The 57,671-nt window shown below is 44.3% G+C and carries 52 protein-coding genes and 1 pseudogene (2 of these 53 cut by a window edge); 17 read left to right on the top strand and 36 right to left on the bottom strand.

The window, feature by feature from the left end:
- Positions 1-884 carry the start of a 1,3-beta-galactosyl-N-acetylhexosamine phosphorylase gene (gene gnpA / locus EL84_RS02280; protein ID WP_047840546.1) on the bottom strand. 1,297 nt of this gene lie to the left of the window's left edge, so 884 of the gene's 2,181 nt are visible here — the first part of the coding sequence; its start codon is at positions 882-884; its stop codon lies off the left edge, out of view.
- Between the two features lie 13 nt (positions 885-897).
- A complete protein-coding gene (locus EL84_RS02275) occupies positions 898-1,917 on the bottom strand; it encodes a glycoside hydrolase family 105 protein (RefSeq protein ID WP_047840545.1) in 1,020 nt (339 codons plus the stop codon).
- 171 nt (positions 1,918-2,088) lie between these two features.
- Between EL84_RS02275 and EL84_RS02270 the strand changes: the two genes are divergently transcribed.
- The 3 genes from EL84_RS02270 (at position 2,089) to EL84_RS02260 (ending at position 7,406) form a co-directional block, all read left to right on the top strand.
- On the top strand, positions 2,089-3,036 hold the full coding sequence (locus tag EL84_RS02270; RefSeq protein ID WP_047840544.1) for an AraC family transcriptional regulator: 948 nt from the start codon (positions 2,089-2,091) through the stop codon (positions 3,034-3,036).
- Positions 3,037-3,156: 120 nt separating this feature from the next.
- Complete coding sequence (locus EL84_RS02265; RefSeq protein WP_047840543.1) at positions 3,157-6,288, top strand: ATP-binding protein; 3,132 nt, start codon at positions 3,157-3,159, stop codon at positions 6,286-6,288.
- A complete protein-coding gene (locus tag EL84_RS02260) occupies positions 6,285-7,406 on the top strand; it encodes a response regulator (RefSeq protein ID WP_053061355.1) in 1,122 nt (373 codons plus the stop codon). Before EL84_RS02265 ends, EL84_RS02260 begins: the two co-directional genes overlap by 4 nt.
- 171 nt (positions 7,407-7,577) lie before the next feature.
- On the opposite strand, the gene EL84_RS02255 is transcribed toward EL84_RS02260, so the two are convergent.
- Entirely contained in the window at positions 7,578-8,759 is a 1,182-nt protein-coding gene (locus EL84_RS02255) for a DUF4317 domain-containing protein (protein ID WP_036668338.1), read from the bottom strand.
- Positions 8,760-8,981: 222 nt separating this feature from the next.
- Positions 8,982-9,689 carry a DNA alkylation repair protein gene (locus tag EL84_RS02250; RefSeq protein WP_047840542.1) on the bottom strand — a complete coding sequence of 236 codons (708 nt, stop codon included), beginning with the start codon at positions 9,687-9,689 and terminating at the stop codon, positions 8,982-8,984.
- Positions 9,690-10,208: 519 nt separating this feature from the next.
- Between EL84_RS02250 and EL84_RS02245 the strand changes: the two genes are divergently transcribed.
- Positions 10,209-11,372: a glycoside hydrolase family 27 protein gene (locus EL84_RS02245; RefSeq protein ID WP_047840541.1), complete on the top strand. Its 1,164-nt coding sequence runs from the start codon at positions 10,209-10,211 to the stop codon at positions 11,370-11,372.
- A gap of 206 nt (positions 11,373-11,578) precedes the next feature.
- Here the strand turns inward: EL84_RS02245 and EL84_RS02240 are convergent, their stop codons facing one another.
- Positions 11,579-12,388, bottom strand: a complete 810-nt coding sequence (locus EL84_RS02240; RefSeq protein ID WP_017690624.1) for a helix-turn-helix transcriptional regulator — start codon at positions 12,386-12,388, stop codon at positions 11,579-11,581.
- 81 nt (positions 12,389-12,469) lie between these two features.
- On the opposite strand from EL84_RS02240, the gene EL84_RS02235 reads away from it, so the two are divergent.
- Positions 12,470-14,005: a carboxylesterase/lipase family protein gene (locus EL84_RS02235; protein WP_047840540.1), complete on the top strand. Its 1,536-nt coding sequence runs from the start codon at positions 12,470-12,472 to the stop codon at positions 14,003-14,005.
- Positions 14,006-14,245: 240 nt separating this feature from the next.
- On the opposite strand, the gene EL84_RS02230 is transcribed toward EL84_RS02235, so the two are convergent.
- Together EL84_RS02230 and EL84_RS02225 are read right to left on the bottom strand one after the other, a co-directional pair.
- Positions 14,246-15,589: a sensor histidine kinase gene (locus tag EL84_RS02230; RefSeq protein WP_047840539.1), complete on the bottom strand. Its 1,344-nt coding sequence runs from the start codon at positions 15,587-15,589 to the stop codon at positions 14,246-14,248.
- Complete coding sequence (locus EL84_RS02225) at positions 15,582-16,274, bottom strand: response regulator transcription factor (protein ID WP_047840538.1); 693 nt, start codon at positions 16,272-16,274, stop codon at positions 15,582-15,584. The genes EL84_RS02230 and EL84_RS02225 overlap by 8 nt, the downstream gene beginning before the upstream one ends.
- A 159-nt stretch (positions 16,275-16,433) precedes the next feature.
- On the opposite strand from EL84_RS02225, the gene EL84_RS02220 reads away from it, so the two are divergent.
- The gene (locus EL84_RS02220; RefSeq protein ID WP_047840537.1) at positions 16,434-17,195 is read left to right on the top strand and encodes a TVP38/TMEM64 family protein; all 762 of its coding nucleotides are present in this window, start codon (positions 16,434-16,436) and stop codon (positions 17,193-17,195) included.
- Between the two features lie 44 nt (positions 17,196-17,239).
- Positions 17,240-17,818: a GNAT family N-acetyltransferase gene (locus EL84_RS02215; protein ID WP_047840536.1), complete on the top strand. Its 579-nt coding sequence runs from the start codon at positions 17,240-17,242 to the stop codon at positions 17,816-17,818.
- Between the two features lie 191 nt (positions 17,819-18,009).
- Here EL84_RS02215 and EL84_RS02210 read toward each other — a convergent pair whose 3' ends face one another.
- Together EL84_RS02210 and EL84_RS02205 are read right to left on the bottom strand one after the other, a co-directional pair.
- Positions 18,010-19,176 carry a cobalamin-independent methionine synthase II family protein gene (locus tag EL84_RS02210; protein WP_047840535.1) on the bottom strand — a complete coding sequence of 389 codons (1,167 nt, stop codon included), beginning with the start codon at positions 19,174-19,176 and terminating at the stop codon, positions 18,010-18,012.
- A gap of 170 nt (positions 19,177-19,346) precedes the next feature.
- Positions 19,347-19,916 (bottom strand): hypothetical protein, encoded by a 570-nt coding sequence (locus EL84_RS02205; protein ID WP_047840534.1) that lies wholly within the window; start codon positions 19,914-19,916, stop codon positions 19,347-19,349.
- 252 nt (positions 19,917-20,168) lie between these two features.
- Between EL84_RS02205 and EL84_RS02200 the strand changes: the two genes are divergently transcribed.
- A complete protein-coding gene (locus EL84_RS02200) occupies positions 20,169-21,224 on the top strand; it encodes an ankyrin repeat domain-containing protein (protein WP_047840533.1) in 1,056 nt (351 codons plus the stop codon).
- A gap of 113 nt (positions 21,225-21,337) precedes the next feature.
- Here the strand turns inward: EL84_RS02200 and EL84_RS02195 are convergent, their stop codons facing one another.
- Entirely contained in the window at positions 21,338-22,312 is a 975-nt protein-coding gene (locus tag EL84_RS02195; protein WP_047840532.1) for a tRNA dihydrouridine synthase, read from the bottom strand.
- A 384-nt stretch (positions 22,313-22,696) separates the two neighbouring features.
- On the opposite strand from EL84_RS02195, the gene EL84_RS02190 reads away from it, so the two are divergent.
- The 3 genes from EL84_RS02190 to EL84_RS02180 all read left to right on the top strand — a co-directional run bounded on the left by EL84_RS02190 (position 22,697) and on the right by EL84_RS02180 (position 26,095).
- The gene (locus EL84_RS02190) at positions 22,697-22,903 is read left to right on the top strand and encodes a DUF2536 family protein (protein WP_047840531.1); all 207 of its coding nucleotides are present in this window, start codon (positions 22,697-22,699) and stop codon (positions 22,901-22,903) included.
- A 260-nt stretch (positions 22,904-23,163) separates the two neighbouring features.
- The gene (locus tag EL84_RS02185; protein WP_036668352.1) at positions 23,164-24,045 is read left to right on the top strand and encodes a GNAT family N-acetyltransferase; all 882 of its coding nucleotides are present in this window, start codon (positions 23,164-23,166) and stop codon (positions 24,043-24,045) included.
- Positions 24,046-24,439: 394 nt separating this feature from the next.
- Positions 24,440-26,095 carry a leucine-rich repeat domain-containing protein gene (locus EL84_RS02180; RefSeq protein WP_235431472.1) on the top strand — a complete coding sequence of 552 codons (1,656 nt, stop codon included), beginning with the start codon at positions 24,440-24,442 and terminating at the stop codon, positions 26,093-26,095.
- 108 nt (positions 26,096-26,203) lie between these two features.
- On the opposite strand, the gene EL84_RS02175 is transcribed toward EL84_RS02180, so the two are convergent.
- A complete protein-coding gene (locus EL84_RS02175) occupies positions 26,204-26,785 on the bottom strand; it encodes a TetR/AcrR family transcriptional regulator (protein ID WP_017690637.1) in 582 nt (193 codons plus the stop codon).
- Between the two features lie 149 nt (positions 26,786-26,934).
- Between EL84_RS02175 and EL84_RS02170 the strand changes: the two genes are divergently transcribed.
- Positions 26,935-27,876: a ketopantoate reductase family protein gene (locus tag EL84_RS02170; protein ID WP_047840529.1), complete on the top strand. Its 942-nt coding sequence runs from the start codon at positions 26,935-26,937 to the stop codon at positions 27,874-27,876.
- 125 nt (positions 27,877-28,001) lie between these two features.
- Here the strand turns inward: EL84_RS02170 and EL84_RS02165 are convergent.
- The 17 genes and pseudogenes from EL84_RS02165 to EL84_RS02090 form a co-directional block, all read right to left on the bottom strand.
- A pseudogene (locus EL84_RS02165) lies at positions 28,002-28,411 on the bottom strand (class I SAM-dependent RNA methyltransferase); the annotation flags it as partial.
- A gap of 32 nt (positions 28,412-28,443) precedes the next feature.
- Positions 28,444-28,521, bottom strand: a complete 78-nt coding sequence (locus tag EL84_RS33000; RefSeq protein WP_414855706.1) for a hypothetical protein — start codon at positions 28,519-28,521, stop codon at positions 28,444-28,446.
- Between the two features lie 457 nt (positions 28,522-28,978).
- Positions 28,979-30,013, bottom strand: coding sequence for a hypothetical protein (locus EL84_RS02160; RefSeq protein ID WP_047840527.1), 1,035 nt, complete (start codon positions 30,011-30,013; stop codon positions 28,979-28,981).
- 46 nt (positions 30,014-30,059) lie between these two features.
- A complete protein-coding gene (locus EL84_RS30655) occupies positions 30,060-31,013 on the bottom strand; it encodes a class I SAM-dependent methyltransferase (RefSeq protein WP_051446948.1) in 954 nt (317 codons plus the stop codon).
- A 5-nt stretch (positions 31,014-31,018) separates the two neighbouring features.
- Positions 31,019-31,867 carry an FkbM family methyltransferase gene (locus EL84_RS02150; RefSeq protein WP_047840526.1) on the bottom strand — a complete coding sequence of 283 codons (849 nt, stop codon included), beginning with the start codon at positions 31,865-31,867 and terminating at the stop codon, positions 31,019-31,021.
- Positions 31,868-31,907: 40 nt separating this feature from the next.
- Positions 31,908-32,720, bottom strand: coding sequence for an ABC transporter permease (locus EL84_RS02145; RefSeq protein ID WP_017690645.1), 813 nt, complete (start codon positions 32,718-32,720; stop codon positions 31,908-31,910).
- 4 nt (positions 32,721-32,724) lie between these two features.
- Positions 32,725-33,534, bottom strand: coding sequence for an ABC transporter permease (locus EL84_RS02140; RefSeq protein ID WP_017690646.1), 810 nt, complete (start codon positions 33,532-33,534; stop codon positions 32,725-32,727).
- Positions 33,512-34,516: an ATP-binding cassette domain-containing protein gene (locus tag EL84_RS02135; protein WP_047840525.1), complete on the bottom strand. Its 1,005-nt coding sequence runs from the start codon at positions 34,514-34,516 to the stop codon at positions 33,512-33,514. The genes EL84_RS02140 and EL84_RS02135 overlap by 23 nt, the downstream gene beginning before the upstream one ends.
- A 32-nt stretch (positions 34,517-34,548) precedes the next feature.
- The gene (locus EL84_RS02130; protein WP_047840524.1) at positions 34,549-35,727 is read right to left on the bottom strand and encodes a radical SAM/SPASM domain-containing protein; all 1,179 of its coding nucleotides are present in this window, start codon (positions 35,725-35,727) and stop codon (positions 34,549-34,551) included.
- A gap of 42 nt (positions 35,728-35,769) precedes the next feature.
- Positions 35,770-36,864: a radical SAM protein gene (locus tag EL84_RS02125; RefSeq protein ID WP_047840523.1), complete on the bottom strand. Its 1,095-nt coding sequence runs from the start codon at positions 36,862-36,864 to the stop codon at positions 35,770-35,772.
- Between the two features lie 27 nt (positions 36,865-36,891).
- Positions 36,892-38,007, bottom strand: coding sequence for a UDP-glucuronosyltransferase (locus EL84_RS02120; protein WP_047840596.1), 1,116 nt, complete (start codon positions 38,005-38,007; stop codon positions 36,892-36,894).
- A 44-nt stretch (positions 38,008-38,051) separates the two neighbouring features.
- The gene (locus tag EL84_RS02115) at positions 38,052-39,410 is read right to left on the bottom strand and encodes a hypothetical protein (protein WP_047840522.1); all 1,359 of its coding nucleotides are present in this window, start codon (positions 39,408-39,410) and stop codon (positions 38,052-38,054) included.
- On the bottom strand, positions 39,407-39,658 hold the full coding sequence (locus EL84_RS02110; protein ID WP_036668367.1) for an acyl carrier protein: 252 nt from the start codon (positions 39,656-39,658) through the stop codon (positions 39,407-39,409). The genes EL84_RS02115 and EL84_RS02110 overlap by 4 nt, the downstream gene beginning before the upstream one ends.
- A 21-nt stretch (positions 39,659-39,679) precedes the next feature.
- Positions 39,680-40,600 (bottom strand): NAD-dependent epimerase/dehydratase family protein, encoded by a 921-nt coding sequence (locus EL84_RS02105; protein ID WP_200868484.1) that lies wholly within the window; start codon positions 40,598-40,600, stop codon positions 39,680-39,682.
- Between the two features lie 394 nt (positions 40,601-40,994).
- Entirely contained in the window at positions 40,995-42,050 is a 1,056-nt protein-coding gene (locus EL84_RS02100; protein ID WP_047840521.1) for a hypothetical protein, read from the bottom strand.
- 49 nt (positions 42,051-42,099) lie between these two features.
- On the bottom strand, positions 42,100-43,593 hold the full coding sequence (locus tag EL84_RS02095; protein ID WP_082218810.1) for a class I adenylate-forming enzyme family protein: 1,494 nt from the start codon (positions 43,591-43,593) through the stop codon (positions 42,100-42,102).
- Positions 43,590-43,829: an acyl carrier protein gene (locus tag EL84_RS02090; RefSeq protein WP_047840519.1), complete on the bottom strand. Its 240-nt coding sequence runs from the start codon at positions 43,827-43,829 to the stop codon at positions 43,590-43,592. The genes EL84_RS02095 and EL84_RS02090 overlap by 4 nt, the downstream gene beginning before the upstream one ends.
- Before the next feature lie 1,008 nt (positions 43,830-44,837).
- On the opposite strand from EL84_RS02090, the gene EL84_RS02080 reads away from it, so the two are divergent.
- Entirely contained in the window at positions 44,838-45,815 is a 978-nt protein-coding gene (locus EL84_RS02080; RefSeq protein ID WP_047840517.1) for a phosphotransferase enzyme family protein, read from the top strand.
- Positions 45,816-46,664: 849 nt separating this feature from the next.
- Here EL84_RS02080 and EL84_RS02075 read toward each other — a convergent pair.
- The 3 genes from EL84_RS02075 to EL84_RS02065 are packed head-to-tail and all read right to left on the bottom strand — an operon-like array spanning position 46,665 to position 48,455.
- Positions 46,665-47,204 carry a hypothetical protein gene (locus EL84_RS02075; RefSeq protein WP_047840516.1) on the bottom strand — a complete coding sequence of 180 codons (540 nt, stop codon included), beginning with the start codon at positions 47,202-47,204 and terminating at the stop codon, positions 46,665-46,667.
- Positions 47,179-47,841: a hypothetical protein gene (locus EL84_RS02070; RefSeq protein WP_047840515.1), complete on the bottom strand. Its 663-nt coding sequence runs from the start codon at positions 47,839-47,841 to the stop codon at positions 47,179-47,181. Before EL84_RS02070 ends, EL84_RS02075 begins: the two co-directional genes overlap by 26 nt.
- An 11-nt stretch (positions 47,842-47,852) precedes the next feature.
- Positions 47,853-48,455 carry a hypothetical protein gene (locus tag EL84_RS02065; protein ID WP_047840514.1) on the bottom strand — a complete coding sequence of 201 codons (603 nt, stop codon included), beginning with the start codon at positions 48,453-48,455 and terminating at the stop codon, positions 47,853-47,855.
- 492 nt (positions 48,456-48,947) lie between these two features.
- Here EL84_RS02065 and EL84_RS02060 point away from each other — a divergent pair, with 492 nt between their 5' ends.
- The 3 genes from EL84_RS02060 (at position 48,948) to EL84_RS02055 (ending at position 51,388) form a co-directional block, all read left to right on the top strand.
- Positions 48,948-49,406 (top strand): recombinase family protein, encoded by a 459-nt coding sequence (locus EL84_RS02060; RefSeq protein WP_047840513.1) that lies wholly within the window; start codon positions 48,948-48,950, stop codon positions 49,404-49,406.
- 261 nt (positions 49,407-49,667) lie between these two features.
- On the top strand, positions 49,668-49,829 hold the full coding sequence (locus EL84_RS31950) for a hypothetical protein (RefSeq protein ID WP_161799400.1): 162 nt from the start codon (positions 49,668-49,670) through the stop codon (positions 49,827-49,829).
- Positions 49,826-51,388, top strand: a complete 1,563-nt coding sequence (locus EL84_RS02055; RefSeq protein WP_082218804.1) for a recombinase family protein — start codon at positions 49,826-49,828, stop codon at positions 51,386-51,388. The genes EL84_RS31950 and EL84_RS02055 overlap by 4 nt, the downstream gene beginning before the upstream one ends.
- Here the strand turns inward: EL84_RS02055 and rlmD are convergent.
- From rlmD to tnpA, 4 genes are all read right to left on the bottom strand, one after another.
- Entirely contained in the window at positions 51,298-52,905 is a 1,608-nt protein-coding gene (rlmD, locus tag EL84_RS30650; protein ID WP_053061354.1) for a 23S rRNA (uracil(1939)-C(5))-methyltransferase RlmD, read from the bottom strand. The two genes, EL84_RS02055 and rlmD, sit on opposite strands and share 91 nt — an antisense overlap.
- 393 nt (positions 52,906-53,298) lie before the next feature.
- Positions 53,299-54,180, bottom strand: coding sequence for a diacylglycerol kinase (locus EL84_RS02050; RefSeq protein ID WP_047840512.1), 882 nt, complete (start codon positions 54,178-54,180; stop codon positions 53,299-53,301).
- A gap of 364 nt (positions 54,181-54,544) precedes the next feature.
- On the bottom strand, positions 54,545-55,624 hold the full coding sequence (locus tag EL84_RS02045) for an RNA-guided endonuclease InsQ/TnpB family protein (protein ID WP_047840511.1): 1,080 nt from the start codon (positions 55,622-55,624) through the stop codon (positions 54,545-54,547).
- A 5-nt stretch (positions 55,625-55,629) separates the two neighbouring features.
- Complete coding sequence (gene tnpA / locus EL84_RS02040) at positions 55,630-56,028, bottom strand: IS200/IS605 family transposase (protein WP_047840510.1); 399 nt, start codon at positions 56,026-56,028, stop codon at positions 55,630-55,632.
- A gap of 466 nt (positions 56,029-56,494) precedes the next feature.
- On the opposite strand from tnpA, the gene EL84_RS02035 reads away from it, so the two are divergent.
- Positions 56,495-57,211 (top strand): NPP1 family protein, encoded by a 717-nt coding sequence (locus EL84_RS02035; RefSeq protein ID WP_047840509.1) that lies wholly within the window; start codon positions 56,495-56,497, stop codon positions 57,209-57,211.
- A 95-nt stretch (positions 57,212-57,306) separates the two neighbouring features.
- Here the strand turns inward: EL84_RS02035 and EL84_RS02030 are convergent, their stop codons facing one another.
- A protein-coding gene (locus tag EL84_RS02030; protein ID WP_036606047.1) for a DUF4395 domain-containing protein crosses the window boundary here: on the bottom strand, positions 57,307-57,671 show its 3' portion. It continues 52 nt past the right edge of the window; the window shows 365 of its 417 coding nt (coding positions 53-417); its start codon lies off the right edge, out of view; it ends in the stop codon at positions 57,307-57,309.

Below are 57,671 nucleotides of genomic sequence, written 5' to 3'. Positions count from 1 at the left end.
AATTCAATCACAAAATCATTGATAAATGCCATCCAGTCCAGTTTGCGCTGATTCGCAGGCATATGAGTGACCTGATATTTACCGCCATTTACAAAGTCCTCGGCGGAGAGTGAGTACCCATATTTTTGAGCAAACAGATCCAGCGCTCTCGAACTTACCGTGAAATCGTATGAACCCCAATCCGAGAACAGATGGCGATTCCGCTCATCACTGCCCCAGATCCAGGCGAAGTTATAAAATAGGGACGTAAAACGTACAACCGTTGTTTCCGGGTGGTCTTGGCACCACTTTTCCATCCAATCCAGTAGATAGGTTTGGGTGTCTGTATAGATCGGGTCAATCTGCATCAGATGCTCTTTGTCCCAGTTATTCGTCGTATGGTTGTACATGGAAATCTCTTCCCATATCCGATAAACCATGAAACTCACGGTGTATTTATGCCAAGGAGCAACGCCAGTAATGACAACATTGCCAGATTCCCTTTCATAATTCCACTGTCCTCTAGGCACCTCTTCCCCAGTCGTTCGATCATAAACTTGCCAATATTTAAACGCTTCTTTCGAATCATTCACCCTGAATTGTTCAGCGAAGAAGTCCTCCATCAGATAGATGGATACATAATCTTGGACAGCAACCTTTGGATTCGTTATTAGAAAACATTGCTGCAGCTTATCCAGATTACGGGATGCCCACTCATTATGATCCCGAATAATGCAAATGGTTGAATAGATGCCATATCCGGCATTGATAATCTCATCGGACAACTTTGTACCGTCACTGTCACGGATCACATCGGCACCCCAGCGATCGGCAAGTTCCAGCGTCAGTGCTTCATAACCGGATTCTCCCGGTAGTGTAAAAGAGCCTTTGGTTGGTTTGGACAATGTGGTTCCCTCCCTATCTCAACATATCGGACAGAAAAGCGAGTGCCAGGCCCTGACCCCAGCCCTGAATCCAGTCTTTTGGAATATTGCGATAGCCATCCCGATCCTTCATCACCGCCGTACCGCCAGATACACCAAGCACGCGTCCATCTTCGCTAATGTTGTTCAGGATACCTTCCAGTGCCTTTTGCACGTATTTGGTATGCAATGGATTACCGTTATTGATCATGGCTGCTGCAATACCCGCGGAAGCTGACACCTCTTCATACGATTCTTCGTCATCCAAAACCGTACGCCACAAGCCATTCTCGGTCTGTACCAGCTTGAGAGCCGCCAATTGATCACGAAGGGCACACTCTACATCCATACATTGCGGATACAAGTACCAGTCGTTCAATTGCGGTTTCACTTGAGACATCGTATAGGCTCCCCAAGCGTTCGCTCTGCCCCAATAAAATCCGGACATGTGGTCCTTGTTGATATTGTTATAACCGTGATACCACAGACTGCTGCTCGGATCTTGCAGGTATTTGATATGCCAGTAATACTGATTCAGCGCATCCTGGATCATGGCTTCATCTTTTAATTTGCTACCTACGCGAAGCAGGAAAAATGCCGCCATAAACAAGGTGTCCGCCCAAGCCTGTTCCGGAAAATCATTGGAAACCGATACCGTATGCTGAAGCACATTGTCTCCAAAGCGAAGTGCATGATTCTGGAGATAATCGACTTTGCTGAGGACAATATCCCAATATTTCTGATCCCCGGTTTCTTCATATAAAGTGATGAGCACATGGCCCATAGCACATGTATTTACCGTCCAACTTGGCAACCCCAGCTCGATATATTCGTCTGCCCATTTCACCAGCCTGTCCAGAATCTCTTGGTTGCCTGTCGTTTGATAGGCTCTGGATACACCATAATAAGCCACTCCACCGGGCCAATCCCATGTCAGATCCATATCCAGTGTTTTCTTGGTAACGCTGTCTATTACGTGTAGAATCTGATCCCTGTCATATTTCACTTGAAGCATTGTTATTCCCCTCTCCCTGCGCACACGCCCCCAAGTGCGCCCTGAGAGGTGTCCGTCCATTTTTGTAAACGCTTTACTTATTCCATTGTACGCAGTAAAATAGTCTCAATCTAAGCATATTCATAACAAAACTGCGCAATTTCAATCATTTATACATAGGAGTCCTCGAAAATGTCCAAACCGAAGAAACCGGTCATCGAATATCGTCACTACAGCCTGCCCATTGATTTCCCTGTCCTGTTACTCAGTGGAGACCGCTGGAGAATATCCGATATCAAGAGTGAGCATCTTCATTTCCATAACCACATGGAGATTGGCATCTGTTATTCAGATGGAGGCATCATGGAGATTAAGGGAGAATCTGTGCCTTTTCGAGCAGGGGACATCACGTTCATTCCCCGATATCTTCCGCATACCACATACAGTTCACCTAATAACGCCAGCCTGTGGGCTTATATCTTTTTTTCACCGGAAGAACTCTTCCGTCATTCGCTCAAAACAGCACAAACTCACATTGAACCGAATCTATGGGCGATTCAGGGAACCAATTGCATTCTGAATAAGGAACAGCATCCCAAAATTCATATGCTCGCAACTTCAATCGTTGAAGAAATGAAGCAGCAGTCCCCCTACTATCGGGAGAGCGCGTACGGCTTGTTGATGTCTCTATACATCGAACTGCTTCGAATTCATGCGAGCAGCGAACGCTTGTCATCTCAGGATCACGAACGGGAAAGAGACCTCCAAGGTGACTTGGTCATCTCACCTGTGCTGGAGTTTATCACCAAAAACTATATGATGCCTGTGACCATCGATTACCTCGCTGATCTGTGTCATCTGAGTACAACGCATTTTCGCCGCAAGTTCCATGAAATTATGGGAACCACGCCGCTTGATTTTCTGAACAGTACCCGGATTGAAGAGGCATGCAAACGATTAAAAAGCACCGAGGCCTCCATTCTGTCCATCTCTGAGCAGGTCGGCTTCCGATCCATCTCCAGCTTTAACCGCTGCTTCGCCAAACTGATGGGCGAATCGCCTAAAGCCTGGCGCAAAGGCGCTCATACAGAAGCACAGTCTGCAAAAGCCTCAATATTGGAATTTACGGGGTGGGTATGAAGGAATTTGTCGAAATGTGATTGCGCCCCCCAGAGATATTCGCTACAATGCCGATAGAATACAAGAGATTTTGTCCGAAGCTACCAAAGGATTGAACAATCTCTAAAGGAGCAGCATTTCGTGTTATTAAAAATTTCAGGTGTTGTCCTGACTGTTGTACTTGCCATTACCGTACTGCTGCTGTCAACGATCAGAGAACCACAATCTGCTGCACTTCATGCCCGTCAGGGTGTTCTGGACCTCTCGGCCTGGAACCCTGAACAAAACGAGCGGATCAAGCTGGACGGGGAGTGGGAATTTTACTGGGAGCGATTGCTTCCTGACGAATCTGCAACATCGAATCAGGCTGGTCCAACGAAAGCACCCGACACTTATGCAACCGTTCCCGGATCCTGGAATCGACTTAAAGTGGATGGTGAACGACTGCCAACCCACGGCTTCGCCACGTATCGACTGGTGCTGCGTAATGCACCTGTTGAAGGAACACTGGCGATCAAAAAAATGAACATCCGTTTTGCTAGCGAAATCTACATCAATGGCAACAAGCTGCTGGAAGACGGGCATGCCGTGGCAAAATCCGCAGGTTACCGACCAGGCAACTCCCCCCAGATTGGCTTTTTCCCCTATCATGGCGGTGACATTGAGATTTTGATTCGGGTGGCTAATTACGATTACACGGACTCTGGCATTCCGGGTCCACTCTTTTTCGGCGAACAAGCAGCCATGCTGAAAAAACATCAATTCAACACAGCTATCGAATTTGGCACGCTTGCTGTACTGGGTACCATTTCGATCATATTCCTCATCAGTTACCTCGGGTCTGCACTCTACCGAAACAGGGACGATTCCCTGCTGCTGATTGGTCTAATCTGTCTGCTGTATGCACTCTATAACGGCATGATCAGCGAACGTGTGTTATCGATGGCGGGCACGGAAATCTCCTTTAGCACGCTCTATAAATTAAAAGATTTCTGCTCCGTGGCATGTCTGGGTCTGTTAACCTTTTACTTCTACCGATTCAAAGCAGGCATCCTGTCCGGTTTGCTCACGGCGGTGATCCTCATCATCTTCGGAGCATACTTATGCATGGTCGCGATTCTGCCTATTTCCATCTATGGGCTGGCTGCACCTTACGTCGTCGTTATGTACACGTTGCTGTTAATCTGGTTGCTGTATCAATGTGCAAAACAGTTCCTAACCAGTGAGAAGGGCGAACGGCTGTCTACTTTTCTGTGGTACGCAGCCCTCTTAAGCATCATGCTGTATTGTCTGGACATTAATCTCTTCTCGATCTCGCTCAAGGAAAATATGAATATTGGGCAGGCTTCCATTGTCCTGTTCAGCATCCTGATGCTGTTTCTGGCGGTGCTTCGGTTCTTCGAGGCTTATCGTACCGTCCGCACTCTCAAAGATCAGTTGCTCTTGCTGGACAAGGTGAAGGATGACTTCCTGTCCAATACTTCGCATGAGCTCAAAACACCGCTGAATGCGATTGTTAACATCAGTGAAAGCCTGCTTAAAGGCGCAGAAGGTCCCCTTACCGATGAGCAAGCGCACAATCTGGCGATCGTGACGGGAAGTGGCAGACGATTAACCTACCTGGTCGATGAATTACTGGATTATTCGAAAATGAAACATGGCGACATTCCGCTCCACCGGTCTTCGACCGATCTGTACTCGTTTGTCGAATCGGTCATGCGTATGCACTCCTTCCTGCTTGGCGCGAAAAAGGTGGAGCTTATCAACCGCATCCCGGCGCATTTCCCGCCGATCCATGCAGACGGCAACCGACTGATTCAGATTTTGCATAATCTGATCGGCAATGCCGTTAAGTTCACGGAACGTGGCACGGTAAGCATCAAAGCTACGGTTGTGCAAGGCAAAGCGGAAATACGCATTGTGGATACCGGCCGTGGTATCGGTACGGACAAGCTGGAACATATCTTCCTGCCGTTCGAGCAGGAAGCGGATACGGGGCCAGTCGTTGCTGGAGGCACCGGTCTAGGACTAAGCATTACGCGCAAGCTGGTCGAGCTGCATGGCGGAACCATTCATGCGGAATCAGCACCCGGCATGGGTGCTACGTTCATCCTGACCTTTCCGCTGGCAGAGAATAAAGGAGAGAAACGTTCCAACGTCATGCCACTTACCATCGCTCCTACAGGTCCTGGTAATCGGCTACTCCGGTTCGAAGAACCAACGATTGTACAAGGGAATAAAGACGAATGGATCATCGTTGTGGATGACGACTCGGCTAATTTGCAGACGATTGTTAATCTCTTGAAGCTGGAAGGATACAGTTATGCAGTCACTTCACGCTCACCTTCAGTACTGGAGCTGCTGGACAAACTACCTGCCGTGCATCTCGTCATTGCTGATATCATGATGCCCGACATGTCGGGTTACGAATTGCTGGAACGGATCAGGGAGCGCTTCTCTCCTTCCGAGTTGCCTGTACTCATGCTGACGGCGAGTAATAAAGCCAATCAATTGAAGCTGGCCTTGGAGAAAGGCGCCAATGATTTTGTATCCAAGCCGTTCGAATCGGAGGAACTGCTGGCACGGATCGGCGGTTTGACTCGGATGAAAACATCCGTGCAAGCTGCGCGAGATGCCGAGATATCCTTTTTACGGTCACAGATGAACCCGCACTTTCTATATAACGCCCTGAACGCCATTGCCGAATTGTGCGTGGATGCGCCGAATCGGGCAGAACAATTGATTTTGCAATTATCGAGTTACTTACGGCGGAGTGTGCACTTTAAACATCTGGACTCAAAAACTAGCCTGATGAACGAACTGGAGATGATCGAGGCATACGTAGCGATTGAGCAAGCCCGCTTTGGCTCAAGGTTGGAGGTCATTATCGATGTGGATGCGGATGTGAACCGGAACATGGACATTCCACCGCTCACGTTACAGCCCCTGATCGAAAACGCAATTCGGCATGGGCTGATGTCCAGCATTCGCGGTGGTCGGGTCATGTTGTCCATTCGTAATCTGAATGATACGGAAACACGTTTCACCATCGAGGACAACGGAATCGGCATAACCAAGCAACGGATGGACGAAATTCGGCAATCCACGGACGGCAGTAACGGCGTTGGACTATGGAATATTTCCAGCCGGTTGAACCTGCTGTATGGCAGACACCTTCAGATGGAAAGTCTGGACGGCGAGGGAACGCGGATTACATTTGATCTTCCAAATCAACGTCTAAGCACAGATGGGAACGGGGGTTATGAAACATGAAGATGAAAGTCATCATCGTGGACGATGAGGATTTGTCGCTGAAGCGACTGAATCGCATTTTGACAGAAAGCGGAGAAGTCAAGGTATCTCGTGCGTTTCATGACCCGGAGGAAGCCTGTGAATATGCGGCAGAGAATAGCTTCGATGCGGCATTTCTGGACATTACGATGCCTCGCATCTCGGGTATGCAACTCATTGGTGAACTGCGTAAACATCATCCTTCGCTTCCAATCGTGCTGGTGACCGGTTATGAGGAATATGCGGTGCAGGCCTTCGACAAAGAGGTCATCGATTACGTCATCAAGCCGGTCACGGCTGAGCGACTGAACCGCAGCATCAAACGGTTGCAGGAAAAGCTTCACAAGTCCGTGACAACACCTGAACCAGCGGTGCCTGGACCCAAACTGAACGTTCGTCTGTTCGGTGAATTCACCGTGTTCGGCGGAGCCGGAGCAGACAGTCCCATCAAGCTTAGAACGCCCAAGACGGAAGAATTGCTGGCATTCTTGCTGTATACCAAATCAACCACCCGCGATGCCTTGGCTGATACGTTGTGGAAGGACCTCAGTCCGCAGAAGGCCTGGACGAACATCAATTCCACACTGTACTACGTGCGGCGTGCCATCGGCGATAACAGTGACGTGCCGATCATTCTCAAGGACAGAAACGGTATCCGTATCGACCGGGAAGCGATTAACTGTGATCTGTACGAGTTCGAGACTTTGTTCCGGCAGATGCGTCAGGCCTCGGCACATCGCCCCGAGCTCTTCGAGCGGATGGATACGTTGTATACGGGTGAACTTCTGAAAGGAAGGCATTATGAGTGGGCTTTTGCGTGGTCCAGACAGCTGGAACTGGATTTCATCATGACGATGGAAACTGCGGCCCACTATCACGCGAAGGCAGGAGAGCCGTTACGGGCGCTGTATTATTTTGAACGTATCCTCCAGATTGATTCGATTCGGGAAGATATTCATCGCGAGATCATCCTGTTGTATCTGTCGCTTGGACGAAGAACCGAAGCGCAGCGACAGTATCTGGTGCTGGAGGAATTGCTCAAAGAGGAGCTTGGCTCCAGTCCGGCAGCGGATATCAAACAACTGCTGCGACAGTCATGAAACAGCAAAAAAGCCCATGCCTTGGCGATAATGAACTGCTCCCATCGTAGTCTTCTACGGTCTACTATGACAGGAGCAGTTCAGTGTTGCTTTTGGCTTGGGCTTTTTGCAATATATGGACGTTCATTCGTCCTTGCAGGATTATTTTACATTACCATTGTCTAGAATCAATTACTCATTTATAAGTTTTTCTGTATTAAGGGTAAAGCCTTCAATCACAACATCTTCGTCCACTTCAATCATGATGCAACGTCTGCCTTGATAATTCACCTGCTTCACATATCTCAGGTCTTGCGGGCTAACCGAAATCGTAGCAACCTTGGTCTCAATCTTAATGGACTTGGACGTAAACTTCGGCATAACACTGGTTGCCTTCATCTCATAGTTCTTGTTATCAACGATGGTTTCGAAGGCACGTTCTACTTTCTCCGTTGTCAGATCCTCTATACCACTTGCGGTCAGTACACGTTCCAGATCTTTATAATCCAGCTTTGGAGGTTCTTCCTCATGGGACTCTTCGTTAATCTCGATGACTCGGTTAATCTCCTCATATACATGTGCAATGGTGGCTGAATCGAGCTGTTCACCGGCCACTTCCTTAACGATATCTTCGAAGATCGCCCGTTCTTCCAGTGCGGTTACGGATCTTTCTCCATTCAATACATTTTCAACAAAATGCGGATCCGGGAAATTGGATTTCCCTGTACAATACAGTACACGATTCACATCGGAGTAGTTGTCCGTCACGCTAGGGTACAAGAATCCTTGCTCTGGCGTGCTTAATTTGATAATCGGATCTACAATGATGTTGTATTTGAATTCTCTCTCCACGTAATCAAACAAGAGTGTCTTTCGCTGTTTCTCCGTGGAATTCACGCTGCACAGAATGAACGGATGGGCGAACACCTCATTCTTCTCACTCTCTTCCGTAGCTTCATTTCTAGCCTTAGTCGGCAGATAATACTGTCCACGCACGAAAGTAGCTACCATATCCCGCTCAAACTTCGTATCTACCAACATTCGATCCACGAGCAGCAGCATCAGATCCTGCCATTCATCCGGATCACCTGTTACCAGAGCCTGGTGAAGCAATACCTGCGCCGGGTCCTCCGCCGCTTCCTGGAACTTCAATTCAAACAACTTCTGATCCAAATCACCTGTCAGCAATTTTTTGAAATTGCCCATGTACAGCTCCTGCTTCTCTCTGTCCACCAGTTCGAACGGGTGACGCTCCCAGTGATAGACCTCATTGGTTTCCTTCGTAATATACACGTTGAGAATATCGTAAATATTCAGTAGATCGTGATCGAGTTTAAACTGCTTGCGTATATGCGCGACTTCTTTTTTATTCATATTGTATTTGGCAACTCCTTAGATATGTTTCTAGCTTTATTAGTATAAAGGATCGACAGAAAATTTGTTGACTAAGTTGTAGCTTGACGGTTACTAGATTTCAGTTACCCAAGTACGTGATATTCACAACAACACAAAAAGGGAGACACTCTCTACGTCCATACGAGCACCTCCTGCATGTGTTACATCTCCTGATGTTCTAGTCTATTACAGCGATTCCCATTAACATCTTACATATTTACGCTTGAACCCCGTCCGCCCTGCATCCACTGCCTTTTGGATATTCTCAGAGGCATTCAGCAGCTTACTCTTGGGCTTGTCCTTGTTCACTTCGACAGGTCCCACAGCCTTGGCTATCTCCACTGCCTGATCGTGCAACGGTTGATAGGATGTTGCAACGGTATACAAGAAGTTGTTCATCGAATATTTTGTTCGTTCCGGAGATTCGTGAATCGTCTTTTTCACCTGTTCAAGCATCTCCATCAGTTTATTCTCCGAAAATTCAGCATCCTTTCGACTGCCGAGCAACCAACAGTAACAGCTCCATCCTGCTGACATTTTCAGCTCATCTCCGCTGGCGATCCACTTATCCGAAACTTCTTGAGCAATATCCGTCTCTGCCAACGTGACGGCAACGATGAAGTCAGAGATCATGTAAAAATAAGCAGCGTCAATCCAACGGTCAAAATCAGCTTCCGTCATTGCTTGAGGATCGGCAATCACGCCAGCAAAGTACATCGCATCATAATTCCCCGTTGCATATAGTTGCTCTGCCAAAGGTTGATCCTTTTTGATCCGCTTCGCCATTGGTTTCATCGCCCCGGTTGCCACGCCAAATAGCGGTTCATGCGCACCATTGGAGATATAGATTTTTTTCGTTCGTTCTTTGCCCAGCGCTTCAAGCTCCTGCATTACTTCATCTAGATTCATTTCGCAACACTCCAAATCCTATAAATTATATATCTGATCATATCAAACAGACAATTATGTTTAACGAAAAACCGATGGAAAATCGCACATTATCCAATTGGAATCCTTCTGCCATATGCATAATCGTTACGGCGGGATTATTTCCTTTCGTATGGGGACTCCTTACTGGAGTATTTTTCCTAAAAAAAACTGAATACTATTCAAATTTCCCTATGGCTCTGACAACCTGTTTTCGAGCATTATCACTGATCATAACATCCATACCATTGTTTCGCACAGATCCCTGAAAAGATAGATATAACTTCTTCGCAGACAGACATTTTTCCTTTCTTATGCTTCTATTGGCAACTTCTGAATACTTGCCGAGGGCCTGATTGGAAAGAGCTGATTCCCCCAGCACAAGCAGAGCAACATATGTCCATGTCCAAGCAACGTTAAGCTATGGCAGGATACGTCACTCATCGTTTATGTTCAGTTTAGTGTTGTTAACAAAACCGAGATGAGGAAGGATGCGAGAGCATGAGCAACAATCAAGTGTTAGGCTTTGCCCCTGCCCTGGGCTGGAATTCGTGGAATACCTTTACGTGGGATATTAACGAACAATTAATTCGGGATGTCGCTGATGTGTTTGTATCGGAAGGTTATCTGGCCGCTGGTTACGAGTATATTGTCATTGATGATTGCTGGAGCCTGAAGGAACGGGATGCGAGCGGTAATCTGGTGGCTGACCCGGATAAATTCCCGAATGGAATGAGAGCGCTTTCTGATTATATCCATAGCAAAGGACTAAAATTCGGCATGTATTCATGCGTAGGTACGCATACATGTGCCGGGTATCCAGGCAGCTTCGAGCATGAATTCCAGGATGCTGCCCTTTTTGCCGAATGGGGCGTTGATTATTTGAAGTATGATTACTGCTTCAAGCCGCGCCATATCTCAGGAGAGCTGCTGTACAAACGGATGAGTCTTGCGCTCAAAAACTGCGGACGCGATATCCTGTTCTCCGCCTGCAACTGGGGAGCCGACGACGTATACGATTGGATTCGGGAATCGGGCGCTCATATGTACCGCTCCACCGGCGATATCCGTGACAATTGGGATTCAGTGAAGGAACTTGCCCTGTCTCAATTGGGCAAACAAAGCTACACCGGCTCCTTCTGCCATAACGACATGGATATGCTGATTGTAGGTATGTACGGTGGAAGCAACAATGATTATATTGGCAGCATCGGCGGATGCAACGACATCGAATATAAAACCCACTTCTCTCTCTGGTCCATGATGGGTTCCCCATTAATGATCGGATGTGACGTGCGCAAGGCTAACCAGATTACAAAGGATATTCTCCTGAATCCTGACCTGATCGCTATCAATCAGGATGTAGAAGCGCGCGGAGCTTACCGCATTAAACCAGAACCGCAATGGTTTCACACGGACGATGTATTTATGCTGGTGAAGGTACTCACAGATGGAGATCTAGCTATTGGTTTCTTCAACCTGAGCGACAGCCAGCGGGAATTGTCTTTGCAATTTTGGGATATGGGTCTGCCTTACGCTGCCGGTTATGCCCTGTCCCTGTATGACTGCTGGGAACATCAAGAGCTTGGCGTATTCCGTGAACGCTTCGCTCCCGTTGTCGCAGCACATGATTGTTTACTTGTGCGTGCCAAACTAGTGAAATAGATGGCTCAACATCGCCTGTGCACCTCCTGTCAGGTCCCGCTCTCTTCAGACGATGTGGGCATCTACCTCAAATTGATCTCGCGCTCTGCCCAGCAATTTCTGTGCATTGATTGTATAGGAGTGAAGCTGAACTGTGGACGTGAGCCTATTGAGAAGCTGATCCGTTATTTCCGAGAGTCCGGGAACTGCGCCCTGTTCCGTTAACGTTATGCCTTGGTCCCGTGCAGCATCATGTACGATGTTGGCGTGTGTGAAGTTGCTTTCTTGAATACTTTGGAAAAATATAACGGATCATTGTAGCCGACAGAATAAGCTACCGATTGAATCGGCAGGCCCGACGTTTTCAACAGTTCACAGGCGCGCTCGATTCGGCAGGATGTAATATACTCCAAAACAGACTTGCCGGTTGCTGCCTTAAACAGACGAAACAAATAACTGCGCTCCAGATTAACTGCCTTTACGATCTCGGTGACGGTCAATGTTGGCTTCCAGTAGTTCTGCTCGATGTACTTTCTCGCCAGCCAGACATAATCCTTGGCGTCCACCTGCGGCTCTTTCGGATAATGCTCCATATAGTAGGAGAGCAGCAGACGCAAACGTGCATCCGCCCGCAGTAATTCATAAGATGATGCACCCGCGTTCCAGGCAAGGTGGAAAAAAGGCTGCAATGTCTCCGGCGAGACCGTCACCACGGGTTGTACCTCTGAGAGCTGTGTCAGCCCCAGCAACCGCCCGGCATCCTCACCGCTAAACTCCACCCAGACGTACTCCCATGGATCTTGCGGGTCTGGATAATAGTAAATCTCCTTTTGCGGAAATATGATAAAGCTTTCCCCCGTAACGAGCCGAAAAACGCGGCCGCCCGTCTCCAGCGTCCCTTGGCCGCGGATAATATAGTGCAGCGCATAAACGTCACGCACGCCTGGCCCCCATTGGTGAGGGTTAGCTGGCTTGTGACCACCGCTGATAAAATACAAATTACTGGCTCTACTGCTCTCATGCCAAATCGGATTCAACCTTGATTCCCCCTTTCTAATGCCACGTTGATCAGATGTTCGGTAACGCTTACAAGCTAAATCCAGAGAGGAGAATGTTGTATGCTTAGATTGGTTACGGTAGAACATGGACAAGTGCAAGGACTGCCCGCAGCGGACCCGCGGATTACCAGCTTCAAGGGAATTCCTTTTGCCGCACCTCCTGTAGGTGAGAACCGCTGGCGCGCTCCACAGCCGCAGTCGAGCTGGGAAGGTGTACTGCAAGCTTTTGATTTTGCCCCCATCTCCATGCAAGCCCCAACAGTCATCGATGACAACAATATCTATACCCGCGAATGGGCCGTTGATCCCGACCTGCCCATGGACGAGGATTGTCTGTATCTGAATGTCTGGACACCAGCCAAGCGTACGGACGAGAAGTTGCCTGTTTTTGTCTGGTATTTTGGCGGGGGCCTGCAAGTCGGCCATACGGCCGAAATGGAATTTGATGGCGAGCGAATCGCTCGTAGAGGTATTGTCGTTGTGACGATTAATTATCGACTGAATGCCTTTGGCTTCCTGTGCCATCCTGAGATTAGTGCCGAATCCCCACATGCACCCGCCAACTTTGGTCATCTTGATCAACAAGCAGGTACCCATTGGGTCAAACGTAACATTGCCGCCTTTGGCGGTGATCCAGACCAGATCACCATCGGCGGACAGTCGGCAGGCGGAGGAAGTGTACTCAGCCAGATGACCTCTCCGCAAAATAAAGGTTTGTTCCAGCGAGCCGTCATCATGAGCGGTATAGCTACCGAGTTGTACCCGAAGGTCCGCGTGCCTTCTGTCCGCTCCACACTAAGGGATGCAGAGCAAGCAGGGGTTGAATTTTTCGACTTCCTGGGCGTATCTTCCCTGGCTGAGGCGAGACAACTGGATGCTGAACATCTCCGTGACAAAGCACTCGAATACAAAAGCTTCTGGGGAACCGTCATCGACGAACAATTCTGCGCAGGCGATCCGTTTACTCGTTTTGTTCAGCAGGAGCGCGAGGCGATCCCCGTAATGCTGGGGCATACGTCTTCCGAATTTTGGACCCGTCCCGCCGCAGCCAATTTGGAAGAACTGAAGCAGATGGCTGTGGAGCTGTTTGGCGAGGATGCTCCTGCCTTTTTGCAGCTATGTGAGGCTGATTCCGGCCAAATCGAACATGCTCTGCAACAAGCATCGGTCCGCATGATCCAACATGCCATTCTGCTCGCCATCCGCGCGAACAGCGGTCATCCGTCTGAAACGCCTCTCTACTATTATAACTTCGACGCCGAGATTCCGGGCTGGGATCAGCCAGGCACTTTTCACTCCGTTGATCTGTGGTTTTTCTTCGAAACACTCGCCAAATGCTGGCGGCCTTTCACAGGCAAGCATTATGATCTGGCTCGCCAGATGTGTAATTACTTATCCAACTTTATTGCTACAGGTGACCCAAACGGTTCGGACTCCACCGGAAAGCTGATGCCTCATTGGACTCCTTGTACTACGGAACAGCCGTATCTAATAGAATTTGGCGATCAGGCTCAATTACAGAAGGCTGAGCCCGGACCGATGCTCGCGTTTTTAATTGAACAATATTTCAAGAAACAGAATGCACCTGTTGTTTAAAACATGAGGTTTGCCCTCTCGCGATATATGTAAGAGCCATGCTGTCGCATGGCTCTTTTTGTATAGTGTGAATGGTAGAGCGATGTTCATTCGCCCATACCTATTAGCAAGGTACTCCACTACAGCAGTCTAAGGTAACAAAATCAGACAGCCAGAGAAATCCAACGGAAGACAATCAGCATCATTTCAAGAGATCCGTTTTTGTTGCTCGCGATAATGATAACGTCTCTCTCCCCTCCATTAAATATGAGTCTGTGTTGGTTTGTTGATGATGACAGGTAGCATAATCTGTAGTGAAAAGATATCCTTTTCCTGCGACACCGTCAACGTCCCGTTGTGCTGCTGGATCATTTTCTGACAACTAACGAGTCCAATTTCGTTGCTATCTTTCTTTTTGCCAACACGTTTAATCTTATTCTCCACCTCAAGAATAACCCATTGTTGCCTCAAAGAAATCTGGATATGAACGGGATGCCCTGGATCGGCGTATTTTCGAATATTTGAAAATATATTATCCATTACGCGACGCATGGCGACCAGATTGATTTCCAGCAAAAACTCCTCATGATGTGCATCTGTCTGAACCTGCACGTCTATATCGTCCAAAACCACTAATTGCTCATCTATGAGTTGATCGATAAGCGCTCTGCCCTCATACATTTCAAATTCTACTTCCTCTTCCTCAGCGGCGGAGGATACCGTAAAATATTCGAATAGTTTGTCCGACAACACTTTGATCTGATAGGCCTTCTCCCGGCTATTATGAATATACTGCAACAGATCCTCATGTGTCTTATATTTGTTAAGCTCTATGATATCCATATATCCTAATAGAATCGTGAGTGGCGTTCGCAAATCATGGGAAATCGCCGTGATCAATTCACGGTTGGCCATCCTGACCCTCTCCTCGCTGTCCAGCCGCTCCACAAATGATTTTCTCATCTCATCAATACTCTGGGCCAGAGATGACAGTTCATCCTTTCCCGATATCGTAATCGAATAATCCAAATTTCCACCTTCGAGTATTTTGATCTCTTGTTCAAGCACGCCAATATAAGATGTTTTCTTATTAATCATCAGTAGAAAGGAAACAATGAACACAATGGCCGCTATGAAAACACCAATAATCAGAATGAGGTTGTAATATTGATACTCATAAAAGCTAACCAAGTATATCTGGGCATCCTGATCCGCAAAATGGATGGTGGTGATGGGTATTTTCGATGGCACGAATTGAGTTAACAACTCTTCATTGATGGCAGGATCAATCTCCGTGTTGGAGGAAAATATCAATTTGTCTTTTGCAAAAATATACAGATTTAAGTAGCGCTCATGTCTTATCCAAGCAGACAATTGCTCATGATCACGGGTTGACACGTTCTGGTTATCCACAAATGCTTCGAATCGATCAAGCGCATCTTGCTGCCTGTTCTCTACAAAAGTGGATTTGCTTAAATAACTATCCAATACAGTCTCGCCAACAACTTGTAAAATAACGAGTGCACTTATGGAAATGACCAAAGAAATGACAACCGCCAGAACCAGTTTAATCTTCAGCTTTTTTCCGATTAATAATCTATTCAATTTTGTACCCCTTCCCCCAAACAGTCTTCACATATTTAGGGTTCTGCGGGTCATCCTCCAGTTTGCCTCTCAAGTTACGAATATGAACCATCACCGTGTTATTACACGTATAAAAGTAGGGTTGCCCCCAAACACTCTCATATATATTTTCTGCCGAGAATACCTTTCGTCGCTTCTTAGCCAACAGCAGCAAAATCTGGTATTCAATTTCAGTTAGAGCAATCTCCTTCTCTCCAACAAACACGGTTTTTGAATCCTGATGGACGGTAAGATCCTTAACGATAATTTGGTCCGCTTCTTCCGTCTTCTCCTTGCCCCGATAAACATAATACCTTCGCAGTAAAGCCTTCACCCTCGAAACGAGTTCTGTATAGGAAAAGGGTTTGGACAAAAAGTCATCACTGCCTGAGGAAAAGGCCAATTGTTTGTCAGAATCCTGCGTTTTCGCCGTGAGAAACAGGATCGGTGCGCTTGTTTTTTCACGAATCTCCAGACAAGCCTTCAGCCCCGATTTATTGGGCATCATCATATCCAAAATAATGAGATCCGTCTCTTCGTTCACTTTATCAATCGCATCTTGACCATCTATCGCTTCAATCACTTCATAATTCTCACTCTCTAACAAAATCCTTACAATTTCACGAATTTCACTGTTATCATCAGCAATTAGAATTTTCTTGCTCATCTGATCCCTCCGTCTAATTTCAGTATAATATGCGCTATTAGCGACTACCAGCAAATACAATCGACTTAAGAATTCTTCAGAAGTTATGTAGGTATCTCTTAATAATTTCGTCTTATACTGTAAATATGTAGAAGTTATTAGACAAAGGGGTCGTCAGGTATGCCACAAACTTCGAAAAAAGTAATGATTAACATATTGTTGGGTCTGTTCATCATGTTGTCCATTGGTCTACTGGTATATTATTCTCCTGCCCTTATTAAAATCATGTCTTCCATGGACAACTTCAGAGCGTATATTCATTCAACAGGCCATTGGGGTCCGGTCATGTTTATTTTATTCCAGATTCTTCAGATCGTGGTTGCACCCATTCCAGGAGAAGTGGTACAGATTGCAGGCGGTTATATCTATGGGGTTACACTTGGGTCCTTGTATACTACAATAGGCTTGATTATAGGCTCAGCGATTGCTTTTTATTTCACTCGTTTTATCGGTCGCGCCTATATTTCACGGCTAATGCAAAAGAAAAATAATAAGTGGATGTCGTTAATTCATGATGAGAAGAAGTTCTCCGCTTTTTTATTTATCTTTTTCGTAATTCCCGGCTTGCCCAAAGACATGCTTGTATTTGTCGCCGCACTTACATCGATTAGTTCGTTTAGGTTCTTCACGATCCTTATCGTCGGTCGTCTGCCGTGGATCATCGCATCTACCGTTGTAGGGTCCACAATTCATATGCAACAATACACCATCGCCATTATTATTTCTGTTATCGCTGTAATCGGGTTCGTATTCGGTTATATCTATAGGGAGAAATTGGTGGGATTGTTCTCCCGGTCAGACAGTACCAAAGCCAAACCCAAGGCTATACCCAGTTATAGTACGAATAGGGAGTCTCGTAAAATAAAAAGAGATACAACATGAACAAAGCCAATCTATTGATATGAAAACCGGAGGTATATCATCTTATGCAAATACTTAAAACCAATCGATTAATCCTGAGAAATTTCACCGTAACGGACGCAGCCGGACTGTTGGAATACACAGCAAATCCCAGAGTGAATTGTTTTATGGATCAACGAATTTCAACGTTGGAAGACGCTGCGGCAGAGGTCGCAAAAAGAAGCAGTGACGATTCCCACATCGCGGTTTGCCTGAAGGACAGTAACGAGTTGATCGGTGAGCTGTTTGGTATGAGGGAAGATCGGGATTCCGATACGGATAAAGATTCGAATTCAGATACGTATAGTATAGGTTGGAATTTTAATGGCAGATTTGAAGGGAAAGGGTACGCCAGTGAGAGCGCCAATGCTTTCATCGAAAATCTCTTTATGGAACAGGGAATAAGAAGATTGTACGCTTATGTCGAGGATGATAACTTCCGTTCTCAGAAACTGTGTGAGAAGCTGGGCATGCGCCGGGAGGGTCTTTTTTTGGAGTTCGTTTCATTTGTCAAAAATGAGGACGGCACACCGAAATACGAGAATACGTATCAATATGCTTTGTTGAAAAAGGAATGGCTGGCACAGCGTGAATCTCAGAAATAAAGAATGACAAGCCCCATCATTAGTTTAAAAAAGTTATAGAAATGAGAACGTACCCATACGTACGTTCCACAACAAATACGGCGGCTTCTCCCTGGATAGATTCCAGAGGAAAAGTCGCCGTTTCATTATCGCACAGAACACTATTGATCGAGCAATGTATTTATAAGGTCACAATACATTTAGCTTGAATTCTAGACGGTGCTGCCCCAATATTGCTTTGCAATCTTCTGCCCTTGATCAATCTTCGCCCATTGCTGAGCTTCGCTTAATTCGTTACCACCATCGCAGGATGCAAATCCGCATTGGTGAGACAACAGCAGCCGATCCTTATCGATGATTTTGGATGCTTCGTCCAGCAAACGGACAACACGTGCTTCATCATCGAGTGTACTCGTTTTGGATGACAACAGACCCAGTACAATTTCCGTTTCAGGTCTTTCCTTGAACACTTCCAGAGCTTCAATTGAACCCGCACGATCATCATCCCACTCCAGGAAGAAACGGTCATACTTCAATTGCTTCAGGAACAGATTCGCAATTTTGGCATACGATCCACCACCCATGTTGCGGGAATCATAATTGCCGCGGCAGTTATGTGTCCACATTTTCAAGCCAAGGCTATGACCAAAGTCAATCACGGTATTATTAATATCAATGAATTCGGTAGCAAGTCCCTTTACTTCATCTTGATTAATATTTTCCCCTGTAAAAGGAGAGTTCGGGTTGTCGTCTGCAAACAGTTCCCACAAGCAATCATCGAATTGCAGAATTTTACCGCCCACTGCAGCGAATTCCTCCACGAATTCCTTATACGCGATCACAAGACCCTCTTTGAGCTCCTGTATGTTTTGATATACAGCATCCGTACCACCAATGTTATCTGACCAGGAAAGCTCACCGAAAATATGGGAAGGAGACGGTACGCAAAGTTTCGTTTGTTGCTCGCCAGCCGTGTCTTGCAGTTGTTGGAACAGTTGAATGAAATGATGGTTCTTTCCACTCAATTTATCAGTGATGCGCAGTCCAATATCTTTGCGTGTTTCATACTTCGAAGTTCCGTCCACATCTCTGAAAAAATAGCCGTGATCCGCGATGTAACGCTTCACTCCGCCAAATCCCCATACAAAGTCCAGATGCCACATCGATTTGGAGAATTCGCCATCGGTAACCACGGACAAGTTATGTTCGATTTCCTTAGCGACAACTTGTTTGATTGCCTCTGTCTCACACTTCTCATATCCTTCGTAGTTTTCATAGAACGGATATTGGATATCATCATTATGTTCAATTTGCGTTTTATATTTCAGCAGCTCATCCGGCCGCAATAAACTTCCTACGATCTGGAACTTATCAGTCATGTAAAAAACCCCCTCGTTGTATACAATGATCATATCATGCTGAGAGCAGTTAGAAGGGATACTAAAAAACCATAACTGGTTATAGTTAAAAGCTATATCCACTTATTAGACAGATTTCAGTGAAACCGTCACCGACACAGTGTACCTCTATCCGTGAACGTTATTCAATTTCACACCGTACGACGACGCAGTTCATAAAAATACTGAACGGCTGGATGCTTTAATTTGACCTGCTCCGACATATTTAGAATTCTCTTTTTGCCAACTCGTCTGTCCATTAAAGCCAGAATATTAAACAAGATATCCTTGCTCTCCAGATTATCCTCTATAGAAGTGGATAAATACGTCGTAGCTGCAACGGTAAAATTCGATTTACTAAGTGCGGTCTGAGCCAACAAAAGCTCTTTGGCAAGTACGGAGATTTTTCTACTTCTTGCCATGACTTGAAGACGATCCTCGGGAATGGGTCCTTTGGAATCTTTTCTGATAGCTTCAATCTCTTCATCGCTCACAGGAATCATGATTTCCGGGTCGCTCTTGATCTCCTGCTCTGACTGATACCATCGGATTGGGGTTGTAGTATCACTCATGTTGAGTACATTCTTTTTATCTACAGTAATATAACAATTGCCTGATTTATCAGGTGAATAGCTATAGCTGGTAGCACGGTACTCCACCCTTCCAACTAACGCAGGACTAAGAAAACTCTCCAGTTGTTGCTTCAATTTACTCCAGGACATATATCCTCCTATTATCAAAAGCCTACCGCATGAATTACGGCGATCATTTCAAATATTTTTCAATCCGTCTCCAGTATCAACATTCATCTAAATTATAACATAGCAAACCAAATTGATGATGGAAGAAACCCAGTTATTGGTTTTAAAATTCCCTATGTGATAAAATTGCAGAAAATTATCTACTTACTATTAAATCGTCATAGCCTACCATTGGAACATACGTTGTTATTCACAAAGGAGAGGAAGAGTGTAATGGCTACGAAGAAAGCAACCTTACCTGCTCATATGGAAAAACTCGTTAAAGATAATGATATCGCTACCGTAAAAGAGGTTTTCGAGCAATGCGAATGGGATGCCCGCGGGGGCTACAGCAAAGGTACGACCCTCAGCTTTCGTCAAATATCGGATGAATTGGTTCGTTGGCTGGTAGAGCAAGGGGCAGATATTAATGCACGCGACAAATATCAACGCACGCCTTTACATGCCCATGCCTCACATTGGTCAGGAAATGTGCCCCTGTTCCTTGAATTAGGTGCGGATCTGGACGCTGTGGATTATCAAAATGAAACTCCGTTACATGCAGCGGTCAATGGGTATCGAACCAAAGTGGTTCAAGAGTTGGTAAACCAAGGCGCTACGATTAACGTAGAAAATAAACAGGGAAATACGCCATTAGCTAAGGGGTTAGCCAATTGCAGGAATAGCGATATAGTCAGTCTGGCAGAGATTGCCGCAATTCTGCTGGATGCCGGAGCATCGGTCACCCCGGATATGAAAGAATCGGTGAAGCGGATCGGTAAGGATTTTGAATTCGTCCGTGAGAAGTTCAATAAGGACAAGGTCGATGAAGTTTCAGATGCGCTGATCAAACTGTACCAGTTATTTGATGTCGAACCGGTAGCGAATCGGATCATGCACGATGGGACTTCCCCCATTCAGGTAAAGGCAACCACTTGGACCAAACAGCACCAAGAGCTGTGGGAATATCTCATTCCGGCCCAAGGCCACGCTCAAACGGTGCAGGGAGAGGTCATCCGCATCACAGGACGTGTATCCCATGAAGTATTGGATAATGGCGGTGGAAACTGGGATGCGGAGTATCGCAAGATGCTCGATGCACTGATTCGTCACCTGGGCTCTGGTACGCCACTCACCCCCGCACTTCTCCAAGAGGCAGCAGACTTGGTCAGCAGGCTTCGCGATGGATACGATTTTGATGCGCCTGCCAGATTATCCGAGTTGGCGGTATTATGGGTGCTTGCCAATCCTCAACCGGTCGCTATGGAGAAGCCTGCGTATACGCGTTAAACAGCAAAGCAAAAAAAGAAGCGGAAGAGTTACCGCTTCTTTTTTTGCTATTAAATCTACCTGAATCATACTCCGTATCCATGATTACAACGATTCGTTTTCTTCGTCTTACTCTACTCCGCCTGTTCATTACTTTCAAACTCATTGAGCAATTCGCGTACTTTAGAAGTGGTCTTGGCGTTCATCAAGCTGTTTCTCAGCTCACTAGCACCGCGGAAGCCACGAACATAGATTTTGAAAAAACGGGCCAGCGGGCTGAACGAACGTGGTTCAAGCTCGGAATATTGATCATGGAGATCCAAATGCAGCCGTAGCAAATCAAGCAATTCCGTGCTGCTGTGTTCCTTTGGCTCCTTCTCAAAAGCAAACGGATTCTGGAAAATACCGCGTCCGATCATAATGCCATCCACGCCATATTGCTCAGCTAGTCTCAGGCCTGTCTCACGGTCAGGAATATCCCCGTTAATCGTCAGCAGTGTATTGGGCGCTATCTCATCACGAAGTTTCTTAATCTCCGGAATGAGCTCCCAGTGAGCGTCTACTTTGCTCATTTCTTCTCTCGTCCGCAGATGAATGGACAGGTTCACAATGTCTTGCTGCAAAATATGAGTTAACCAGTCGCGCCATTCATCGACCTCAGTAAATCCGAGACGCGTTTTTACACTGACCGGCAGTCCCCCGGCTTTCGCCGCCTGAATAATCTCCGCCGCAAGGGCTGGCCGGCAGATCAATCCACTTCCTTTTCCATTCTCGGCTACATTCGCTACCGGACAACCCATATTGATATCGATGCCTTTAAATCCTTCTTTCGCCATACCGATACTCATCTCACGGAAGAATTCCGGTTTATCTCCCCAGATATGAGCCACAATCGGCTGTTCGTCGGCTGTAAACGTCAGACGCCCGCGCACACTATGGTGCCCCTCCGGGTGACAATAACTCTCTGTGTTCGCAAACTCCGTAAAAAACACATCTGGTCTTCCCGCTTCACCTACGACATGCCGAAACACCACATCCGTCACATCTTCCATGGGTGCCAGTATAAAAAATGGTCGTGGCAATTCACGCCAAAAGTTTTCCTTTGTCATCTCAAAAGCTCCTCTATACCTTCCAGGACAGTCTTTGTCCTCATTTAATAGTTAAAATAGTAAAACTCGTAACTCATACATCTGCTTGCTATCATTTACATGATCATTCGCAGTTTCGTTGCAATTCACATTATGCTGTCCTTGCTTCTTCACTTATACCATGCGAATGAACTTCCTTCAAACAGCAGTATCTGTTATTACTTCCATTAGATCTTCAGATTAACGGAACTTCGATGATCTCAAAATTGCCCTTTCCCGATTTTATCACGTCTTTATTAGATTTTCAGCCCGATTGCTCTTGCCGAACTGGAAAAGCTCCTCTAAAATGAAGCTCGACAGGCTTTTAACCTGCAAATCGAGATTTTAAGGAGGCCTGAATGATATATGGAAATTTCACTGGATATGATCAAAGACAAAGTCGAATGCTTGCAGGCTTATGACTTTCGTGAACTGGAACGAGCGATCGAAGACCGAATCGGAATGAACAAAGCATTAATGCTGCGCGTGAAGCAAGTTCAACATCAAGTAACGTTTGACCCTTTTCGCAACAAGATGTTATATAGTGCAATCGTGCATTTTAACGTAGATTAATGGACCAAGATTTTGAAAAGTTAAAAACAGTTCACTGACGCAATTGCATTTAAGCATATCCGATAAAACATGCAAAAAAGAAGACGCGAATTCGCTCGCGTCTCTTTCTATACGAAACTCCACTTTCTCTTGTTAAAACTCCTGCTTAACCAACAACAACTTATAAGCAGAATTTCACCTGTAATCATACTTTACATAGTTAAATACGGGATCGTACCACTTTACAAACAGTCATTTTTGAAGATTAAGGGGGTAATACCATGCAAGAATTAATATTTATGAAGAATTATAAAAACAATGAAGTACTGCGCAAGAGTTTTTTCGAGCTTGCTGTCAACACGTTTGAGATCAATTTTGAAGATTGGTATCAACAAGGATACTGGGGCGAGCGTTACATCCCTTATTCATATGTCGATGGAGACCAGGTTATTGCCAACGTTTCTGTTAACATCCTTGAGCTCATCATTCACGGTGAGAAGAAAAAAGCGATTCAAATCGGCACGGTGATGACACATCCTGATTATCGGGGGAAAGGACTCTCTACACGTTTAATGAATAAAGTTTTAGAGGAATACGAGAACAAGTACGATTACATGTACCTTTTTGCCAATGAATCGGTGCTCGATTTTTACCCCAAGTTTGGGTTTAAGCCTGTGGAAGAACATCTTTTTTCAATGAATTATACGGCAAAAAAATCACCCGAGCCTGCGAACATCCGAAAACTAAATGTAACTAACGCGGAGGATTTACGTCTTATTCAAAAATTGGCATCGGAAAGATTGCCTGTTTCTCAGCATTTCGCAACCCATCATTCTCAAGGAATACTCATGTTTTATTGCCTGAATGTCTTTAGTGATGATATTTATTACTTGGAAAACGAAAACGTCATTGTTATTTATCAGAAAGAAGACAATCATATTGAGCTCTTCGACGTTGTTAGCTTAAACGAAATGAATATGAAAGATATCTTGGATAAGATTGCAGATGAAGATACAGAGAAAGTAACCTTTCATTTCACTCCAGATGCAACAGATGATATCGTTCTAAAAAGTTCGATCACCAATGAAGGTTTATTTGTAAGAACCCATGGTGAACATCTCTACCCTGTGCACGTTAAACATCCGATTACATCTATTGCTTGATGATTTATTTAATAAGACCTACCACCAGACCATACTTAAAAAAGATCAAAAAGGAGCAGGATTCCCTGCTCCTTCGTTATGTGAAACTTCTTTCTCTCATCAAACGTAAATTCACAAGGTATAATGAAATCAGATGACCGTTCAGCATGATCTTATGACCATCATAATGAAGGAGGGGACATTCGTGGCGTTTATCCCGCTAAACTGCCCCAATTGCAACGGAAGAATTGAATACAAGAAGGATGAGGTTTTAAAGTGTCCCTATTGTGAAACAGAACTTTTATTGAAGCAAAATCATGTCTATTACGTAGACCAGACTATTAATCATTACCATGGAACGCCCCCTAAAGTACCACCGAAGCAGACTGCCTCCGTAAAGGTAATGCTGATACTGATGTTAGTCCTAACTGGCGCGATCGGTACATATTTTTATTATAGCAACAGCTCCACCTATCCAAAAACAGAAGCCAATCTGCCTGTACGAAAGATGCCTGAAAGCGAGGTTCTGCTCTCATTTTTGCGAGATATCTTTGATAAAGGGTCCGCTTTGCCAACAGAGGAGGAATTGGCTCGTATTCGCTATTTAACTGTAGAGCATTCGGAGAATGATCAGTGGAAGTTTACATATAGCCTCTCCGATCCCTTCAGCGATGAACAGGCCGAGAAGATCACTTATATTACTCAGGACAAGAAACTGAATAGCCAGCGGATTGATCAGCGAGATTTTGAAGCTTTTAAGGGACTGACGGCATTGGATCTGACGAATACCTATGAAATATCCCAGACGGACCAAACCACTCTGGCCCATATGCCCGGATTAAAAAGTTATGCTGGCGCTTTTAACGAATCCTTTAGTACATTTTCGGGCTACTTTGGCGACAAGTCTAAAATTACGGAGCTTTCCACTCAGCTTCGCAGCAATCAGGAGTTGGCCCTACTACTGGAATTCCCCAATCTGAACTCTTTATCCATTACCTATGTGGATGAGTCCGTAACAGATTTTCACTTGTTAAACCAACTGCCAATCAAGTCCCTGTCGCTCGCCTTTGTCGATGAACTCGGATGGTTGTCGTCCATGACCGGGTTATCATCCTTGTCTATACAGTACAGTGAAACCACAGACCTGCAGCCGTTGTATGCCTTGACCCAGCTTCAGGAGCTTCAGTTGTCCTATTTAACGAATGTAAAGTCCATCGACTTTGTGCAAAATATGCCTGCTCTACAAACGTTAGATATTGAAAATGTAAACTTCTCCAGTCTGGAGCGCTTGACCGGCAAAAACTCTATTACCACACTACGCCTGGCTTCTCTAAGTGAGCTTGGCTCGGTAAAGGCCATAAACAGTCTGCCCTCTTTGCGGGAATTAACGTTGTCCGGCTACTACGAGAATGCAGAAGCGCTGACACTGCCTAAAGTAGAGCGAGCGGAAATTCCAAGCTCCTTTCTCCCCGGGCTAAAGGCCCCGGTTACAACCAGTCTGACGCTCCGTGGCGGAAGTGGGGAATTGAACTTGGCTGCGCTGGGGAAATTCCCGAAACTGGAGCAACTCTCGCTCTGGGAGATCGATGAAATAACCCGTCTTGCCGCCCTGGACGGCTTGTCCCGCCTAGAGACCTTAAACATTTACGACTCGTCACTGTTCAAGGAAAGCGACGCCTTATATCGTTTGAAGCAGGTGAAATCTTTGGTTTGCTCCGAGTGCAGGCTGAACTTTGAACAAAAGGCGGCCGCGGAGAACAGCGTACTTGAACATTTGACCTTAAACCAGTCATATTTTAGCATGAACAATACCTCTGTTACTGAAATTGACCAGATGATGCCTTACTTTGCCAACATGTCCGCTCTACGTTCCTTCACTCTGCAAGACAGCAATTTGGCTTCTCTCGAATTTATGAGTAAATGGAAGGCCATAGAAGAGCTTCATCTCGAGAACAACGCCATTTCCAATATCGAGACCCTAAGCCAGCTGCCTAATCTGCAAAAGGTATATCTATCAGGTAATTCCGTACAAAACAAATCCGTTCTTGGTGCGGGTGTGCACGTATATTAGACTACTATAATTAATGGATGATATTGAAACAAAGACAAGAAGGGGTTCGAGAATTATGTATAAATTCTCGAACCCCTTCTGTTTATGTTTAGCTTCTAACCAACATCGCTACACTCCAGAACGCTGCGGATTGACCGTGCCAAAGATATGATACGGTGTTATCCCCTTTGAAAATAGACTATCGATCAGTTTGATCAATTCCTCCGACGATAGATCTTTGTCGTTGCGTATCCAAAGACGAAACATAGATATTAATGTTGAAATGTAAAACTCAATGATATATGGTGCCAAGACATCATCTGTTGGAAAATCCACAATCAATCGCTCAAAGGGAATTTCTCTTTTCAAGCGTTCCACAAAATGAACAGAACCATAGTCGCCCAATATAGCTTTAAGAACTGAAATCTCCTCTGCATTTTCTAAGCATTGAAGTGCATCTTGAATAGTATGTGTAGAAAACTCTCTGCCTGCCATTTCCTCCTTAATGGATTTCAAAATACGCTCCTCAACGCAGTCCAACAACTCATAGATATCTGTAAAGTATTGATAAAATGTACTCCGATTATATCCTGATTGGTTAGCAATCTCTTGAATAGATATTTTTTCGATGGGTTTTTGGCTATATAAATCGCAGAATACATTTATAAATGTCTGCCTTGTTTTGTCCGTAATTTCAGGTTGCTTTTTCATTATTTTCCTCCGTTTGCTGTTCGATCAATTATCCGACAGATATTAAAAATCTGATGGTTGATGACCGGATAGTGAATCAATACAATAATATTATACAACACGTTGTTGGATCATCAACAAGTATGAATATTGATTATTAGGAGGCTAAGATGAGAATTTTATTTTTCGGTAGAGGTGTAATATCGACCCAATACGCGTGGGCTTTCGAAAAGGCAGGCCACACCGTTGAGTTTTACGTTAGAAAAGGGAGAAAAGAAACCTTCGGAAGTCATATAGCGCTTGAAATGTGGGACGCACGAAGAGCGAAACGGTTAATCAAGGAAAACTGGAAAGTCAAGCTGCATGAGGAGATAAGCCCAAATTACGATCTTATTATTGCGAGTGTCAACACGAAACAACTTCCCGAAGCAGCACAATTACTATCGACTACCGCGGGTAACACCCCGATCCTTATTTTCAATAATATTTGGCAGGATTTAAAATCATCGATCTTGCCCTTGTCTATGAACAATGTTGTCTTTGGTTTCCCAGGAGCAGGAGGCGGCATTGAGGACAATAAGCTTAGGGGCGGCTTCTTAAAAACGATATTTCTGGAAAAACCACGTGTAGGCACGGAACAGATAAACAACAAGGTCAAAGAACTATTTGAAAGCGCCCATTTTAAAATCAATTGGATAAAGGATATGCAAAGCTGGCTATGGAATCACTTTGCCGTGAATGCGGCGATGGAGACCGAGGTGTTAAAACGGGGAAGTTTTCCAGCACTTATGAATCATCGTGACTCATTCGCAAATGTTGGTAAGAATATGCGGGAAATGGCACCTGTACTTAAAGCAAGAGGCGCAAAGATGGACGCGATTACTCTACTGTTGACCAAAATTCCATCAGCACTTCTCGGCACGCTGTTTAACAAGGTTATTTTTGCAAAGGGCAACTTACCGCGACTTTTCATTGAATACAACAATAGTAAAGCCGGTTTTGCAGTACTTGAAGTTGTGAGAGAAGCAAAAAAGTTAGGTATACCTTCACCACGTCTTACTGCGGCATTTGCAAACACTGAGCAACAACACAAAGCTATTGAAAAAGGATAAATCGGAAAACTTGATATTGTTCAGACCAACATCAACTCTACTAATGGTTATAACAACTATAGCCCGAGCTTTAGAAGCTTCGGGCAAAGTAATTTATTAAAACAGGTAAATGTAGCTTCAAAACACTACACCCTAACCAACATCGCTACACTCGCCACATGCACCGTATGTGGGAACATATCCACCGGCGTTACCTCAACCGTGCGATAGCCACCATCCTCCGCACAAGAAGATCACGTGCCAACGTACTCGGATTACAACTCACATACACCACTCGCTCCGGCTTCATCTCCAGGATCGTTTCCAGCAAACGTGGATCACAGCCCTTCCGCGGTGGATCAACAACGATCACGTGGGCTTCAATGCCTTGTTCTTTCCAGCATGGAATAACGTCCTCGGAAGCACCAACTTCGAACTTGACGTTACGCATCTCGTTCAGCATCGCATTACTACGCGCATCTTCAATCGCTTCGGGCACGATCTCCACCCCGTACACCTGATCCGCATGTTGCGCCAGGAAAAGAGGGATCGTTCCACTCTGTGATGTAATCTGCGAAAGAAGCAAAACTATTGCGCCCCCTTGGATACAACATCTGGCTTTTTAAGCCAAGAATTTTCACTCTTAGATAGAGAGGTTTTTTCAATGAGTTGAGTTTTCGGATTTTCGAGCTGAAATTTAGTTTTTCTGTTTTTGTCAGATACGCCTGTTCGATGAGATATTCTCCACTTACTCTTTTATACATAGATCTTTACAAGATCATCACCTGTCATAAATGAAAGATAAGACGGCCTCGTTGAACTAACGGGACACGGTAGTTCATAGGGAAAAAGAAAAAGAGGGGTTAATTCCCCTCTTTGCTATTTTCGCCAATACATCTCAACTATTAGTCTTTCCTGACCAACAGTGAGTAACACTCCACATGACTAGTGTGCTGTAACAAAATCAAAACAAAAAAAACGGCATTTCTGCCGTTTGTGTTTAAAGTGTTGATGCAGACAGCGGCGGCGGCTTCTCTGTTCGCGGCGGTTTTCATACGATGAAAAGACACATGCACAGTATGCCTGTTGATGCGGCTCATTTCTAGCAATATTAGATGTGATTTTACCTGAAAGCCTTTAACATTAAGAATAATTGATTATTAAAATGTACTTCATTCGTATATATTTTTGTAAATAAACCAATGCACTTGTCTATGATTTCCCCAGTGAACTTTTGGGACATGATGGCTTTATTCGAATAGATCCTTACTGTCTTCCAGTCATGAATAATTTGGTCCAATAACGGGTCAAGCGTATGTTTTGCATTGATATGATCAATGTTGTACTTATAGAGAGTATCTAACCTGTATTTCTCAGAACATTTTCTATAAATAGTACTGCTCAGTGTTTCTATAATCGTTTCATTTTTTATAATGAGCTCGTAATTTTCTGCCAACAACAGTATATTATTCAAACTTTCCGTTATTTCATTTTGATACCTGCACATATTTTCTACGAATGTATTGATGGTTGTGTGTGCTAAATTCTTATTGTTCAAGTTCTCATGATTACCGGGGGGCACTAGCGTATATTCCCAAAAGTAGTCTGGCATCTTTACGTGTTCCGAAGTCATACATGACCATTTAAATTCTGAAAATGGCAGAGAATATTGTCTGTATTCTGTAATATCATCAACCGTATATATTTCCTCGTTCGTAAGATTGAAGCCATAGACAAAAACAGGGTGCAGTCCATGTTTTTTGTTATAGTAAAAGTCTCTCCCGCGTTGATAAAATAAATCAATAAATATGGAAATCGGATGACCACTAGAAATAGAGTTTATGATCTCATCTTGTAACGTATCTAGTTCAGGGGATTTTTTACGAATAGAGATCCCCATTTCCTCAAGGATCTGATCTCCCTCCTCAAGATCCAACACCTCTAACTTGAAATATCCTCTTGTTTGTATTTTTTGTTTATCAAATCTATAAATACTAATAACATTATTCAAAATCGGCAACTCATCTTTTTTAAAATATCTGGCAAGCGTTAACAACAAATTATAGCCGCAATTAAAATAAGGAAAATTATGATGAGGATACATTTTTGTCATGCCGTCGAAGGGCTGAAAGGTGTCCAGGGAAATAATTTCTTCCATAAAATATTTCTCCTATACTAAAATTATTGTTGATATCACGGCTATATTACCTCTTAACAAGGTTCATCATACGGTATTGCCGCGTTCCAGCCTTCATCTCTTCATATTTCTTCGAGCCGGGCAATGCGATGAATTCATTGATATCTCCAATATTCGTGCTCGCTTTGGCGTTGCTCGCAATCCCTTGTGTGCCAGTACGCTGCTTCGCACTCTCATCACATGATAGAAGAACATTCGAAGTCACATCCTGATTGCGGATTACAGACAGGCCTGCTTCCTCTAACAGCCTGATGTTCTGCGCTACCTGATCTCCCAGCATCAGCTCCGTATACAGAAATACGCCGCCAACTCTCATTATCCGGTACACCTCTTCATAGAATCGTGATCGGTTCGGATAGGCATGTGCGGATTCTATATTTAACACCACATCGAAGCTCTCGTCTGCAAACGGTATATTCTCCGCATCGCCGACGAGATACAAAGATTCACCCCCTCGGGATTTGGCATTGCAATAGGCAATATTCGCCGGGCAGATGTCGAGACCGACAATAGACAGCGGCTTGAAATATTTAGACAGAGCTGCTATGTTCCCTCCCCTGCCGCATCCGATGTCGATCACCTGCCGCTCCCGAATCGCCGTCCTGCCCACTGTCTCAAGTAGCAGCTTGACCGAGTTTCTATTCCATGCATCGTCGGGCTCAATCACCGCATGTTGTTCATTCCCGTGCGGGACGTAACCATAATTTAAGAAGGTTGCGAATCGGCCTATACCGGACAGCGCAAGAGAGTGCGAAATCTCACTATAATCCCGAATTTCAGCCTCTTTCCGGTTCCATTCGGAAGGGTGGACAAACTGCTCACGCCGGTCGAGCATCGATACATAACGGTCATCGTTCGTATATACCGCATCGCAGCTGCAGCATTGCAGCAATGCCTCCGACTGGACCAGCACGCCCTTGCAGCTGGAGCATACCAACCTTGCATGTAGATGTTGTAGCATGACTATCACCCAGCCGACGTATGCATTTGATTCAACGCGTACACATTATAGTAATTTGGGATATTCAAATCTTCATAGTAATCGATCACGGCATAGAAGCCGTTGGTTTGGAAGATGTTCTCGAGCCTGCTGATCTGCTCTCCGTCCAGTCCGTGTACCTCCATTACAATTTGCCTGATTTTGCCCCAATCTTCCGGTTCGATTCCTTCCAGCACCTCGAACTCACTTTTTTCCACATCGATTTTGAGCAGATCAATTTGGTTCAGATCATAAAAACGGATCATTTCGGAGATCGTAGTTAGCTTGCAACGATAGATTTGTTCATTCAGAAGCTTCGGCGACATAAGATGATCGACAAAGCGGTTTAGCATTCGCCGGTCAGCGAAATTATCTTCGTAATGGTTGATTAACCCGTATCGGAGATCTTGATCGTGGTTCTCCCTGTATTTGATCTGGACAGAGTCCGTGGACATCGTAGGAAAATAAGCAAACTCCGCTTCCTTGATCTCATTGGAAAGCCCGACGTTAACCGTCGTTACGCGAGGCAGCGAGCTCGTATTCATCTTCAAGAGTTTAAACGTCGGAGGCAGTGGCTCAAAGGCATACACCCTGCAGTCGCTCTTGCTGCTGACATATAGGCTGAACATGCCGATATTAGCCCCGACGTCCAGGACCGTGCCATGATCCGGAAGCGTAATCCCGTGCTTGAAATACATCTCCTTGTGGAAAATCTCATTGTAGAGAAACTCGGTCTCTCCTTCGTTGTTTTGATAGATTTCAATCCCGTTGTGCAGCCGTTTCTTTGTAATGGCCTCTGTTTGCAATGGATGACGCTCATGCTCCGTCCTGCTCATTCAATTCACCTTCTCAACAATTTGTTTGTAGGGCATTTCTCTAACTGCTGGCGCTTTCATAGCGTTTGACGGCCAGCTTCCAGAACAGCCTGACCACTAGAAGCGATATAACGGGAGCTACAAAAATCCATATCCCAAGGAACAAGTCCAATCGATCGATCAAATAAACCGACGGCATGTTGGTGATGAACAAGATCGGCACAACATACAGCCCTATTCTCCGCAGCCATTTGGGGTATATGTACATCGGCATATTGTTCAAATCCCAACATTTGTCGAGTATTTCGAAGATCGAACCGGATTTCACCGTCCAGAAGGCAAGGATTTGCGGAAGTAGAAGCACCGAATAGGTCACGATTGTGCTACTCAAGATCACGCCGATATATCCGGCCACGTGGATCAAGCTTGGCTCGATGTCAAGACGCCGCCAAGCCAGTACGATCATCGTGATCCCGGCGATCAGGTTCGGGATCGGAAACGCGAAGTTAACGTGCCGGAATGAAATCATGAACTGCAGCGAAAGCGGCTTCGTCATATACAAGTCCAGCGTCCCGTTGCGGATATGGCCGGCGAATCTATAAAAGTTATCCATAAACAGTCCTGTATAGATTGCGATCATAATCGTATAGGTCCCCGTGAAGATCAACATCTGGTCAGGAGAAATGCCATTGATTTCGATCCCAAGCTGGAAAACGAACAAGATATAGATCAGCTTGGAAAACAGAAATACGGTCTCCATGATCAAACCGGAGTAGAAATTCGCTTTATATTCCATGTAACCGACCAAGCTGTTCTTTGCGAAAATAAAGAACATACGTACATGCTTCCGAAACTCCGTCAAGCTGATACTCACAGATCTAACCTCCAACGGCTACATATTTCCTCATCCCGGAATCCCACGACAACTTGGAAATCATCATAAGCACAATTACCCAGACCGCTTGTAAGAGGAGTCCGCGCACGATTTCATGAATCGCCATGCTCCCATTGATGATGTTAACCGGGAAGAATACGACATATTGAAACGGTAAATAGCTGGAGATTCTGGCAAACGTATCTCCGAAAATATTAAGCGGAAAGATGGCACCACTGAGCAGATAGACGCCTTGATTGAACGCGATATAAACGCCCCAAACCTCGGTAATGATGAACGCGAGAGCACTAATTGAATAAAAAAGCAGGAAGTTGATGAGCAGTCCGAACAGAATGCTGACCAGGAACATAACGATCTGCACCCCTCTAAGCTGAAACCCCCAAATCTGAGTAAAAACGATCATCAGTATGACGAATAAGACAAGGACGACCCCGATCTGAACCGTTTTCCCACCGAAAAAATTGCATATCCGATAGCTGAAATAATGAATGGGCTGAGCGATAAATTTGCTCAGTCCACCCGTCTTGATATCATTCGCGATTTCCCCTTCGAAGCCGGCAGAAACCAGCTTGGAGACGACGCCGGACAACACGGAATAAATGATGATCTGTGAATAAGTATAGCCGTTAATAATCTCTTGCGGCGAACTGCGAAACACGGCTGTCCAGAGGAAGCATTGGACGAGAATGATGAAGCCGCCGCTGATGATACTCATAAAGAAATCGGTCCGATACTCCATCGCATTCTGAAGCGCAAGGATGTACGTCCTTTTATACTTCTGTAAGGCTTTCATGTCTGACCCCATCTTTCTGATACAAGCTTTCGATGCCTCGCTCGACAGGTATATCTTCAACTGTGAAATCGAGGATCGGGAACCGGTCCAGCATCATCTTGGAAAGCCGCTGAAGGTCATGCTTATCGATCTCCATGACGGCATTCATGCCGTCATGTTGCATGATAGCGCCATACTCGCTTAGCGCTTGCCTCGGCACTTCGTCCGTAAATTGCAGCTTGATGATCTTTTTTGCATGAAACAGCTCGTTCACACGCCGAAGATCGCCGTCGTATACGATCTTCCCTTGATTGATGATGATTGTTCGTTTGCATAAATCCTCAATATCCGCCATATAGTGGCTTGTCAGAATGACCGTTGCTTTCGTCTGCTGGTTATAATACTTCAGGAACTCCCGAATGCGCTTCTGCGAAATCAGATCAAGTCCGATTGTAGGCTCATCCAGAAAAATCACCTTAGGCCGGTGGATGAGCGACGCAATTAGCTCCATCTTCATCCGTTCCCCCAGCGAAAGCCTACGTACCTGAATATTGAGCAGATCTTTAACATCAAGCATCTCCGTAAGCTCATCCAGGACAAGGTTGTAGGGCTTATCCTCGACCTCATAAATGCATTTGTTCAGGTACAACGATTCGTTCGCCGGTAAATCCCACCACAACTGCGATTTCTGCCCCATCACGATCGAGAACTGCATCTTGAATTCTTTTTTTCGCTCCCAAGGGACATAGCCTAATACCGTCGCTTGCCCGCTTGTCGGATACAAGATGCCGGACAGCATCTTAAGCGTAGTTGTTTTGCCGGAACCGTTCGGGCCTAAGAACCCGACCATCTCGCCTTGCTCGATTACAAGTGATATCTCGCTAACCGCTTCTTTGATCAGTGATTTCCGCTTCACTAAATTTTTTAGCGATTTTTTGAACCCCAATTCTTTTTCGTAGTAATTGAAGCTTTTGGATAAGCGTTCCACTTGGATAATGCTCACTGGTTCACCTCATTTATGCTCATGTAGAATAGTTAAACACCGTGCAAATGCAAGACACTGCACTTGGAACATGCCGGTGTCAGTCGTTCATCCATCATTTCCCTTATCCTTCTGTAGGTCATCCCGTGCCATAATTCCTGTACGGACGCTTCATTTAATTTGCCGATCTCGAACTCCTTGAAAAATTTGCATGCAACAATCGTTCCATCGGGCGTAATATCCATCCGGTTCGAGAGAGCCAGGCACTTCTTGTTCATCGCGCCTTTACTCTTCACCTCTTTGCCGAGCACGAAATCTTCGATCTGGTCATAATCCAGATTCGGCTGGTAGCGTAAACGCATTTTCCAGACCCGATTATTCACCCGGTCCAACTCGCTCATCAAAGCAGGGATACGCTCCGGATCGAGCTTGTAGTTAAAGGCGTGCCAGCTTCGTTCGCCCTTGTGCTCGCTCGCCGGAAGGAAGTCGAACTTCTGGTCAAAGTAATCGTCCATTCCCTGCGTGCATTCGTCCGAGATGTACCACGGGAAGCAGACCATGACCATATCTACACCGACGTCCTCCAGAAATTCCAGCAGATCGTAAAGCTTGTCGGTCATAGCATCGTTAACGACGGTATGGATCGTAATTTTGCCCCTGAATCGGTTTTCCTTGCGCAGCTGGACTAGCATCCGAATAGCATCTATCGCCTTGTTGAATACCCCTTTGCCGCGAAGCGCATCATTCTCTTCTTCGAATCCATCAAGTGCAATGAGCAGCTCCAGATTGTCGGAGATTCTCAGCAAGGCGTCCAGCTTTCGCTCGATCAGCATCGCGTTCGTGCAGATCGTTGTCTCGCGAGGATGGGCTTCAAGCAAATCGGCCAAACGGTCGAAATGGCTGTATACGAGCGGCTCGCCGCCCCAGATATAGAGTCTCGACTTGGCTGGTTCCGTCTCAAGGATCAGCTTCTCCAGCAGCCCGTAGTCGAGCTGTTCCCGCTGCTGCTCCGGTGTCATAAAGTGATGGTAGCCGGTGTCGTTCCATTGATAGCAATGCTTGCAACGCAAGTTGCATTGGTTCGTCAGTTTAATCCCGACCGACTCTGGCAACGGTGTCGCGTAACCCGCTATTTTCTCCATGTTCCGCTTTGTTTCCACTGTATTCTTGATAGTACGTTTCAATATTTGCAAATCCTTTGGGGAATGTTTAATCTCTGATTTTGGATTCATATCAACACACCCTTCTTAAACTTATTAGGTCATTCACATGAATCAATAGATATAATACCTTGAACAAGCCGTACAAATCGGAAGCATATTTTTTTTCATATACGCGCGATAATCTTTGTACTTGTCACTACTCCAGATATCCAGCAAACTCTCTTCGTTCACGTTGCCGAAGGTCAAATCATAGAAGGCATGGCAGGGCGAAACGTCGCCCCTTGCCGTAATCTCCGCATAAACCCATGGAAGGGAGCACCGATTTCGTTTATCAGCCATCTGATGGAATTGCCCCGAGAAATAGTTACTCAAATTTTGTTCATCTATCGTCTTCGGATAGGTGATCACATGGATGCGGTTTTTCAAGCAATACGCTTTAACATTATTGAGCTGTCTCGTCAATTCCGGAATATCGATCTGGCTGAACGAACTGGTGTCCCGCCAGACCATCCCCTTGGCATAAGGAGCTTCATGCACGTCGAATTTGTCACTAAGAACCTCCACATATTGGGCATACTGCTCTTCCGTTGCATAGAGCTGCACTTCCATGCTGATATGGTCCAACATCGACAAGTCGATATGCTTAAAGAAAAATTCCTCAACGTACATATAGTTCAAGGGCGTAATGATAAAGGATACACCCATTTTCGGAAATTGCTTGCCCTTGCTTTCCCGAAGCTCATAAAGCTTCTCGATCCCCTTGATTACTTTCTTGAATACACCTTTACCTCTCTGCCTATCGTTGATTTCCTCAGGGCCGTCGAGCGACATCCAGATCTTATTTGGAGCAGTCTCGACAAGCATCTCGGCATGCTGCTCAAGCAATGTGCCGTTCGTGGGGAAGTCCGCTATGCTTCCATAGTGATTGATCATGGCGAGAATGTCGCTCAGCCAAGGGTACATCAGCGGCTCGCCGCCGAAGAAATCGTAATACGGCTTGCCCGGGCTGCACTCGACGATGATCTTTTTAATGAGATCCGGATCCAGATGCGCTAACGTTTTTTTGCTTTTGTAGGGACCTTCGAGTCCCCACTCATAGCACATCTTGCATCGTAAATTACACTCCTCCAACAGCTGCATGACGATCCATCTCGGATAGCTTGTCTTTGTCTTATCTTGGACGACACTCAATTTGTTTACGCTCATCGCATAACCCCTTCTGCCATTGAAATCTTACCCCTTCGTTAACGCGACTCTCGCACAATAATGATCCACATAATTCGTCCGTTCTCCGGGTCTGTTCATGATCGCTTGATGCATCTCCCTAAGGACCTCTACGGAAAAATCCATCTCCCGCCACTTCTCGTAGCGTATTCCGAACCCCAGTGATTCCCACAATTCCAAATTGCTAAGCTCGTGACTTCCGAACGGCTCCAGCAGAATAAGAGGGGTTTCGGATGCAAGCGAGTCGATTAATGTGCCCGCTCCCGGCTTGGCCACGATAGCCATCGCCTCCGAAGCGATATCGAATAACCAATGATGATCAACCTCAGCGGCGTATGACTTCGTGTCTTCTCCCGTTATTTCGATGTATGGCGGAAACTCGTGCAGGCCGTTCGCACTCTTCACCCATGCACACCATTCCGGATCATTCATCCAATATCGGTGGTCGGGATCGGGCTTCGCTTCCTTCCAATCGTAAGCTACGATATCAAGCCCATAGTTATGGCCGGCAAGCTCTGGAATTGTACTTTGATAAGTGCCCATCCCCCAGCCGCCGCCATGAACAACAAGTCGCCGCTTCCTTGAGTCGAAGGGCAGTGCCGTGCGATGAAGAACTGGGATTTCGCATCGAATCTCCATCTTGTCAGTGTCATAGAGACAAGCATTGTAATAATACTCGTCATAGCGAGAATGAAACTTCTTCAAGCTCTTCCAAGACGGGGCCAGATCTGAATCGACGTAGAGCAGGTCTACATGAATTTGATTCGGTAGCATCTTCTCCCTATACAAATCCAGAATATAGATCCAGTGTCCGGATAACGATATGAATTCGTACCGGTCTTCCGCTTTCCACGCCTCCAGCAATAGCTCGACCTGGGCATAATCAATGCTGTTGCGTATATCCATCGGCATTCGGGCCGATAAATTGGCAAGTGCGAAATTATTGTGGTAAGCCTTTCTGCTGTCTACAATATGATCCATCTTGTCTTGCTCCAAATAGCTTTCGAACACGAGCACTTCCGTCGCGATATCCCTTTTCTCGAAATCACTTGCAGCTAACAGGCCGGGAATATAGAAACCCAGACCGAAACCCGAGCATAGAATCGTCACTTTCCGCTCACCCATAAAATTTCTTCCTCCATTCATGGCTTCAAGCGCTTCGGACTGCATCAGCGGGCGATCTTGAAGGATAACGACGACAGCACCTCATTAACCTTAGTGGTCAATCGTTCGTTATCCCATTCCCCTTCGATCAACGAATAATATAATCTGCCTTTCACCTGCTTATTCCGGATCCCCTTGCACTCGCTGACGACTCTGTTAATAAAGAGCGTATTCGCGCTTAAAGGTAAAATACCGAATCCTCGATCAGGCTTATATAGAACACCCTCGCGGTCCAGCGATTCAAGCAATTGATCGAATGATACATCGCATGCAAACTGTAAAGTCGCATGTGTCATGCTCCCGGCCGTGTCGTGCTTTTTCAGGTAGCGGTCAACGTAATGCTTGATCAGACTCATCGATCTTCTTGCATTCACCTCAACAATCGGAACGATGCGGCCGTCTGTCAACAGCATAGAATCGACGCATACGTCGCCGTGATAACCCGACCGATAAAGCTCGCGAGCCGCCCGTTTCATTACATCAAAATACTTCGCTTCCTGCAGCATATGAAGCAACCTATCGTCTGCTGTATAGGAGCCTTGGTAAGCGAAATTGTGATTAACCAACTGCTGCACTGAGATATGTCGGTAAGTGCCGTCCGGATCGATGTGGAATTGGCAAGAAAAATCCAATTCCTTGCGGAGGAACGGCTCAATAATAAACCGAACCGTTTTTCCCTTGCTGCACTGATCGGCGACATAGGATGTGACTCGCCGCAAAATCGCTTCCGACTCGATCAGCAAATTGCCTTTCCCCGATACCCCAAACTCATCTTTGATCAGGAAGGGTCCTTGATTCAGCAAAGTCAAGCCGCTTGCCAGCAGCTCTTCGGGAGAATAGACCGTCTGGCTGTCACACCGAAGATCAAGGCGACGGTTCAATTCGGTTGAATACAGCTTCGAATTGACAGTCTGAACCGTTTCGATAGCTGGAAAATCCTGTTCCAGCCCGTAACGCGCTGCAGTACGATCCGCCCCCGGAATGACGGCAAAGGGCGACAACCGGGCGCCATCCAGCAAGTAGAGATCCATATCACCCATTTGATCGGCTGATGTGAGCAGGTCGAATATATTGGCGGTTCTGCCTGCGCTTCCTACATCAAGACTCTCGAGATCGGTTGAATTGGACAGAAATTTAAATCCGATCTCATGCAAATACGCTTTATGGCAATCGTTCATTCGATAGCGAGTAATGAGCCTATCCTGCGCCTCGCAAAATGGGAAGAGCAACTCATCCATGGCCATCACGATATTCTCCATTTCAGGATCGTGAAACGACGGCAGTTTGGCTAGATTAGGGTCGCGCCAGAAGCGTTCCGCGTCAAATGTCCCGATAATGAGCTCGAACTTGCGTCTATCGTTCATACAGGCGCTGTTTTCTGCAGCTCCGAGATATAATTGCAGAAGGTCGTTACCGACTCCATAAGATTGAAGTCGAATTGTTCAAAATCGATTTCAATACCGAAACGCTCTTCCACCTGTAGTACAAAAGTAATTAGCTGTAAAGAGTCCAATCCTCCGTCTTCCATGATGTTCGAATGCTCGTTCAAACTGTTTGCCAGTTGGGCGTCTTCCTTGATTTCGCATATCATCGCTATGATCTGTTCTTGCATAGGTACCTCCCGTTTAATGGATTATTGACCTTGGTAATAATGGATCGTTCTAGCGAGTGCATCATGCAAACTGATCGCCGGCTCCCAGTCCATAATCGTCCTTGAAATGGTAATATCCGGCTTCCTTCTCCTTGGATCGTCTTCCGGCAGCGGGAGAAACTCTAACTGCGCGTTGGACTTCATTAGCTCCTTCAATATTTGGGCGACTTCAAGTATGGTAACTTCCTCCGGATTCCCCAAATTGACTGGCTGTTCATACGTGGTGCTCAGCAGTCTCACAATCCCTTCCAGCAAATCGTCGATATACTGAAAGCTTCTCGTCTGTCTGCCGTCGCCATAAATCGTAAGGTTTTGCTTGGACATGATTTCATTAATGAAATTGGTAATGACGCGTCCGTCATTTAAATCCATCTTCGGGCCGAATGTATTGAAGATCCGAATGACCCTTACCGGTATACCGTATTTCCTGTTCATCCAGTAGGTGATCGCCTCTGCATACCGCTTCGCTTCGTTGTAGCAGCTTCTTGCTCCAACCGAATTCACGTTGCCATAGTAGCTCTCCGGCTGAGGGTGAACAGTTGGGTTACCGTAGATCTCGCTTGTTGAAGCCAAGAAGAAAGCAGCCTGCTTTTCTTTGGCCAGATACAGCAGATGCATCGTCCCTTCGCTGTTGACCCTCATCGTTTCGATCGGATAGGACAAATATTTGGGCGGACTGGCAGGACTTGCAAAATGCATCACCCAATCGACAGGGCCTTCAATTGCGAGCGGATAAATGACGTCATGCTCGATAAACTTGAAATTTGGCGACCGTAAGAGATTGTCTATGTTGACAGTAGACCCGGTCAGAAAATTATCGACGCCGATAACGGTATGGCCTTCCCGCAGCAGCCTCTCGGCAAGGTTGGAACCGATGAAGCCTGCGACTCCTGTTAATACAATGAATATTATGATCCCCCCCCTTGCTTAAGGTTTGTGAAACCACTATTAATTCAATCGAACAGATATGGTTCTATGCATGAATCACAAGATGTCGGGTCAAATACTAGGATAGGAGAGATTCTTGAGGTGAGTGGATTCGCTGTGGTTGTGCTGGAAAAAAGCGCTTGAAGCAATGCGGATCGTTGAAAGACAAGAAGGCAATAGGCTGTCAGCAAACGGAATCTTTAAGACAAGAGCAACGGTTTGGCTTACTCAATACGCTGTATCGCAACGATTATAATCCCGGCATCACTCCCTCCATAAATATGCCCTGATCACCACCGACTTCGGGTTAAGTATTCTATTCGGGTACAAGAAGAGATATCCACAACTGACATCATCTGCTCCCTCAACATTACTGAATGCCTACCTTCTTCAGCCATCGTTCAAGGAATATGGATTCTTCATTTTCTATATTCGTTATCAGCGTTTGTAAGCTTTCGGAAATACTCGTATCCTTTGTCAAATTATATTTAATCGCTAGATTCACAAGGATCTTTGCCTTAAGTTCAATGGCTGTGAATTCATCTATATGCTCTTGATTTAATTTATTTAAATGCCGATTAGCGTACAAGTACTTGAATCTTAGCGTCATTATCTTCTTATGATCATAAATTAAATGAAAGGGTCTTATATCAAGCATAGCCTTATGTTCCGATGTCTCTTTCACATAATTATATAGAGTTGTGTATATTTGCATGCCGAAGTCAAGATTATGCCTGTCGCCCCCGTAGTTGAACATCTCCCAATACTCCGGCGTTTTGTTAGTGAAATAATTACTTATCGAATTCACTAGGGTATCTGCACTGAATTTATCCTGATTTTGATCATTGAATGTATACAGATAAACCATTTCTCTAAGGTAATCATGATTGGTTGTTAGATGATTTGTATCGAACGCAAGATTGAAATCATTAAAAGATATCTCAGCCTGACTATACACCCCGTTCTTAAAAAAATCGGAAACATACAACATCTCTCTATCCAAATCATAGCCGTAAACAAATATGTCATGATGCAATTGAAGTTTATTGTAGCGATCGCTTAGGGGCACGTAGAAATAATTGATCATGGTGTGGACATAGTTATTAGCATTAATATTTTCTACAATAAAATGAATAACAGAGTCCCATTTAGTTGTTACAGTATCTCTATGTATCTTTTGAGTAGTAATCCATTTGCACGCATCCGAAGGCCGTAGCTCATAAGTCACAGGAAAATAAAAATCTCCCCAATGATGTTTATAATCTTTGTTAATAAACAATTGGATATAATTGCTAAATATCCATGGGTGTGCGCACTCGTAATGGGTAAGTATGGACAAGAGATGAGCATGTTGCGTATAGGTTGTAATCATCGGATAACTGACCGGCAATATTTTTCTGCCTAACGTTTGAGTTGAATTCTTCAACCTTTCGTTCACCCCTGGTTATCTGGTTAATTGGCTTAAGGATTCCGAATCAGTATATCTCATTTAGCAATAAGCGCTTTGTACTTGCCCTGTCCAGTTTTCCTGTTTTTGTTTTTGGAATGTTATCGATAATCCTCCATTGTCTAGGCACTTTATACGATGACAAATGCAATTTGCAATGTCGTGTCAGCGCATCTATATCAACCAGGCAATCTTTAAAGACTTTCAGAAATGCGATGGGCACTTCGCCTAACAGATCATCGTGTACACCAATAACCATGACCTCCTCCACTTCTTTCAAGCCGTACAAAAATTCCTCGATTTCTTCCGGATAGATATTGATACCGCCGGATATAATGATATTCTTCTTTCGGCCTGTGAGTATAAGACACCCTGATTCATTCCAATATCCCAAATCTCCTGTCTTCAACCAGCCCTCAACAATGGTAGCGTTCGTTAACTCCGGGTTTTTGTAATAACCGAGCATTACATTCGGGCCCTTTACCCAAATTTCTCCAATAGCTACTCCTTCTACCTCATTCTCTTCTTCGTCAACAAGACGAATAGAAACGTCATTTATGGGTGATCCACAGGATAAGCAGCGATCTCCCCGTTCCATCATGCTCACCCGCGGAGAAGCTTCGGTCAATCCATAGGTTTGGATAATGTCCGCGTGAGGGAATACAGTCTGAAGATGGTCTATTAATTTCGCGGGAATCGCCGCACCGCTAATTACAATCAATTCAATTGAATCAAAGGCACTCCAGTTTTTTGTCTGATGGAAATCAGAAACAAATTGCATCAATTGCGTAGGCACCGCTGAGAATGCCGTGACCACCTTATTCTGAAACATTTTAAACGCTGTGCGCGGCAGCAAGGGCAAGCTGATAAGTTTAATTCGGGTTCCATACAACATGCAAGAAATCAATTGCGTGACAATCGTAGAACTGAAATGAACGGGCATCGTTACAAGAAACGAATCTTGTTCTGTATACCCCACCTTTCCGCCATGTGCCAACGCATTCGTTAATACATTCCAGTGGGATAACATAACGATTTTAGATTTTCCGGTTGTGCCCGATGTAGGAAGGAGAATCGCACATTGATTGGGATCGGACTGATTGGTTAACGAGATCGATTCGAACGAAGGCATTGGTTCTTGCGATAAATCCTGAGCGGTAACCCAAGGAATGTCGCAATTTAAATGCGCAGGTTGTGCATATTTGCTGATAACCAATTTGGCGTCACTGGCATTTAAAATATTTTCAATTTCAGTATTGGATGCCGAATAAGGAACCGGTACTAACACATAACCGCAGAATTGAATGCCCAGCGCCGCCATAATGAACAAGGGCTCATTATTTGTGTATAATGCAAGATGGCTTCCGGGCTCAAGTTCAAAATTCTTGTGGATATATAAAGAAATTAAGTAAGCTTCTGTCATCACTTCTGCGTAAGTCCATTGCTGCTTTAGATCTTCAAGGATAATATGATCTTGGCGATCAGAGGCCTCCAGAAATAGACGCTGAATGATAGTCATCATAGCGTTCTCACAGTCAAATAATTAAGGATTAATCCAGCCGTGGAGAACTTTTCAAATAACAGATCTTCATCAGGGATCGAGATGTTAAACTTCGATTCCACTAAAACAATAAGCTTGATAAAGCCTACTGAATCGATCCCTTGGTCCAACAAACGGGTATCGTGGTCTTCCGGATACTCGATGTCCAGCTCAGCAAAAATTTCATCTCTCAAGATAGATTCTATTGATTTAGACATCATATTCCCCCGTTAGATAATCTTTAGAAAGGCTGATTAAAGAGGATAGTATACGTGATGAGCAAGTGAGAGTATTGTGAAGAAGAATAAGTTCATAACGATGTACAAGGTGAATTTGCACTGAAAGAGTTGTTTGCATAGTTGTATGCAGAGATTCTGCAATTCATGCTGGAGGCGGAGTATGACACGATGCAGGACATAAAAAGCTTGACGCGAAGAGTACAACGACGGAAATACTTGAGGGTTCCCTCGTCAACATCGCAAAACCTAAAAAAAGCATTTTCCTAAGCAATGAAGCGTTGCTGAAAATGCTCTACAAAACTACGATGAATGTCACTCGTAAATGGACAGAGTGTATATAAAACTGGGAGTAAGTCCCCAATCAACTCTCCATTTTCTTCCTCGAGGGGATCGAATTATACTGCGTAAAGTTTTTCTTGGAGAGCGTTTACACTAGTAGATTTACAGCACCAAGCGCTCGATATATTAAATATAATTACATATATGCCAATTGTCAACAGTTTTGAAAAAGCCCGTTGATGCCCTCTGGAATTCCATTCGTCATCTGGTTGTTTCTAGTATTACAGGTACAAAAAAAAGACACGGAAGAACAACTCCGTGCCTATATAAAGCAATTATCCCGCTTCACCGAACTTCAAATTGAAGGTCAACAAGTCTTTAAGCAGGCACTTCAAAGACTTATTCAAAAAATTGAAGCTATTAAAGACGGTTCAATCAAAGCCATACATTATATATTTCCCGACCTCAATCCATAAGGAAGTTGGAACAACGAGAGGCGTAGGTATTAATCCTGCCCCTTCCATTTTAACATCGCCACCGATTCCACATGGGATGAGTGCTGACGGTAGAATAAACTAAGATGTGGCTGTATCCACCTTTTAAACAAGAACCAAACGGTTAAAAACCAATTTAATCAAACATTACATATTTTCAACATATAGGTGTGTTATTATAACTATATACAATTGTAAAAGGTGGGATTGGGGATTGAATAATAATTTGAGTATTGCTAAGGAAGCATTAAATAACTACTCAATAACATGTAAATCGATTGACTTTATTGGACAGAGTGCAAATACTATCTATAAAATAACTGACCTGGAAAACAACTGCTATAGTCTCCGCTTACATATATCAAAAAGCGAAGCCCTTGAAAGTATTTGGACTGAACAAGAAGTGATTCGTTCAGAAATGGTATGGCTTCACTCCTTAGCCTTAGATACAGATTTAACCCTACCTTCACCATTTAAGAATATCCACGGGGAATTCATTACAGACGTAAACAGCACAAAATGCACTTTAGTAAAATGGGTGGAAGGTGAGCAGAAGCCATTCATTACTACATTAGATGATGCTGGATACGTAGGCGAAATGATAGGTAAATTACATAGACAATCATCGGATTGGAAAACCCCAAGTTTATTTGAACGTCCTACATTTGATGGCTCTCGTATATTGCAATCACTCGAAAAGCTTAAAGAGCAATCTAACGCAGGATTGCTTAAAGCAGGTGATATAGAGATTCTTCAGAATGCAGGTCAACGTGTAATTAAAATGATGAACTCTATCGAGAGAACATCCAGCAATTGGGGGATGATTCATGCGGATTTGATTCCAAGTAATTTTGTGTTTCATGGCAAAGAAGCGAGACCTATCGATTTTGGTGCTTGTGGCTTTGGTTTTTATTTATTTGATCTTGGCTGGACTTTTTCATATATTCATCCTTCATTCAGAAACCAGTTACTTAAATCATACACAAAACAGTACACGTTACCAGAAAACCATATTGACTTATTAGAAGGTTTTTTTATTGCTGGACAACTTGAAACAATGAATTTTTGGTTGGGTCTACCAGACTCTAATGAATGGCTACCAGAGCATATTGGAAAATTAGCCAATAGAGAAATTAATTCCTATGTAAAGAATGAATCGTTTCTCTTCAATGGTATACCTTATTGGGAATAAAATTTCTTACACTGTAGAACGCTATTAATCTAAGATTAGTAAGTACACAATAAGAACCATGTAGAGAGGTCTACATGGTTCTTACGCCTTTATTTTCTCACCTGTTAAACTGTGCTGAAGAACACCCTGATTTATTGATTTTATGTTATATGCAATTCATTCTGATATATTCATAATAAGTAATATTTTTTGACTCCCCGACCATCTCGCCCTCCGTATGTTTATGTATGCAACCGCTGAGGAGATGCATCAACATCGGTTTATTTTTAATATGGCGGTTTGAGTTAGGCAAACGGCTCGATGCCCCCCCCTGCTACACCAAATAGTTATTTTTTGGCATAGCAAGGGTGAGCTGTGATAGAAATATGGCGTATAATCGCCGAGGTATCCGTATCATCAGCCTCGCAAATAGCGACAAACTCAGCGGAGCCAAGGTCTGGTATCAAACGCTCCGTAATCACCACGATTATTGTTTGCCCCCCAATCCCTTTCGGGAACCAGGACAGTCACATCCTTTATATAAGAAGGAAATCTTTATAAGTTCGGCTATGGCAGGCTATGCCTTACCGAACTTTCAAGGCAAAAACGCCCACCATCAACGGCACTGCCAGGAAGAGTTAGTTCCTCGGTTATATTTTTAGGCGATCATACCTTCAACGCCGATCTTTTTATTTTCACATCCGAAATCTCTTAAACGGACTATTCTATTAGCTGAATCTGTGCATCTGTAATACATTGTCTTTCACATCCTTTGAAAGATCTCATATCATACACAAGACAAGTCGAGTTGATAACTGTAACGAAATTATAAAAGGACAAATCCACCACAATTTGATGGATCTGCCCTTTCTATTTTCTCAATAAATTGGCATATTTAACGCCATCTAAATACTGATTTGTAATGTCATAATGCGTAAAGTGAAAATGGATTCGCTCCTGCCCCACATAATTAACCTGCCAGTCTGTTAATATTTGCGATAATTTTGATCCCTTTATTTCTTTCGTATAAAAATTTCTGACTATCGCTTTTGAATCTGATTCCAATACCCTGCAAGCTACTTCATCAACACCAACAATCCCTATTTTCAATGAAAAATCATTGAAATAACGGTCAAACATACGATAAGCACATGCAATTTTTGTAGCCATGCTGTAAACATTTTGTTTATTGTGAATATCGAACATTAACAGAGTAATTAGAGGTCTGCCCTGGATGATTTTCACTTGAGCAACATACATATGTGCATTTAACATGCTATCAATTGAGTAGCAATCCAATTTTCGAGACTTTAATGAAGCATACATTTGGCTATCCATCTCAATTTTTATTTCTTTACCACCTACAAACTCCGCTAAAGCCCTCTCAGGAGTTGAATATACTTTCCCCAACACCTTTACCTTCCGATGCCATAGACCCCTTTCTTAACCCCATCGAACGCTTCTGCATAATCTCTTTCAATTTGTTAATTTCGTAATTGATCTCATTGATGTTTAAAAAAGGATGCAGTGCTGCTGAACTATCTTGGATTTTGTACAACAGTTCAATGCCTTGGTTTCTGGCATTCAATATGTTGCTATTGTCTTGATTAACCAAGGCGATCACTTGCTCAAAAGTAACATTTCTGCCTCGTTTGCAAATTCGAGGAATAATCTTATTTAAAATATAACAATTCTTGAATATTGAAACGAGAATACGCTCATTTGAATTCGCCTTTGGAACAGCCGCAACGTATTGACTACTAACCTTCCCTTCAACAAACCGAATTCCGAATTTTTTTAAGGTTAGCATGTGAAGCTGTGTTTTCCTGCCATAAGCAAGAAACGCTTCTTTTCGTATGATTTCAGCATTAATCAGTTGCTTAATATGTCCGTAGAAAGCTGAATAACTATTTGCTAAGCCGAATTCTTGAGCATATCGATAGAGCTGTTTAATTAGGATGACCTTGTTACCGAAATGGTAGATGATATATAAATATTCACTATACCGTTCACAAACAAACTGCTTATTTGAATTGGAATTCCCCATTATTTCACCTCCTATACTCTGGTTGTTTCGTAACGATAATTCATAATTTCCACGAGTGCCTCTTTCGCCCTCATCTCATCCTGTCCGTAGGTATTTGTAACTACTTCAAATGCAATCTCCATACCGTTTATGTCGACATACAAGGCATCAGGCATCGATATTAAACCTCTGTTAAGCATATCCTCGTAAACCTTTGCAACTTCTTCTTTCCCCTGATTTCGCAGATCATTTAATTTCTCCTGAAACTTGTCACGAATCTGACTTTCCGTAGCCCACTGATCACGACATTCTACTGAAATACTAAAATATTTTTCTGCAATCGCTATATCATGAGTTGGATTCTGAGCATGATATGCTCTTTCTAACCCCCAGAGTCGACATCCCATTGCACGTCCTAATTTAGTGAGTTTGTAACATTCCTTGATCTTACCAGAATGCTTATAGACTACCTTTTCGTAATGACCATCCCGTATCAAATTCTTGATTCTTGAATCAGCCAATCCACATTGGCGTAGGTGCTCAAGACTAACATGCCCTGTACGGAATAGGGCGGTAAAAGCTAAACGATCACGCTCAAAAAATTGCGTAATACAAGGCTTGCTTTTTCTCGGCATAACAGTATCCCTCCTTTGAAGCTTCAAGCGGGATATAGGGTCACATGTGCGTCTCGTAAAGAGATGCTTGCCCAGAATGCGCAACTGGTTTTCCCAAGGGGCGAGCGAGTCGCACTTCGTTTCATAGTGAATCCCGAAGGGTGAACGGTCGCCACAGGCGAATGCAACGAAGTGATAGAGATTCCTACTGAACCGATACTCCCATAGGGAGAAGGTGAAGTTGGAAGTCTCTCGACGAGCGAAGCCCCTCTTCCCGTATTTTTGTATTATAGACTCCTCAGTTGGCGATATAACTCAATTGACGAAGGAAAACAAAAAAAGGCTCCATGCATTGGCAGGTAGCGATATTTCTATATAAGCATATCTCGCTTTAACGCTTTAAATCAAAAAACCTCGAACACATAAGCCGTAGACAAGATCATCAACGTATTATAATTTAGAACATAGTTTCTCAAAAAATAAAAAATACGAAACAATGGAGGAATGAGGAAAATGAATAAACATCAAAAAATTGCAATTTATGTCCGAACTGCAAGAGCCGCTCAAAATAAAGGTGAATATCAATCAGTAGAGCATCAACGAGCAATATGCTTAAACTTTGTAGAAGAACAATTTGGAAAAGATGCCGAAGTGGAGTTATTCATTGATAACGATGTAAGTGGAACGTCTTTAAATAGAAATAGATTGCAACAACTTTTATGCGAAATTAATAATGGAAATGTTCAAGCTGTTGTAGCCTATGACATTAAAACTATAAGCAGATCTGTTAGAGATCTATACAATCTAACCAATAAATTAAATGAAGCAAATGTCCCATTTGTAACAGTAACTCATGGGGAATATGATCAGATTCAACTCAGATTACTTGAATATATTACTCAAAAAATGCGTGAAGATATGTCAAAAAGGATTAAGAGTGCTCTAAAGCATAAAACAAAAAAAGCCCAATAATATAAGACTAAAACAGTAGGTTGCGTTAATGTTTATTACTTAAACGCTTTATATCACTAAAGCTAAGACATTAGTCGAACCGTTTTTCAAACTCAAAGGCTTGTTTTTTTCATATACTCAAATCACTGAAACGAAATACTGCAGATTTCATCGGTGAAGTGATAGAAATACGATTCATACTCTTTTGTGGAAGAAATGTGTATCGAATCCTTCCGACTATCCAGCATGCACTCAAACTAAATAATCGGAGGAGGAATTAATATGCAAGTTGAGCGAATTTTCAATATTGAACACAAAATGTCTTTCGAGGACATCATGCAAACCTTGATTGACGAGAAAGTTGACAGTTTAATCAGGTCCTATTACGATCATAATCAGGTGAATACGGTCACATCTCATGACGAAAGGAAGAATGCCGCATGAGATGTGCAATATATGTACGAGTTTCAACTGACAAAGAAGAACAGAAAACTTCGCTTGAAAATCAAAAGAATCTATTTCTCAAATACGTTTCGGAAAGAGGTTGGACTGTATTCGACTTTTATGTCGAAATTGAATCGGGAACAACTTCTAAACGCCCAGTTTTACAACGACTTATAACCGATGCAAAGGCGAAAAAGTTCGATATGATTTTGGCAAAAGAGCTTTCGAGGCTTGCAAGAAACGGAGGTTTATCTTACGAGATTCGAGATGTTATCCTAAATCATAACCTTGATATTATTACGTTAGACAATGCCATTAATACTCCCGAAGGTAATGTTCATATGTTCGGGCTTTATGCTTGGATGTATGAACAGGAGTCCCAACGAATTAGTGATCGTGTAAAAACGACTTTCAAACTTAAAGCCCAACGTGGTGAATTTAAAGGTTCAATTCCGCCGCTTGGTTATGGACTAAAAGACGGTCGATTATATGTTCGTAATGACCCAACTCCCGATATTGTTAGGCGGATATATAGAGGCTATTTGGCGGGAAAAGGACATGATTGTATCGCTCGTGAGTTGTACGAAGAAGGCATTCCTACACCGTCACAAATTGCTGGAAAGAAAAACGCTTCTGAAATGTGGGGAGGATCTACGGTTCGTGGAATTCTTACGAATCCCCATTATGTGGGCGATCTGGTACAATGCCGATCAACAACTAAAAGTGTAACAAACAAAAATAGGAACTATAAAGACCCGAAGGACTTCATCATCGTCCAAGATACCCACGAACCAATTGTTACAAGAAAAGACTTTGAAGTTGTTCAGCAATTACTTGAAAGTAGAAAACGGACGAGACCGCAATCAGAGGCACATCTATTTACAAATACCGCATATTGTGCCGATTGTGGACGTGGCATGCACTTTAAGAAGAATGTCAAAGGCTACTTGTGCGGTAGTTATAATAAATATGGAAGTAAAAAATGTACCGATCATCTCGTTCGTGAAACCGAATTGATCTCTGTTATTCTACATGATATTCAAATGCTTGTTTCCAATTTAAGTAATGATGCTGTGATTAAAAAGCTTGAGAACCAGTTAAGAAAGCAAAAGCAACAGAATGAAAAAGTGCTCAGAACATTAGATACTCAAATGGAAAAGTTGAGAAATCGGAAGAAACAAGCTCATGATAAGCATTTTGATGGAGATATGCCAAAAAGAGAATATGATGAATACGTTACTTCTATAAATCTGGAAATAGACGAACTGATGCAGAAAAAATGCCAATACGATGAATCGCTTCAAATTCAAGATGATACTTTAGCTTTTTCGGAATTGAAGAAAACCCTTGAGGAGTTCCTATCTTTCAAGGAGCTTACGCCAGAAATCCTTCATAGATTGATCGATCGTATCGAAATTAAAGCAGACGGGAGTCCGAGAATCTTTTACAGATTCTCGAACCCTTCTGCTTATTCTTTACTTCTAACTATCAACGCACAGCATTCAACGTGCACCGTATGCGGGAACATATCCACCGGCGTTACCTCCACGGTGCGATAGCCGCCATCTTCCAACACACGAAGATCACGTGCCAGCGTACTCGGATTACAACTCACGTAAACCACGCGTTCCGGCTTCATCTCCAGGATGGTATCGAGCAAACGCGGGTCGCAGCCTTTTCGTGGTGGGTCGACAACGATGACGTCAGCTTCGATGCCTTGTTCTTTCCAGCGCGGGATGACGTCCTCAGAGGCACCAACTTCGAACTTGACGTTGCGCATCTCGTTCAATAGAGCATTGCTCCGCGCATCCTCGATCGCTTCAGGCACGATCTCTACCCCATACACCTGATCCGCATGTTGCGCGAGGAAAAGAGAAATCGTTCCGATGCCGCAATAGGCATCAATTACTGTCTCTTTGCCGCTCAGTCCAGCGTACTCTACCGTTTTGCCATACAGTACTTCCGTTTGCACCGGATTCACCTGATAGAACGAACGCGCAGAGATCGCAAACTGCACATCACCGATATAATCATAGATTACATCACGGCCCCACAGGACGCGGGTCTCATCGCCAAAGATGACGTTGGTCTGTTTCTTGTTCACGTTCTGGCAGATGCTTGCCACATGCGGAATCGCTTCACGGATACTGCCAATCCATTCGTCTTTGTACGGAATGTCTCGACCATTCGTGACCAGTACGAGCATCATCTCGCCAGTACGGAATGCCTTCTTCACAACCACATGGCGCAATAAGCCGCGACCTGTCTCTTCGTTGTAGGCGCTAATTCCAAAATGATTGCCGATCTCTTTAACCTTTGCGACCACTTCGTCATTGTGCTCATGCTGAATGAGGCAACTCTCCATATCGATGATGCGATGGCTTCCTTTGGCGTAAAAACCACCTACCAGACCACCCTCGGTCACACCAATGGGCACCTGTGCCTTGTTCCGATATCGCCACGGCTCGTCCATACCCATCGTAGGAAGGACGCGAATACCCTGTTCCGTATTTTTTGCATCCTCCACCATCACGTTCAATTTGCCAATCCGTTGCAAATTATCGATCACCAACTGGCGTTTCCACGCAAGCTGTCCGGCATAACTCATATGCTGGATCTGGCAGCCGCCGCACTGATCGTAGATCGGGCAAGGCGCTGACACTCGATCCGGGCTTGCTTTCACGATTTCCAGCAGTTTGGCGTAGCCGTACTGCTTCTTGGTTTTCATCACACGCACACGCACGGTTTCACCTGGAAGCGCACCCTGCACAAAGAGCGTGTATCCATTCGCACGACCTACACCCTCACCGTCATGGTTCATGCCAATGATGTCGATGACGGTCTCTTCATTTTTGCTAACGGGCAGTCCTTCGATTGGTGCAGATTCATGCGTTCTTCCCTTTGGACGAACGGCAGAAAGAGATGCGCCTTGTGGCCGCACCTCTTTTCCCTGCTGACGTGTAGATGGACGAGATGATTGACTTGGCTGACGGGACGCTGAAGCGTTCCCTTGCCCCTGAGAGGCAGCCGAATTCCGGCGGTTTTTTCCACGACCGCTGCGGTTCGTATTAGACAACGTACATTCACTTCTTTCTTCTTATATGGTATCACATCAAAAATAACGTTCCGAATTTCTAATGAACTTCAGAAACGTTATATCATCTTCGGATGGTGTTTTCCGACCTTTTTCGTTCATTTTCTCCAAAATAACGACGCTGAGATTCGTTAGATTCGAGGATTCTGCGATTTCGCCACATTAGGGCTTTCTGAGTTCGTTAAGCTCAACACACAGTGACCACATGAGATTATACGCGATCCCACCGTACACAGCAACTGGAAAATGCACTTCCATCACGCCTTACGGCAGAGCTGAATCCAACTCTCCTCACCACTTGTTCGATGCTATACAACAACCACTGCGGCATTAACGCTTTCCGCAAGCGACCACATTCTCCGCCAAGTGCCAAGTTTAACGATACAACATCAGATGATGACGCAAATTCGTAAACGTAGCAGGCAGCGTGCCGCCCAACTCTCCATCGAGGTTCAGTTGCACATAACCTGGCGACGTAACTTCCATATGACTCGTCTGGAAATGAACCACTTTCTTGTCGTTCAGATGTTCCCCACGCAGCGCAAGCGTTACGAGGCGGATCATATCAGCCAAATTACATTTCCTCACGCAAATGACATCGAACAGACCATCATCAATGGTTGCACCTGGAGCCAACTTCTCAAATCCCCCGACCGAATTGGTATTGGCGATGAGGAATAACATGAATTCATCATGGATTTCTTCCTGACCGTCGGCGCGAATAATCAGCTCCTGGGGAGACAGGCTCGCCATTTTCTCAATACCCTTCATATAATAGGCCAGTTGCCCAATCATCGTTTTCAGACGACTCGGTACTTCATAGGTCAGTTCAGTCAGTGATCCACCGCCGGCGATGTTGATAAAATATTTATCATTTGCTTTGCCCAGATCGAGCGGACGAAGCTGCTGGTTAATGACCAGATCCACGTAATCTTCCCACTGTCTCGGAATGCCGAGTGCACGTGCAAAATCATTTGTCGTTCCCAAAGGAAACACACCCAGCGGAGGACGGTTCTCCCGCTCCGCCATACCATTAATCACTTCGTACAACGTGCCATCGCCACCAGCAGCAATAATCATGTCATATCCGCGCTCAATCGCGAGTTCGGCTTCCCGGGTTGCGTCACCTTCGCCCGTTGTTGCGTGACATGAAGCTTCAATACCACCTTGATCCAAACGCTGCAAAATGTCAGCCAGACGTTTCTTCATTTCTTCCCGGCCTGAGGTCGGATTATATATTAAGCGAGCTTTTTTCATCTCATACGCCACCTATTCCACATTATCCATGAGTCTAAACGACCTCATATTCTTACGTTGCATCAGTCCACAAAAGGGCATATTTTTTACACAATAATGAACTTCCGTTAATGTTGCTCTAATCTTTCGTCTTACCTATATCTATGCATCAGGAATTCCGTCTCATGCCAAAGCCTTTAACTCCTATCATATCATCAAATGTAAAGATGTCCTAGCCTTTGACACTCCCACCCCTAAAGGGGCAAGATCACTAAAGTGATTGGGATTCTTAGCTAAGCTTAACGTCCTCATTTCATTTCTGCTTTGGACAGATGCTAAGATTAGGGTATGCCATTACCCCTCCTAAGACAGTGCATATAGCATCTTAGGCTGATTGACTGTTACCGCCAATCACAGTTGCGTAGCGAATATTCATCGCCCCAACGATATCACGATGTCTCTTGAATCCACATGGGCACGTATATCTTCTATCTTGCGCCTTGTTCTTTTTTGAACACTCTGGACAGGTTTGACTTGAATATGCAGGGTTCACATATTCCACTTTGATCCCTGCCATGTTTGCTTTGTATTCAATGAATTGTGCCAAACGGTAGAATGACCATGTGTGTAGATTCTTTTCGTTTTTACGACTTGTTCTTGTCGTCTGCCTAATATTCGTTAGTTGCTCTAAGCGAATGACAGAAGTCTTATTTTCGACTGCGAAATTAACGATTTCACGACTGACTTTGTGGTCTTTGTCTTTCATCCATCGTTGTTCTTTATCATCTAACTTGCGAATAGCGTTCACTTTCTTTTGTTTTCCTAGTTTTTGACGAACACTACGAAACTTCCGTTTCTTGTATTTGTTTTCTCGCCCATTCCCAAAGAATCGAGCGTGATCATTATCTGTGATGGCTACGGCAGGGACTTTCAGCCCTAAATCAATGCCCAAAATCCGCATACCCGTTTTTTCAGTTATTGGCATGGTGACAGCAATTTGGGCTATCCACTTACCTGAGCTTTTCGTGACACGGAGCGTACCAAGTTTATGCTTCAAAAGGTCAACGTTTCGATGGTCCTTGTCGATGAACAATGCACGAATTTTTAAACGCTTAGATTTTCCTTCTACCATGAATGGAATGGAAATGTGCGTGAAGTCAAGAGAATAGTTTTGGTTATTCCATACGCAAATCGGTTTCTTTAGGATCGGTATGATTGCGTATTTACTTTTCTTAACTTTGTTAGAGAAGACACTATTCGCATCTTTAATCGCTTGATTTTTTACTGCACTTGGTAGATTAGCAGGAATGTCTTTTGTTGTCTTCTTCAACCTTTTCTTTTCTTCTACCATCTCGGCCACGAGTGTATTAACAACTCGGATATATTCATGACTACTTTGTTGCAATAGTTGGATCTGCTCTTTAGTCGGCAGCAGCTTTACCTTAACCGTTAGGGTCTGAGACAGTTACTTCACCCCCTTGTCTTTTGTTGTTCAACATAACGCTTGATGGTCTCACTTGATACATTTCCAGCGGTAGAAACAAAATAGGAACGTGTCCACAAACTGGGCAAATGCAGAAGGTGTGGAAACTCTTCTCGTAGTTTTTTTGATGTGACTCCTTTTATTTTTGCCATGATATCAGCAGGGCTTAATGTTGGAAGTGCATTGAGAAACATATGTGTATGGTCTTTGTCGCACTCCATGGCAACAATCACAATTTTAAGCTCTGCACATACCTCATGCACCAGTTCCTTGAAGCGCTGTTCTACCTCTAATTTGAGAAATATCTTTCTTCTGTATCGTGGGCAGAACACAAAATGATAGTTCAACAAAGATACGGTTGTGTTTGTTCTTCTATATTCATTCATATCTATATTGTATCAGTTTAATAGATGAATTGAAACAAACTAAAAAAATTAAGAAGGCAGACATTTCGGATACTTGAAGCATCACAATAGTGATACTCCGTATCCGACCTCACTTTCATCCCACATCTAAAGAATTGGGCTTTCTCGTTCGGGAATTCTGTAATCTATAAGTATATTTTTTCATATACGTACCTACTAAACCATCCATTACCCAATAAACCTCACGCACCGATCCTGAATCTTCCCCACTACCTTTTATGTAAAATAGTCTCATTAATCAACCATTCTGCCCGCTTGGACAGGAATTAGTCTTCGATTTCGATGATCTTCATATGATTATGACATAGATATGCTACAAATTTACAAATCTTAAGATGAAAAGATAAATAACATAAACCTTTTTCCAATATAGTTTTAGTGAACCCTCGACTTAGCACTACATCATACCCTTGAAGGAGATGTGTAAATGAAAAAAATCGTGTTAATGCTCCTGGTCTCACTTATGGCATGTATTCCTTGGGTCACCGTTGTTGAAGCAGCAGAAATCAATCATGATCAGGTTGTCGGATTTCAGGAAGTCACACCAGTCACCGTGATGCAACAAGCAGCCAAGCGTTTTCAGCCGTTTTTGAAGGTCTATCATGGATGCGTGCCTTTTCCCGCAGTGGATCAACAGGGCAATACCAGCGCTGGCTTGAATACGTCCGGGTCATCGAATGGGAACTGTAGCTCAAATACAGGGCAGATCTACTCCCGCTCCGCATGGCACAATGGGGTGTGGGCTATCATGTATTCGTGGTATTTCCCCAAAGACTCCCCTTCCTCTGGACTCGGCCATCGTCATGATTGGGAAGGAATCGTCGTGTGGGTCGATAATCCGGCAGCTGCCAATTCCAAAATCCTCTCTATCGCATATTCCGGTCACGGCCAGTTTACCAAAGTTACACCTAGCAATAACAATACACAAGGTAACCATCCGTTGATTTCCTATAATAGTACCTGGCCGCTGAACCATGAGCTTGGCGTTACTAATGCTGTGGGTGGAACTCAGCCTTTGATCGGATGGGACGATCTGACTTCTGCGGCACGAAATGCACTCAACACAACAAACTTCGGTAGCGCCAACGTGCCTTTCAACGATAACAATTTTACCAACAATTTAAATAAGGCCTGGTTCAGATAAAAAAAATCCCCTTCAAGTGGCAGCTCACTTGAGGGGGATTTCGTTATGAAGTTATCGTAGTATCCCGGATACCTGTATCACTTTTTCAACCAACCTCAAAATCCGATTTTTCTGCCTGCACGCAGCTGTTTATACCAGAAATAGACGGTGCAGCCTACACAATAACCCAGCAGTGCCGCGCTTGCAGCCGCGAGAAGCATGACGGAGAATACATAACCTGCGCCTACCCAACCAAGCGAGAACGAGATGAGTGCCAAAGACAGGAAGAGCACGGCCAGAATATTGTTGAATCGCTGTAGCTCCACCGCCTGCGCCTCTGTACCTTTACCAGTCAGCACGACTTTGCCAATCTGTACGAACAGATTAAATTTGCCACCGGAAGCCAGCCCCACCACCTGAATGATCCACAGCAAGCCCAGAACTACAATTGGATTGAACACAAACGAGAGCAAAACAAACA

The sequence above is a fragment of the Paenibacillus sp. VT-400 genome (genome assembly GCF_001029205.1).
GTDB lineage: Bacteria > Bacillota > Bacilli > Paenibacillales > Paenibacillaceae > Paenibacillus > Paenibacillus amylolyticus.
The sequence above is the reverse complement of the archived record's forward strand: the minus strand, read 5'-3'. Positions and strand labels throughout refer to the sequence as shown.

Bases quoted from the DNA above. Each gene is read 5' to 3' on its own strand.
- EL84_RS02095 (WP_082218810.1), bottom strand. From the start codon at position 43,593: ATGATGACTATCATTCAGCGTCTATTTCTGGAGGCCTCTGATCGCCAA.
- EL84_RS31950 (WP_161799400.1), top strand. From the start codon at position 49,668: ATGCAAGTTGAGCGAATTTTCAATATTGAACACAAAATGTCTTTCGAG.
- EL84_RS02035 (WP_047840509.1), top strand. From the start codon at position 56,495: ATGAAAAAAATCGTGTTAATGCTCCTGGTCTCACTTATGGCATGTATT.
- EL84_RS02185 (WP_036668352.1), top strand. From the start codon at position 23,164: ATGCAAGAATTAATATTTATGAAGAATTATAAAAACAATGAAGTACTG.
- EL84_RS02125 (WP_047840523.1), bottom strand. From the start codon at position 36,864: ATGAGCGTAAACAAATTGAGTGTCGTCCAAGATAAGACAAAGACAAGC.
- EL84_RS02205 (WP_047840534.1), bottom strand. From the start codon at position 19,916: ATGTCCTGGAGTAAATTGAAGCAACAACTGGAGAGTTTTCTTAGTCCT.
- EL84_RS02140 (WP_017690646.1), bottom strand. From the start codon at position 33,534: ATGAAAGCCTTACAGAAGTATAAAAGGACGTACATCCTTGCGCTTCAG.
- EL84_RS02275 (WP_047840545.1), bottom strand. From the start codon at position 1,917: ATGCTTCAAGTGAAATATGACAGGGATCAGATTCTACACGTAATAGAC.
- EL84_RS02215 (WP_047840536.1), top strand. From the start codon at position 17,240: ATGCAAATACTTAAAACCAATCGATTAATCCTGAGAAATTTCACCGTA.
- EL84_RS02060 (WP_047840513.1), top strand. From the start codon at position 48,948: ATGAATAAACATCAAAAAATTGCAATTTATGTCCGAACTGCAAGAGCC.
- EL84_RS02120 (WP_047840596.1), bottom strand. From the start codon at position 38,007: ATGGGTGAGCGGAAAGTGACGATTCTATGCTCGGGTTTCGGTCTGGGT.
- EL84_RS02180 (WP_235431472.1), top strand. From the start codon at position 24,440: ATGTTAGTCCTAACTGGCGCGATCGGTACATATTTTTATTATAGCAAC.
- EL84_RS02055 (WP_082218804.1), top strand. From the start codon at position 49,826: ATGAGATGTGCAATATATGTACGAGTTTCAACTGACAAAGAAGAACAG.
- EL84_RS02160 (WP_047840527.1), bottom strand. From the start codon at position 30,013: ATGGAAGAAATTATTTCCCTGGACACCTTTCAGCCCTTCGACGGCATG.
- EL84_RS02190 (WP_047840531.1), top strand. From the start codon at position 22,697: ATGGAAATTTCACTGGATATGATCAAAGACAAAGTCGAATGCTTGCAG.
- EL84_RS02175 (WP_017690637.1), bottom strand. From the start codon at position 26,785: ATGAAAAAGCAACCTGAAATTACGGACAAAACAAGGCAGACATTTATA.
- EL84_RS02220 (WP_047840537.1), top strand. From the start codon at position 16,434: ATGCCACAAACTTCGAAAAAAGTAATGATTAACATATTGTTGGGTCTG.
- EL84_RS02090 (WP_047840519.1), bottom strand. From the start codon at position 43,829: ATGTCTAAATCAATAGAATCTATCTTGAGAGATGAAATTTTTGCTGAG.
- EL84_RS02130 (WP_047840524.1), bottom strand. From the start codon at position 35,727: ATGAATCCAAAATCAGAGATTAAACATTCCCCAAAGGATTTGCAAATA.
- EL84_RS02050 (WP_047840512.1), bottom strand. From the start codon at position 54,180: ATGAAAAAAGCTCGCTTAATATATAATCCGACCTCAGGCCGGGAAGAA.
- EL84_RS02150 (WP_047840526.1), bottom strand. From the start codon at position 31,867: ATGAGCAGGACGGAGCATGAGCGTCATCCATTGCAAACAGAGGCCATT.
- EL84_RS02195 (WP_047840532.1), bottom strand. From the start codon at position 22,312: ATGACAAAGGAAAACTTTTGGCGTGAATTGCCACGACCATTTTTTATA.
- EL84_RS02115 (WP_047840522.1), bottom strand. From the start codon at position 39,410: ATGAACGATAGACGCAAGTTCGAGCTCATTATCGGGACATTTGACGCG.
- EL84_RS02225 (WP_047840538.1), bottom strand. From the start codon at position 16,274: ATGAGCAAGAAAATTCTAATTGCTGATGATAACAGTGAAATTCGTGAA.
- tnpA (WP_047840510.1), bottom strand. From the start codon at position 56,028: ATGAATGAATATAGAAGAACAAACACAACCGTATCTTTGTTGAACTAT.
- EL84_RS02245 (WP_047840541.1), top strand. From the start codon at position 10,209: ATGAGCAACAATCAAGTGTTAGGCTTTGCCCCTGCCCTGGGCTGGAAT.
- EL84_RS30655 (WP_051446948.1), bottom strand. From the start codon at position 31,013: ATGCTACAACATCTACATGCAAGGTTGGTATGCTCCAGCTGCAAGGGC.
- EL84_RS02260 (WP_053061355.1), top strand. From the start codon at position 6,285: ATGAAGATGAAAGTCATCATCGTGGACGATGAGGATTTGTCGCTGAAG.
- EL84_RS02210 (WP_047840535.1), bottom strand. From the start codon at position 19,176: ATGACTGATAAGTTCCAGATCGTAGGAAGTTTATTGCGGCCGGATGAG.
- EL84_RS02250 (WP_047840542.1), bottom strand. From the start codon at position 9,689: ATGAATCTAGATGAAGTAATGCAGGAGCTTGAAGCGCTGGGCAAAGAA.
- EL84_RS02270 (WP_047840544.1), top strand. From the start codon at position 2,089: ATGTCCAAACCGAAGAAACCGGTCATCGAATATCGTCACTACAGCCTG.
- EL84_RS02065 (WP_047840514.1), bottom strand. From the start codon at position 48,455: ATGCCGAGAAAAAGCAAGCCTTGTATTACGCAATTTTTTGAGCGTGAT.
- EL84_RS02200 (WP_047840533.1), top strand. From the start codon at position 20,169: ATGGCTACGAAGAAAGCAACCTTACCTGCTCATATGGAAAAACTCGTT.
- EL84_RS02255 (WP_036668338.1), bottom strand. From the start codon at position 8,759: ATGAATAAAAAAGAAGTCGCGCATATACGCAAGCAGTTTAAACTCGAT.
- EL84_RS02110 (WP_036668367.1), bottom strand. From the start codon at position 39,658: ATGCAAGAACAGATCATAGCGATGATATGCGAAATCAAGGAAGACGCC.
- EL84_RS02070 (WP_047840515.1), bottom strand. From the start codon at position 47,841: ATGGGGAATTCCAATTCAAATAAGCAGTTTGTTTGTGAACGGTATAGT.
- EL84_RS02235 (WP_047840540.1), top strand. From the start codon at position 12,470: ATGCTTAGATTGGTTACGGTAGAACATGGACAAGTGCAAGGACTGCCC.
- EL84_RS02170 (WP_047840529.1), top strand. From the start codon at position 26,935: ATGAGAATTTTATTTTTCGGTAGAGGTGTAATATCGACCCAATACGCG.